This is a genomic window from Natribaculum luteum, assembly GCF_023008545.1.
Lineage (GTDB): Archaea > Halobacteriota > Halobacteria > Halobacteriales > Natrialbaceae > Natribaculum > Natribaculum luteum.
The window spans coordinates 805,886-861,699 of the sequence record NZ_CP095398.1 but is presented as its reverse complement, the minus strand read 5'-3'; the positions used below and the strand labels follow the sequence as shown (position 1 = coordinate 861,699).

At 58.4% G+C, this 55,814-nt stretch carries 44 protein-coding genes and 10 pseudogenes; 30 read left to right on the top strand and 24 right to left on the bottom strand.

What is annotated here, in order from left to right; translation table 11 throughout:
* Nucleotides 1-136: 136 nt before the first annotated feature.
* From MU558_RS22590 to MU558_RS22575, 4 genes are all read right to left on the bottom strand, one after another.
* Nucleotides 137-1,020 (bottom strand): IS1595-like element ISNpe28 family transposase gene (locus MU558_RS22590; protein ID WP_015310310.1). Its coding sequence is split into 2 segments (ribosomal slippage): nt 137-558 and nt 558-1,020, totalling 885 coding nucleotides; the frame shifts between segments, so codons are not numbered across the junction.
* Between the two features lie 1,092 nt (nt 1,021-2,112).
* Nucleotides 2,113-2,442, bottom strand: a complete 330-nt coding sequence (locus tag MU558_RS22585; RefSeq protein WP_246975743.1) for a cupin domain-containing protein — start codon at nt 2,440-2,442, stop codon at nt 2,113-2,115.
* Between the two features lie 137 nt (nt 2,443-2,579).
* Entirely contained in the window at nt 2,580-4,340 is a 1,761-nt protein-coding gene (locus MU558_RS22580) for a carbamoyltransferase family protein (protein ID WP_246975740.1), read from the bottom strand.
* A gap of 411 nt (nt 4,341-4,751) precedes the next feature.
* Nucleotides 4,752-6,281 (bottom strand): transposase, encoded by a 1,530-nt coding sequence (locus MU558_RS22575; RefSeq protein ID WP_246969338.1) that lies wholly within the window; start codon nt 6,279-6,281, stop codon nt 4,752-4,754.
* Between the two features lie 461 nt (nt 6,282-6,742).
* Here MU558_RS22575 and tnpC (MU558_RS22570) point away from each other — a divergent pair, with 461 nt between their 5' ends.
* The 4 genes from tnpC (MU558_RS22570) (at nt 6,743) to MU558_RS22555 (ending at nt 11,094) form a co-directional block, all read left to right on the top strand.
* Nucleotides 6,743-8,200: an IS66 family transposase gene (tnpC, locus tag MU558_RS22570; RefSeq protein ID WP_246971934.1), complete on the top strand. Its 1,458-nt coding sequence runs from the start codon at nt 6,743-6,745 to the stop codon at nt 8,198-8,200.
* 434 nt (nt 8,201-8,634) lie between these two features.
* Nucleotides 8,635-9,045 carry an ArsR/SmtB family transcription factor gene (locus MU558_RS22565; protein ID WP_246975738.1) on the top strand — a complete coding sequence of 137 codons (411 nt, stop codon included), beginning with the start codon at nt 8,635-8,637 and terminating at the stop codon, nt 9,043-9,045.
* Between the two features lie 420 nt (nt 9,046-9,465).
* Nucleotides 9,466-10,632: an ACR3 family arsenite efflux transporter gene (arsB, locus tag MU558_RS22560; RefSeq protein ID WP_246975736.1), complete on the top strand. Its 1,167-nt coding sequence runs from the start codon at nt 9,466-9,468 to the stop codon at nt 10,630-10,632.
* A 15-nt stretch (nt 10,633-10,647) separates the two neighbouring features.
* Nucleotides 10,648-11,094 carry an arsenate-mycothiol transferase ArsC gene (locus MU558_RS22555; RefSeq protein ID WP_246975734.1) on the top strand — a complete coding sequence of 149 codons (447 nt, stop codon included), beginning with the start codon at nt 10,648-10,650 and terminating at the stop codon, nt 11,092-11,094.
* 169 nt (nt 11,095-11,263) lie between these two features.
* On the opposite strand, the gene MU558_RS22550 is transcribed toward MU558_RS22555, so the two are convergent.
* The 3 genes from MU558_RS22550 to MU558_RS22540 are packed head-to-tail and all read right to left on the bottom strand — an operon-like array spanning nt 11,264 to nt 14,015.
* Nucleotides 11,264-12,307, bottom strand: coding sequence for an ABC transporter ATP-binding protein (locus MU558_RS22550; RefSeq protein WP_246975732.1), 1,044 nt, complete (start codon nt 12,305-12,307; stop codon nt 11,264-11,266).
* Between the two features lie 3 nt (nt 12,308-12,310).
* Nucleotides 12,311-13,120: an ABC transporter permease gene (locus MU558_RS22545; RefSeq protein WP_246975730.1), complete on the bottom strand. Its 810-nt coding sequence runs from the start codon at nt 13,118-13,120 to the stop codon at nt 12,311-12,313.
* Nucleotides 13,095-14,015 carry an extracellular solute-binding protein gene (locus tag MU558_RS22540; RefSeq protein WP_246975729.1) on the bottom strand — a complete coding sequence of 307 codons (921 nt, stop codon included), beginning with the start codon at nt 14,013-14,015 and terminating at the stop codon, nt 13,095-13,097. Before MU558_RS22540 ends, MU558_RS22545 begins: the two co-directional genes overlap by 26 nt.
* A gap of 59 nt (nt 14,016-14,074) precedes the next feature.
* On the opposite strand from MU558_RS22540, the gene MU558_RS22535 reads away from it, so the two are divergent.
* Nucleotides 14,075-14,512 carry a Tfx family DNA-binding protein gene (locus MU558_RS22535; protein WP_246975727.1) on the top strand — a complete coding sequence of 146 codons (438 nt, stop codon included), beginning with the start codon at nt 14,075-14,077 and terminating at the stop codon, nt 14,510-14,512.
* A gap of 6 nt (nt 14,513-14,518) precedes the next feature.
* Here MU558_RS22535 and MU558_RS22530 read toward each other — a convergent pair whose 3' ends face one another.
* Together MU558_RS22530 and gap are read right to left on the bottom strand one after the other, a co-directional pair.
* Complete coding sequence (locus tag MU558_RS22530; protein WP_246975725.1) at nt 14,519-15,727, bottom strand: phosphoglycerate kinase; 1,209 nt, start codon at nt 15,725-15,727, stop codon at nt 14,519-14,521.
* A gap of 51 nt (nt 15,728-15,778) precedes the next feature.
* The gene (gene gap / locus MU558_RS22525; protein WP_246975723.1) at nt 15,779-16,849 is read right to left on the bottom strand and encodes a type I glyceraldehyde-3-phosphate dehydrogenase; all 1,071 of its coding nucleotides are present in this window, start codon (nt 16,847-16,849) and stop codon (nt 15,779-15,781) included.
* 334 nt (nt 16,850-17,183) lie between these two features.
* Here gap and MU558_RS22520 point away from each other — a divergent pair.
* The 4 genes and pseudogenes from MU558_RS22520 to MU558_RS22505 all read left to right on the top strand — a co-directional run.
* Nucleotides 17,184-17,687, top strand: a pseudogene (locus MU558_RS22520) (eCIS core domain-containing protein); the annotation flags it as partial.
* Nucleotides 17,688-17,866: 179 nt separating this feature from the next.
* Complete coding sequence (locus MU558_RS22515) at nt 17,867-18,823, top strand: DUF7958 family protein (protein ID WP_246975721.1); 957 nt, start codon at nt 17,867-17,869, stop codon at nt 18,821-18,823.
* A 592-nt stretch (nt 18,824-19,415) separates the two neighbouring features.
* Nucleotides 19,416-19,866 (top strand): annotated as a pseudogene (locus tag MU558_RS22510) (eCIS core domain-containing protein); the annotation flags it as partial.
* A gap of 469 nt (nt 19,867-20,335) precedes the next feature.
* Nucleotides 20,336-21,298, top strand: a complete 963-nt coding sequence (locus MU558_RS22505; RefSeq protein WP_246975719.1) for a DUF7958 family protein — start codon at nt 20,336-20,338, stop codon at nt 21,296-21,298.
* Between the two features lie 78 nt (nt 21,299-21,376).
* Here MU558_RS22505 and MU558_RS23590 read toward each other — a convergent pair.
* Nucleotides 21,377-21,496, bottom strand: a pseudogene (locus MU558_RS23590) (hypothetical protein); the annotation flags it as partial.
* Nucleotides 21,497-21,833: 337 nt separating this feature from the next.
* On the opposite strand from MU558_RS23590, the gene MU558_RS22500 reads away from it, so the two are divergent.
* Both MU558_RS22500 and MU558_RS23265 read left to right on the top strand, forming a co-directional pair.
* On the top strand, nt 21,834-22,808 hold the full coding sequence (locus tag MU558_RS22500; RefSeq protein ID WP_246975717.1) for a nucleotidyltransferase family protein: 975 nt from the start codon (nt 21,834-21,836) through the stop codon (nt 22,806-22,808).
* A gap of 184 nt (nt 22,809-22,992) precedes the next feature.
* Nucleotides 22,993-23,278, top strand: a pseudogene (locus tag MU558_RS23265) (hypothetical protein); the annotation flags it as partial.
* On the opposite strand, the gene MU558_RS22495 reads toward MU558_RS23265, so the two are convergent.
* Entirely contained in the window at nt 23,209-23,499 is a 291-nt protein-coding gene (locus tag MU558_RS22495; protein WP_246975715.1) for a hypothetical protein, read from the bottom strand. The pseudogene MU558_RS23265 and the gene MU558_RS22495 overlap by 70 nt on opposite strands.
* 45 nt (nt 23,500-23,544) lie before the next feature.
* Between MU558_RS22495 and MU558_RS22490 the strand changes: the two genes are divergently transcribed.
* Both MU558_RS22490 and MU558_RS22485 read left to right on the top strand, forming a co-directional pair.
* Nucleotides 23,545-24,096, top strand: coding sequence for a hypothetical protein (locus tag MU558_RS22490; RefSeq protein ID WP_246975713.1), 552 nt, complete (start codon nt 23,545-23,547; stop codon nt 24,094-24,096).
* An 83-nt stretch (nt 24,097-24,179) separates the two neighbouring features.
* The gene (locus tag MU558_RS22485) at nt 24,180-24,668 is read left to right on the top strand and encodes a hypothetical protein (protein ID WP_246975711.1); all 489 of its coding nucleotides are present in this window, start codon (nt 24,180-24,182) and stop codon (nt 24,666-24,668) included.
* Nucleotides 24,669-25,168: 500 nt separating this feature from the next.
* Here MU558_RS22485 and MU558_RS22480 read toward each other — a convergent pair.
* The 5 genes and pseudogenes from MU558_RS22480 to MU558_RS22460 form a co-directional block, all read right to left on the bottom strand.
* Nucleotides 25,169-26,155: pseudogene (locus MU558_RS22480) on the bottom strand (IS630 family transposase).
* 290 nt (nt 26,156-26,445) lie between these two features.
* The gene (locus MU558_RS22475; RefSeq protein ID WP_246975709.1) at nt 26,446-27,582 is read right to left on the bottom strand and encodes an ABC transporter ATP-binding protein; all 1,137 of its coding nucleotides are present in this window, start codon (nt 27,580-27,582) and stop codon (nt 26,446-26,448) included.
* Nucleotides 27,579-28,538, bottom strand: coding sequence for an ABC transporter ATP-binding protein (locus MU558_RS22470; protein ID WP_246975707.1), 960 nt, complete (start codon nt 28,536-28,538; stop codon nt 27,579-27,581). Before MU558_RS22470 ends, MU558_RS22475 begins: the two co-directional genes overlap by 4 nt.
* A gap of 126 nt (nt 28,539-28,664) precedes the next feature.
* Complete coding sequence (locus MU558_RS22465) at nt 28,665-29,699, bottom strand: ABC transporter permease (RefSeq protein WP_246975705.1); 1,035 nt, start codon at nt 29,697-29,699, stop codon at nt 28,665-28,667.
* 2 nt (nt 29,700-29,701) lie between these two features.
* Complete coding sequence (locus tag MU558_RS22460) at nt 29,702-30,730, bottom strand: ABC transporter permease (protein ID WP_246976640.1); 1,029 nt, start codon at nt 30,728-30,730, stop codon at nt 29,702-29,704.
* A 144-nt stretch (nt 30,731-30,874) separates the two neighbouring features.
* Here MU558_RS22460 and MU558_RS22455 point away from each other — a divergent pair, with 144 nt between their 5' ends.
* Together MU558_RS22455 and MU558_RS22450 are read left to right on the top strand one after the other, a co-directional pair.
* On the top strand, nt 30,875-31,594 hold the full coding sequence (locus tag MU558_RS22455; RefSeq protein WP_246975703.1) for a YIP1 family protein: 720 nt from the start codon (nt 30,875-30,877) through the stop codon (nt 31,592-31,594).
* 173 nt (nt 31,595-31,767) lie between these two features.
* A complete protein-coding gene (locus MU558_RS22450; RefSeq protein WP_246975701.1) occupies nt 31,768-32,016 on the top strand; it encodes a hypothetical protein in 249 nt (82 codons plus the stop codon).
* A gap of 67 nt (nt 32,017-32,083) precedes the next feature.
* On the opposite strand, the gene MU558_RS22445 is transcribed toward MU558_RS22450, so the two are convergent.
* On the bottom strand, nt 32,084-32,326 hold the full coding sequence (locus MU558_RS22445; protein ID WP_246975699.1) for a hypothetical protein: 243 nt from the start codon (nt 32,324-32,326) through the stop codon (nt 32,084-32,086).
* Between the two features lie 107 nt (nt 32,327-32,433).
* Between MU558_RS22445 and MU558_RS22440 the strand changes: the two genes are divergently transcribed.
* Complete coding sequence (locus MU558_RS22440) at nt 32,434-33,387, top strand: metallophosphoesterase family protein (protein WP_246975697.1); 954 nt, start codon at nt 32,434-32,436, stop codon at nt 33,385-33,387.
* Between the two features lie 93 nt (nt 33,388-33,480).
* On the opposite strand, the gene MU558_RS22435 is transcribed toward MU558_RS22440, so the two are convergent.
* Complete coding sequence (locus tag MU558_RS22435) at nt 33,481-34,911, bottom strand: tryptophan 7-halogenase (protein ID WP_246975695.1); 1,431 nt, start codon at nt 34,909-34,911, stop codon at nt 33,481-33,483.
* 99 nt (nt 34,912-35,010) lie between these two features.
* Here MU558_RS22435 and tnpC (MU558_RS22430) point away from each other — a divergent pair, with 99 nt between their 5' ends.
* Complete coding sequence (gene tnpC, locus MU558_RS22430; RefSeq protein WP_246975693.1) at nt 35,011-36,447, top strand: IS66 family transposase; 1,437 nt, start codon at nt 35,011-35,013, stop codon at nt 36,445-36,447.
* Here the strand turns inward: tnpC (MU558_RS22430) and MU558_RS22425 are convergent.
* Nucleotides 36,414-36,635 (bottom strand): tryptophan 7-halogenase, encoded by a 222-nt coding sequence (locus MU558_RS22425; protein WP_246975691.1) that lies wholly within the window; start codon nt 36,633-36,635, stop codon nt 36,414-36,416. The two genes, tnpC (MU558_RS22430) and MU558_RS22425, sit on opposite strands and share 34 nt — an antisense overlap.
* A 360-nt stretch (nt 36,636-36,995) precedes the next feature.
* Here MU558_RS22425 and tnpC (MU558_RS22420) point away from each other — a divergent pair, with 360 nt between their 5' ends.
* Together tnpC (MU558_RS22420) and MU558_RS22415 are read left to right on the top strand one after the other, a co-directional pair.
* Nucleotides 36,996-38,453 carry an IS66 family transposase gene (tnpC, locus tag MU558_RS22420; protein WP_246971934.1) on the top strand — a complete coding sequence of 486 codons (1,458 nt, stop codon included), beginning with the start codon at nt 36,996-36,998 and terminating at the stop codon, nt 38,451-38,453.
* A gap of 145 nt (nt 38,454-38,598) precedes the next feature.
* On the top strand, nt 38,599-40,887 hold the full coding sequence (locus MU558_RS22415; RefSeq protein ID WP_246975689.1) for an ABC transporter substrate-binding protein: 2,289 nt from the start codon (nt 38,599-38,601) through the stop codon (nt 40,885-40,887).
* A 209-nt stretch (nt 40,888-41,096) separates the two neighbouring features.
* On the opposite strand, the gene MU558_RS22410 is transcribed toward MU558_RS22415, so the two are convergent.
* Both MU558_RS22410 and MU558_RS22405 read right to left on the bottom strand, forming a co-directional pair.
* Entirely contained in the window at nt 41,097-42,083 is a 987-nt protein-coding gene (locus MU558_RS22410; protein ID WP_246976637.1) for an AAA family ATPase, read from the bottom strand.
* 92 nt (nt 42,084-42,175) lie between these two features.
* Entirely contained in the window at nt 42,176-42,565 is a 390-nt protein-coding gene (locus tag MU558_RS22405; RefSeq protein WP_246975687.1) for an FxLYD domain-containing protein, read from the bottom strand.
* A 139-nt stretch (nt 42,566-42,704) separates the two neighbouring features.
* Between MU558_RS22405 and MU558_RS22400 the strand changes: the two genes are divergently transcribed.
* The 5 genes from MU558_RS22400 to MU558_RS22380 all read left to right on the top strand — a co-directional run bounded on the left by MU558_RS22400 (nt 42,705) and on the right by MU558_RS22380 (nt 48,027).
* The gene (locus tag MU558_RS22400; RefSeq protein WP_246975685.1) at nt 42,705-43,700 is read left to right on the top strand and encodes a DUF4129 domain-containing protein; all 996 of its coding nucleotides are present in this window, start codon (nt 42,705-42,707) and stop codon (nt 43,698-43,700) included.
* The gene (locus tag MU558_RS22395; protein WP_246975683.1) at nt 43,697-45,670 is read left to right on the top strand and encodes a DUF58 domain-containing protein; all 1,974 of its coding nucleotides are present in this window, start codon (nt 43,697-43,699) and stop codon (nt 45,668-45,670) included. The genes MU558_RS22400 and MU558_RS22395 overlap by 4 nt, the downstream gene beginning before the upstream one ends.
* Complete coding sequence (locus MU558_RS22390) at nt 45,667-46,269, top strand: DUF7519 family protein (protein ID WP_246975681.1); 603 nt, start codon at nt 45,667-45,669, stop codon at nt 46,267-46,269. The genes MU558_RS22395 and MU558_RS22390 overlap by 4 nt, the downstream gene beginning before the upstream one ends.
* 71 nt (nt 46,270-46,340) lie before the next feature.
* Nucleotides 46,341-46,601: a hypothetical protein gene (locus MU558_RS22385; protein WP_246975679.1), complete on the top strand. Its 261-nt coding sequence runs from the start codon at nt 46,341-46,343 to the stop codon at nt 46,599-46,601.
* 481 nt (nt 46,602-47,082) lie between these two features.
* The gene (locus MU558_RS22380) at nt 47,083-48,027 is read left to right on the top strand and encodes a metallophosphoesterase family protein (RefSeq protein WP_246975677.1); all 945 of its coding nucleotides are present in this window, start codon (nt 47,083-47,085) and stop codon (nt 48,025-48,027) included.
* A 46-nt stretch (nt 48,028-48,073) separates the two neighbouring features.
* On the opposite strand, the gene MU558_RS22375 is transcribed toward MU558_RS22380, so the two are convergent.
* Nucleotides 48,074-48,742: an HAD family hydrolase gene (locus MU558_RS22375; RefSeq protein ID WP_246975675.1), complete on the bottom strand. Its 669-nt coding sequence runs from the start codon at nt 48,740-48,742 to the stop codon at nt 48,074-48,076.
* Between the two features lie 271 nt (nt 48,743-49,013).
* On the opposite strand from MU558_RS22375, the gene MU558_RS22370 reads away from it, so the two are divergent.
* The 4 genes and pseudogenes from MU558_RS22370 to MU558_RS22355 form a co-directional block, all read left to right on the top strand.
* Nucleotides 49,014-50,384: a phospholipase D-like domain-containing protein gene (locus tag MU558_RS22370; RefSeq protein WP_246975673.1), complete on the top strand. Its 1,371-nt coding sequence runs from the start codon at nt 49,014-49,016 to the stop codon at nt 50,382-50,384.
* Between the two features lie 141 nt (nt 50,385-50,525).
* Nucleotides 50,526-50,676, top strand: a pseudogene (locus tag MU558_RS22365) (helix-turn-helix domain-containing protein); the annotation flags it as partial.
* Between the two features lie 8 nt (nt 50,677-50,684).
* Nucleotides 50,685-50,908: pseudogene (locus MU558_RS22360) on the top strand (zinc ribbon domain-containing protein); the annotation flags it as partial.
* Between the two features lie 57 nt (nt 50,909-50,965).
* Nucleotides 50,966-51,583: pseudogene (locus MU558_RS22355) on the top strand (IS6 family transposase); the annotation flags it as partial.
* Nucleotides 51,584-52,011: 428 nt separating this feature from the next.
* On the opposite strand, the pseudogene MU558_RS22350 reads toward MU558_RS22355, so the two are convergent.
* Nucleotides 52,012-52,395 (bottom strand): annotated as a pseudogene (locus MU558_RS22350) (transposase); the annotation flags it as partial.
* A 160-nt stretch (nt 52,396-52,555) separates the two neighbouring features.
* Here MU558_RS22350 and MU558_RS22345 point away from each other — a divergent pair.
* On the top strand, nt 52,556-54,013 hold the full coding sequence (locus tag MU558_RS22345) for an IS66-like element ISNpe25 family transposase (RefSeq protein WP_246975465.1): 1,458 nt from the start codon (nt 52,556-52,558) through the stop codon (nt 54,011-54,013).
* Between the two features lie 10 nt (nt 54,014-54,023).
* Here MU558_RS22345 and MU558_RS22340 read toward each other — a convergent pair.
* Nucleotides 54,024-54,467: pseudogene (locus MU558_RS22340) on the bottom strand (transposase); the annotation flags it as partial.
* Between the two features lie 234 nt (nt 54,468-54,701).
* Here MU558_RS22340 and MU558_RS22335 point away from each other — a divergent pair.
* Entirely contained in the window at nt 54,702-55,481 is a 780-nt protein-coding gene (locus MU558_RS22335; RefSeq protein WP_246975671.1) for a 2-oxo acid dehydrogenase subunit E2, read from the top strand.
* The last annotated feature ends 333 nt before the right edge of the window (nt 55,482-55,814 follow it).

Sequence of the window (55,814 nt, the reverse complement as noted above, 5' to 3'; positions counted from 1 at the left end):
GTGGAATAGGTGGGACAGGTGAGGTGAACGAGGTACCTATTGCCCACTCTACACCACGTTTACTACGGAATAGCCACCGTACTTTCGACAGCACCGACACCGATAACAGGTCCGACACCAACAATAGGTGAATCGCTCATCCCGATACATTGTAACATAGGAGTTTCTCGAACCAGCTATCTGGTTCGTTGAGTTTCAGTTCAAGGAAATTGAGATACCGTTGGAGATGATGTTTTGAGACACCTCTGAACTTCGCCAGCCACTGGCGAAGGAAGCTGTGGCGGTTCTCACAGGTGTTCGTGTGGGCATCGCCGATGACGTAGGTGTCGGAGTGGGTGACGGCCAGATGGCCGTCCACCCCCTCCTTCTCCTCGATCTCGTCGTAGATTGTGTAATCATCGGTACAGAGGATGACGCTTCCATCACCGTATTCAGCGATGTCTTCGTCGGCGTCTTGGAGATCCTTGCAGACGAGAAACCGAACTCGTCCGTCATCCCGACGGACGAGTGTCAACACCGGTGGTTTGTCTGATTCGAATCGTCCTCGTCCCTTTTTTTGAGTCCGCGCTTGCGCGGACTCTGATCCTCGTCTTCGATCCCTTTCTCACCAGCTGTTACGTAGATCTCGTCAGCTTCACAGACATCGTACAGCTCAAATTCATCGATCTCCCCGCTCACATCCTGGACTTTGTGAACGAAGTTGAGAACAGCTTCGTAGTCTCGGCCAAGGTCACGAGCGATCTGAGCGGTCGGCTCAGATCGCATCTCCTTGACGATATAGAACATCTCTTCCAGTTCGAAGCGATGTTGGCCGAAGATCGTGTTTGTGAGGTCGTTGAAGTACGTCTCACACCCCTTGCACCAGTACTGCTGGGCGTCTTTTCCGGTTGTTCCGCGCTTGACAACGTCGTCACTCTCGCAATGGACACACGTCACCGTCTCGCCGAAGCGGGCGAGACGGAGACGTTCAAAGCACCGCTCACGTGGTGGAAGGAACACTTGCGCAGACTTCTCGTCCATCTTGGAAGACACTTGGAGAGTAAGGAAAATTGATGTTACGACTTATCGAGATGAGCGTAGGTGAATTAGGTGAGGTAGCTATTCCTCCTTGTGAACCTATTGTATCTGTGGTGTGTATCTACGCTGGTGTAGCTACTGGTCGACTTCACCGACCGGTACAGTAGCTATTCCACCTTGTAGACCTATTGAACGAGTCCACACCAGGATCGCGGGCCTATCCAGAGTATACCAGGTCCGATAGTAATAATAGGAGGGGCAGGTGAGATAGCTACTTCACCTCGTGCACCTGTTGTGTCCAAGATATGTATCTACGTTGGTGCAACCACTGATCGACTTCACCGACTGGTACAGTGGCTATTCCACCTTGTGGACCTATCGAACGAAAGGTCTCCAAAGTCACACTATTCGTGGCATTGTCAAAATCGGGAAGATGTATAATAGGTGGCTTGGGCACCTATTATCCTGGCCACAGAGCGAACCTGGATGCCTCGTGACGTAGCAGACTCAGCTCTGAGCCGTCTCGATCGCTCGTCACTCCGGGGACCTCCGTTCGGAGAACTCATCGGAACAGTACGCAGGTCGCAACCTCGATCGGAAATTAGAGAATAGGTACACTTTGTAAAATTTGCAAGCCGAGTATAAAAGGTACAATAGGTAAAGCGCCTGTCGTGGCGTCGTTGCACTGAACGGAGGGCCATCGCTCGTTCCGACAGACGGCCACTCCTCGAGGAAGTGGCCAGCGACAACCCGATCGGTTCGACGCGTGCGTCGAACCAATCCACAGTGAGTACTTCAGTAGCCGAGACAACCGAACTCGAGGTCGACAAGTGATATTTCCCACGATACTCGGAGTCCCTTCGTCGGTTCGACCTGCCTCACGATCCAATAGGTACCCACTCGAAAACGCCCACCTATTGGACATTAGGTGCCTATTTTACACGGCCGATCTATTGTGATGGGTACGACGTTCCTCACGGTGAACTCGGAAATAGGCAGAACAGTCGCATAGACGAGGAGAGTTATGCACACAAGGTACCTATCGTACCTATTCCAAATCGGACCGGGAGTCGCTCCCGAGACCGTGGTCCGTCGTCAGGACGGAAGTGGACAGAGACTCGCAGTGAAAATCACGGTCTCGTCGGTCTCGTTTCGAGCACCGTGAGCGACGCCACGCTCGTGGCAGACGACGCCAGGCGCGTCGACGTCCTCACGTTCGTCGTCTTGCACGACGGTCACGGTTCCCTCGAGAACCTGGAACACGTTCGTACTCTCGGGGTGGTCGTGTGGCTCGAGTTCGGCACCCGGCCCGAGAGCGAACAGTTTGACGAGCACGTCGTCGCTGACGACCAGTTCCGCAGTCTCGACCTCGCCAGCGTCGGGCTCGAGGTCGGCACGTTCCGTCGCGTATCTGTCGAGAGCCATGGTAGCACGTTAAGATAGCACGGATATAAATATCCGATCCACACCGGGCAGCTGCTACCTGGGCTCGCGCTACTGCTGCCGAGGAACGAGGTCGTCTCTTCCGAGAACCTGATCCGATTCGGTAACTCGACCAGAGCCTACGTCTCTACAGTGACTCCCTCACGACGACGGGGGCTTCGCGACGACTCTTTTGTGATGACGAAATCGTCGAGAGCGAGGACGTCGAGACCCATTCCGTAGAAGTCTTTCAGCGCCTGTGTCGGTGTCCGGACGATCGGTTCGGCGTGGTCGTTGAACGAGGTGTTGAGGACGGCGGGCACCCCGGTAATGTCAGCGAATTCTGAGATGAGTCGATGATACCGTGGGTGTTGATCCTCGCGGACGGTCTGGGGCCGCGTCGAGTCGTCGGCAGGATGCAAGACTGCCGCGAGTTCATCGGCCTTCCCCGGTCGGACGTCGAAGGCATCGATCATGAACGGGGCCGGCCGTCCATCGACGAGGTACTCGTCGGCCGCCGATTCGAGCATCGACGGCGCGAACGGCCGCCACTCCTCGCGGTGTTTGACGAATCGGTTGACCCGGTCGCGAGATTCGGCGGTCCGGGGGTCGGCGAGGATGCTCCTTGCCCCGAGTGCGCGCGGCCCCAGCTCGAGTCGGCCCTGGAACCAGCCGACGAGGTCGCCATCCGCGAGCCGTTCGGCGACGTAGCGCTCGAGGTTGTCCGGTTCCGTATATGGGATCTTGTTCGTCTCGAGTATCGACCGAATTTCGTCGGCCTCGAACTCGGGGCCGAGATAGACGTCGGTCTGGCGGTCGACGTCGGCTGGACGGTGACGCGACCAGTCCGCCCCGAGTGCGAGTCCCGCGTCGTGAGCGACGGGCTGGACGAAGACGTCGTCGACAACCGGCGACTCCCGGACGCACTTGTTCAATTTGCAGTTGAGCGCGACCCCGCCCGCGAGTGCGACGTTCGCAGTCCCGAGCCGATCGACTGCCGTCTCCGTGATCTCGACGACCGTCTCTTCGAGCAGTTTCTGGGCCGTGTGTGCGAGGTCTTTCTCCCACTGGTCGAACTCTCCAGGTGTCTCAGTTCGCGGGCGGCCGAACGCCTCCTCGAGAACGTCCACGCCGTGACCGGTCCCCCAGCGTTTCGTCAGATCGGTCACGTCGTAGTCGACGCCGGTGTCGATCAGCTCCCGTAAGATGGACTCGATCTCGGGGTTGTCGGTGCCGTACGGTGCAAGCCCCATCACTTTCCCTTCGCCGTTGAACATACGGTAGCCGAGATACTCGGTCACGATGGCGAAGAAGAGACCGAGGCTGTTTGGGTGCTCGTACGTCCGAACTCGCTTCAGTCGCTGCTCCGTCGCGTGCCAGACGACCGTCGCATCGTACTCGCCTTTCGCGTCCACCGTGAGTACGACGCCCTCGTCGAATCCCGATGGGTGGAACGCGCTCGCAGCGTGACAGCGATGATGTGGAATCGTTTCGATCGGCGGCAGCGGCGTCCCGAACGACTCGAGGCGGGCTTCAATCTGCCGCGTCGGTGCGAATCGGCTCCGGATCTGAGTGACGAGCGTTCGCTCCAGAGCGGAGAGTTTTCGTCCCAGGCCGGGTACTCGAATCGCATCGGAGAGGTAGTGCGTGGCGATTTCGCCACGAAGTTGGGGGTCGTAGGGAAGCAGCAGGCGATCGAGGTCCGTGATCTCCAGGTTGCGGTGTGAGAGACACGCTCGAATCGCGTTCTCGGGAAACGTCTCGGTAGCGTGCTTTTTTCGCGTATACCGTTCTTCCTCGACGCCGAAAATAGGGTCGCCATTTTCGAAGAGGACGGCACTCGGATCGTGTTGACCGTACAGTCCGATCGCCGGCTTGAACGCGAGTGAGTAGTCTGTCATGATCTCGTGATAGTAACGCTGACCGATACCGCAACGAGTGGCCACAAAATTCTCCTGACGATTTGCTGGTCCAGCAAATCGGGGCTATCCGGCGCTGAACGGCTGATTTTCTATATATTTCAAAGGATCCCAGGGACCCATCTGTTTCTCGAAACCATAGATACAATCAAGTCACTGCCAAAAATAAATCCTATGTCACTATACCCATTCCTCTAAGGTGCTGCTGCGAATACCCCGAAATCCGTGCACGAGATTCGCGTCTGTCGGTTGGAATCGGTCCAGAATACAGGCCGACCAAGGAATCACGACCGCCACTCACCACCCGTGAGTGGCGGTCTGGTGGGCGAGAACGGTATAATCAGTCGATTTAGACAGTGATACCTCTTGGGAAGGGCAAGCACAGAGCGGGATCTACAGCAATGCGCTCACCTCCCTCCGGAGGAACGCACGAAACCGCGGGGCGGTCACCCGCGGTTTCGTGCGAAACTCGATGACATCAATCAACGTCTGGACGAGGAAGTCCACGAGCAGCCACAGATCGTACAACAGGACTGCAAAGCCGAAGTGGAACAACCGGACAGAGAAGTTAGTCGACGTCGTCCACGGTGCGAACTCCTTGATCTTGCTATAAGCTGTTTCAATCCCGCCTCGGCGTCTGTAGCGATTGATCTGCTTTTTCGTCAAGCGCCGGTCAAGACCAATCTCGTCGTTTACGTCGAGATTGGTCGCAAATACCTGCACCTCGTCGCGGTCCTCGTCTGGCGGGAGTCCGACCAGCGTTGTCTCGGCTCTGGTGTTGGGGACACAGTGTTTTACCGGCCCGTACACCGCGTGCTCGGATTTGACTGTCACTTGCTTTTGTCCCTCCACATCTTCGTCCATGCGCGCGATGAACCGCTTGACGCGGTCATCGCGCGGTGCCGGGATCACGTAGAAAAGGTCTCGCTGTTCGAGCACCGAAAATACGTCCGTGGCGTAGAATTCCCGATCAGCGTAGAGGCGCCGCGTATGAACCCGACAGACGTCGCTGACGTGGTCGACGAGTCGGCGAACAACGTCGCCGACTCGGTAACTCTTGTCCTCGCCAGGATAGCTCTCTGGATCGTGATAATCGGCGTGCCCAACTGGAAGCATCGCAGCTGCGAAGTGAACGTTGTCTCCAACAACGTTCGCGGTTGCGAACTTGTAGCACCAGTCGTAGGACTTGTCCTTTGGCGCACCCTGGACACGTACGAGTTCCTCACGCTCCCCGTAGAAAGCGACGTAGGTTATGTCGATCGACAGCATGACAGGCGTCTCGAACTCCAAGCGAGGCTTGGCCCGCGTCAAGACGCGGGCCGCGCCCCGGTTGACCATCTCCGCGATTTGTGTCGGTGAAAGGTCCTTGATCGCTTCCAGAAGCGTCTCTCCACTCGGTCCATCCTCGTAGAAGGGATCGTCGAGATCCGGGTCAGGATTGACGAAATCGCCGTAGGTTTCGGCACCGCCGTTAGCGGCGGTGCCTGTCACCCCGAGACAGGCCTCAAGCATCAGGAGTTCCTCGTCGTCGTAAACCGGGTCATCAGGCCGATCAAACTCGAAGGCGGGCAACACGACTGTCTGGAGTTCGTCGAGGAGGTCACGTGTTTTTCCCCGAATGAGACGGTTGACTGTGCGCTTCGAGGAGCCTATCGGCTCCTCCGAAGCGCTGTCTTCGTACGGTGTCCCGATGGGACTGCCGCGTTCAGCGGCCAACGCTTGGATCTGACGAGTAGCGGTCTCGATCGTCGATTGGAGGTCCGCAAACCGGTTAGTCTGTGCCCGAGAGATCGTGCTTCGTGAAGGTGTGTCATCGGGATTGAAGCCAAGAGCGTCAGCAAGTTGAGGGTCACTGTCGAGCGTCCGATGGAGCCAGCCATCGGACGCGTCTTCGAGTTCCTTCAGGAGGATCGCCCGGAGCATCGGTTCGAACGGTTTAGAGTCGTGCCAATGGGGAATGGGATCAGCACGGCAGTATTGGCTGACGTCGAGGTGAGTGACCAACTCGGCCGCAGAGGTCGTCTTGTCGACGACCTCGGCGGCTTGCTTGGTTAGAGGCAGCCACCCGCCTGAGAGTGGACCGATATCTTGTAGGCGCTCGTCAACTGATCGTTGAGTGCGGCTGTCATCAGCAGCCGCAACATGATCTGACCAGTTGTTTGTCACAGTGGGGGACGAATCGTCCCCCACCGGTCAGTTAATCGATGTTGAGATTCCGTGCACGGGTTCTGTCATTCGTAGCTACAGCTCTAAAGAGAGGTCAGGCACGTCAAGAATAATCGCTTGATTGCTGGGGAGAACGTTCGTACGTAGTTGGATAGCGATTTGCCGTCAGACCGATTTCGTAGCAGTCTCATGAATGGTCTCTCAATGGTGAATCAAGTGTGTCGCTGGGGGTTAGCGGATCGCTGGAATCGATAGATTCCACGATCCGCACCGAGAACAGTACGCATCTCCGCCAGCAACTCGTCGTCAAAGAGCTTGAGAACCGACTTCTTCGTCGTCAGATCACTGCAAAACAACAGCAGATCGAACAACTTGAGGCTCGCCTCAAGCGGTACGAAAACCCAAACACACCTCCCAGTAAGCAGGGTGGCGTGGCTGGATCACCTGGCAACGATGACAGCGACGAGGAAGAGAACGAAGACCAAGGGGACGACGCTGGCGGCGACGCTGACGCCGCCAGCGGCTCCTCTCCAGGACGTGACGAAGGTCACGAAGGAACAACTCGACCGCCTCCGGAACCAGAGGAGACTATTCGAGTCGATCAGGGATATTGCCCAGACTGTGAGCAAATCCTCTCTAACCCGGACAGCTACATCTCACGGACGATTATCGACATACCTCTCCCTATTCCAACCACTGTCGTCGAGTACGAACTCGGCAAACACCGCTGTTCCTGTGGAAACGAAGTCGTTGCTGAACATCCAGACTGCCCGGAAACCGGGCGGTTTGGGCCAAATATCATGGCCCAAACCGCCCTCGGTAGGTTCCATCAGCGACTTCCAAACCGTAAACAGGCGGAGCTGTTTGACTGGGAACTCGATACACCCATCTCTCATCGGACGATCTACAACCTGACCAAGCGGGTCGCAGACCGGCTGCGACCCGCGTATGACGATGTCAAAGCCCGTATTCAGGAAAGTGACGTCGTCTACTGCGATGAAACGGGATTTCCTGTTGACGGAGAGCAACACTGGGCGTGGACGTTCGTTACTGACGAAGAAGTGCTGTTCTGGGTTGATGAGAGTCGTGGAAGTCAGGTGTTAGAGGACGTCCTCGGCGAGGACTTCGCCGAGGACTCAACGCTCAGCTGTGACGGTTGGTCAGCGTATCCGAGCTATCACACGAAGCTCCAGCGGTGCTGGGCACATCTGTTGCGGGAGGCGGAGTACGTTGCTGAACGGTACGAGGAAGCAGAGAGGTTGTCTGAGGAGTTACACGCTCTCCATGACGATTTAACGGCGTTCGACGAGGAGGATCCGTCCGCCTCCGCCCGCGAGCAAAAGCGGGCGGAGGCGTCGTTACATCTGGAAGGCCTGATCAGGGAAGACTACGAGGCACAGGAGGTCAAGAAGCTGATCGAGAAGATCAGGAACGGGTTAGGGCACTGGCTGACGTTCGTTACAGAGCCAGACGTCGATTCGACGAATAATCGCGCAGAGCGCGCTCTGCGCGAGCAAGTTGTGCTGCGGAAGATGTTCCGGACCCTCCGCTCAGCCGAAGGGGTCCAGATTCACGAGACGATTACGACCATGTTAGCCACGTGGAAACGACGAGGACTTGATCCGCCTGAACAGCTCCAGTCCATCCTCGGTGGGCAAGAACTCAGATTAGGATGAGAGGCATCACTGGCCGGTGAATCCTGGTCACGCTATCCAACTACGTTCGTACGATCTCACCAACACACAGTGACACAACAAAACAAAATCACCAAATATGCATCCGACAAAAAGTCAAAAACAGAACTCTCCAAAGGCCTTCCCTTTCTCGTCTCCGTTCTTCCGCTGAGATACCTCCCCAGATCCAGTTGACCAGTTACCTTTGCCGTTCTTATCGGATTAGCCGGTTCTTTGACTGCATACCTGTCTTCAGAACGCAACTGCGGCCACTTCTGTTCGATACTTGACTGGTGCACATTCCAATTGAATATCCATTCATATATAGCAGTTCCATTTGCTCCAGAGAGCAATAATGTAGTCGTATAATGGGTTGATAGTTGCGTTGTCGATTTCCACCCAAAGAGTTAATTGATGTCTCCCTCAATTAATTGGTGATGTCAACAGCGACTCAGCGTCTCCAGCGATACCTCGAGGACGAACTCGAGGATTGTCGTCCCGAGGACGTCGACCAACGGCTCGAGGAGCTCGATGCACTCGAGGCGGTGCTCTCGACCGACCAGATCGAGGCCGACCTCAACGTACTGACGGCGCTCGCGAACGAGACGCGGTACAAGCTCGTTCGGCTGCTCGTGGCTGCCGACGGCGAACTCTGTGTCTGTGAACTGAACGCGATGGTCGACGCCAGCGAGAGCGCGATCAGTCACGCCCTCTCGGATCTGACCGACGCGGGCCTGGTGACACGCCGAAAAGATGGCCGATGGCGGAAGTACCGTGCCTCGAACGTCGCCGTGTCTCTGCTAACCCTGCTGGACGGTGTGGTCACGGGTCAGGTGACCGATGACTGAAGTCATGGGTTTCCTCCGGAGCGGTTTCGCCCCACGCTCTGTGGAGCGTCAGAGGTACCGGGTTCACCGAGGGTGGTTCGCCGGGACGCGAGCCACTCCGTTCGCGTCCCCGACTCCTCCCATCGCAGGGTGGTCCCGCTTGGAGACACCGCTACACGCCGGATTTCCCGTATCGGTGGGCACAGACGGATGTGTGTACGGTGCAGGGACGCATCCTCGCCCCCGATTTCGAGGTGGCCTGACTGTCAGCTCGTCCACACCGACGCTTGTGGCCGGTATGATATGTGAGAAATCACACTCGTTTGCGAACCCTCGAGGCACCGATTCCGAACCCGTCGCCGGCCAGTGCGCGATGGCTGGCAGCGCATCCGACGCGCTTTCGTCCACTGCTACAGGGGTGGATCTCCGCGCTGTATCACTATGAGTAACGCCGATACCCACGACCACGGACCGAACTGCGGCTGCGAGAGTTGCGGCGACCCGCAGTCGATGGATTTCCTCGATAAGTATCTCACCGTCTGGATCTTCGGCGCGATGGCGATCGGCGTCGGTCTCGGCTTCGTCGCACCGTCGGTCACTCAACCGATTCAGGATCTGCACCTCGTCCAGATCGGTTTGATTGCGATGATGTACCCACCGCTGGCAAAAGCGGACTACTCGCAGCTTCGGGCTGTCTTCACCAACTGGCGCGTCCTCGGATTGAGTCTCATCCAGAACTGGCTCATCGGCCCGACGCTGATGTTCGGACTGGCAGTCGTCTTCTTTAGCGGACTCGTCCCCGGCCTTCCCGCACGCCCGGAGTACTTCCTCGGTCTCGTCTTCATCGGGATGGCCCGGTGTATCGCGATGGTACTCGTCTGGAACGAACTCGCCGAGGGGTCGACCGAGTACGTGACCGGGCTCGTCGCCTTCAACAGTCTCTTCCAGATCGTCACCTACGGGGTGTACGTCTGGTTCTTCGGGCTGTTCCTCCCGCCGCTGCTCGGGATGGAGACGCTCGTCGCCGGTATCGAGACGTTCAACGTGACGCCGTCCCAGGTATTCGGGGCGATCGTCGTTTTCCTCGGCATTCCCTTCGCCGGTGGATTCCTCACCCGGTACGTCGGCACCCGAACGAAGGGCGAGGAATGGTACGACGAAACGTTCGTTCCGAAAATCGACCCGCTGACACTGGTCGCGTTGCTGTTCACAGTCGTCGTGATGTTCGCCACCCAGGGAGAGAACATCGTCGCCTCACCCGGTGACGTGCTCCTGATCGCCGTGCCGCTGACGATCTACTTCGTGGTGATGTTCCTCGTGAGCTTCGGCATGGGCAAAGGGATCGGCGCAGACTACTCGACGACGACTGCGATCGGCTTCACCGCCGCTTCGAACAACTTCGAACTCGCAATTGCAGTGGCCGTCGCGGTCTTCGGGGTCGGCTCTGGCGTTGCCTTCGCGACGGTCGTCGGCCCGCTGATCGAGGTTCCCGTCCTGCTCGCACTAGTCAACGTCGCCCTCTACTTCCAGCGCCAGCTCGACTGGAGCGGGACAACGACCGGTCGGCTCGAGGCAACTGCGCCTGATCAGGCCTCCAATGACGACTAATACCAGGACACACCAATGACGTCACAACCTGAATCCAGCGAACCGACTCGCATCGCCTTTGTCTGCGTTCAGAACGCAGGCCGATCGCAAATGGCCTATGCGTTCGCCCAGCGGACGGTAAAGCGGAGAGACCTCGAGGACGAAGTCGAACTCCTCACCGGTGGCACCCGGCCCGCCGACAACGTCCACGACGAAGTCGTGCAGGCGATGGACGGTGTCGGCATCGATATTGCCGGTCGGACTCCGCGGGAGATTACGTTCGAGGAAACGCAGGCAAGTGATTACGTCATCACTATGGGCTGTTCTGCAAACGACGTCTGTCCAGCGGGATGGGCCGGTGAGAACCGAGACTGGGACCTCGACGATCCAGATGGGAAATCACCGGCTGCTGTCGCAGCAATCCGAGACGAAATTGAACGACGGGTGAGCGACCTGTTCGACGAAATCGAAGCGACACGCTGAGGCCAGTTTCGTCGGACTATCGCGTTGATCGTGATAGGCGAGATATTATCTCTCGCTCTCACTCTTGCGGTGCTTGACTCGCGATAAGAAATCACCAGGTCCTAAATGTGAGATACCTGTTCGGCCCGATAGGAAGGCCGTTTTCCGACTCGCTGACGGTAGCATCTCGTCATCCAACTACGTGAACCGCGCCGGGAGGAACCGTGATTCGAACGCCAGAGCCGGCGTCGATCGCCAACCGGTCGAATGCCGGCGGTCGAATCGTCGCAGTAAGCGTCGCCGGTGCGTCATCGAGGCTGATTTCTATCCGGTACCCGTCTCCCTCGTTCAACCAGTTGTCAATCGTTCCGACGACTGTGTTTTCACCGCGAGTATCGACGGCTTCGTCCGGTGCATGCAGCCGCACACGCGAGGGGTGGATACAGATCGTGACGGCCGCCTTCTCTATCTCTGGAGTAGTTGCACGAAAGTCGACGGCACCGACTCGAAGGTGGGCCGTATTTCCGTCCTGCTCGAGGACCGTCGCCTCGAGGAGGTTCTCGTTGCCGGTGAATCTCGCGACGAACTGCGTGGCGGGCCGATTGACGACGGTCGTCGGCGACCCGATCTGCTCGATTGCACCGTCTCGGAAGATCGCGGTTCGGTCACCGAGTGCCATCGCCGTTCGCTGATCGTGAGTGACGTAGATGACGGGGATCTCGAGTGAGTCGAACAGCGAGTGTAACTCTCCACGTAGTCGGCGCCGAATCGGAGCATCGAGACTCGAGAGTGGCTCGTCGAGCAGCAGAGCGTCAGGATCTGCCGCTAACGTGCGTGCAAGCGCGACTCGTTGCCGTTCGCCGCCCGATAGTGTCCGCGGCTGCCGGTCGAGAATATCCGTTATCTCGAGCAGCGACGCAAGCTTCGTAATCCGGTCGGGGTTGGGTGCAGCATAGCCGATATTCTCTCGAGCGGTCATGTGCGGGAACAGGGCCCCGTCCTGAAACACGAGCCCGGTTCGTCGCTCCTGGAGTGAGCGTCCATCGAGCCGCGAGCCGTTCAGCGAGATCGATCCCGCATCCGGCTCGACGATCCCGGCGATCAGCGACAGGAGTGTCGTCTTGCCACTTCCCGATGGACCGAGTACCGAGAGCACTTCGTCGTCGACCCTGAGGTCGACCGGACCGAACTCGAAATCGCCGTACGTCTTACAGAGGGACGTTACTTCCAGCATCGATCACTCCAGTGGGTTCGTACCGAGCACGTTTAGCACCACGAGCGTCGTGACGGCGATTCCGACGAGAATGACTGCCATGGGGAACGCATTCTCTAGTCCGAGGGTCGTAAACGAAATCCAGATCTGGACCGGCATCGTCCGGGGGTAGTATGCGAGCATGATCGTGGCCCCGAACTCGCCGATCGCGCGGGCGAATGCGAGAGTGATCCCGGCGAGGATTCCTGGCCAGGCAAGCGGCAGCGTGACCCGCCGAAACGTCGTCAGCCGACTCTTCCCGAGCGACTGTGAGGCGTACTCGAGGCTCCGGTCGACGCTCTCGAAGGCTGCTTTTGCCGTGACGACGACGAATGGCGAGGAGACGAACGTCTGTGCCAGCACGACCCCTGCGACCGATCGAGTGAGCTGGATTCCATTTGCTGCCGCCAGTTCCCCGAGAAACGTATTCGGGCCGACGACGGTGAGCAACACCATTCCGCTGACGATCGGTGGCAGTACGAGCGGCAGTACGACCACGGCGGTCACGGCCGTTTTCGCCCACCCATCGGCGCGTGCGATCCAGTATGCGAGTGGCAGCCCGAATAGTGCAGCGATAGTCACGCTCGCGATCGACGCCGTGAGCGACGTGGTCGCGGCCGAGACGACGTCGGGGCCAGTCAGTTGTTGGATGATAGTCCCCGGTGGCTGACTGAAAACGAGAGACAGGAGCGGTACGAGGTAGTAACAGAGCAGCACCGCCCCGAGCAGGAACGTCACCGACAGCCAGTCGACCCGTTCGACGGTGGTGTTAGCGTGTGACTGCATCGGGAGCATCACCGGTGAATCGAGGGTAATCGTCGGGAACGACGAACCCGAACTCGTTCAAATACTGGCCCGTTATATGTTCGTCGAACACGTCGACGACGGTCGGCGATCGGTGGCGGATCGTCGATCCATAGCTGATGAGTCCGCCGCTGACGACCTTCCCGCTCGGGAGTTCGTAGGTGGCCGACGAGTAGGTGTCGGTGTATGCTGGATCGCTGAGGTCGATCTCCGCGGGGAGGTCGATGTAGTCGTACCCCCGCTCGACGGCCATGTTTCGATACGCGATGGCGGCGTCGATCGAGCCTGTCTCGAACTGGCTGACGAGCTGTGTTTCGGGATAGATCTGTTCTCTACTGGGAATCGCTTCCCTGAGGTTCGCGTCAGTGCCGTAGTATTCAGTCGCGAGTTCGAGCATAAACAGCGCTCGATAGCCGAGCGGGTCGAGATCTGGGTCCGTTCGCCCGACTGCAACATTTCCGTCCAAGAGCGGCTGGTACCAGTTCTCGGGTCCTGCGTCGGCGAGCTGTTGGCCACCCTCCGTATCGGAATTGTACGCAATGACGATCGAATTGGTCGCAAACTCGGCGAACCAATCCGGTTGGAGCGGTGAGTCGAAGAGCGCGGTATCTGCAACTGAGACGATCTCGGGATCTTTCTGCCCCTCCGCAATGAGGCGGGCGACTTCGGCTGATCCGTGGGCTTCGATCTGGACAGTTGAATCCACGTTCGGTCGCAATCCGTTTTCGAGTGCGTTGTTCAGGCTTCCCGCAGTGAGCATCGAGACAGTCACTGACTGTCCGTCACTCTCCCGAAATGAGCCGGAGCAGCCAGCGACTCCGGAGAGCCCGACAGCGATGGCCGAGAGAACAGAACGTCGGCCGATCGGAACTTCGTCGATAGCCATATCGAAACGTTTGCTGTTTGACCAATAAGCTTATCTCAAACACTTCTATTTGAGTTCATATGGTGGAAGCCCAGGGAACGATCCTGACCGACCGGCAGGTGGAGGTGCTCGAACTCCGTGAGAAGGGTCACACGCAGCAAGAAGCCGCCGACAAACTGGGAACGACCGATTCGAACGTGAGCGCTATCGAACGGGCCGCAGAATCGAACGTCGAGAAGGCACGCCGGACACTCGAGCTCGTGCAGACGCTACGCGCCCCGGTCCAGTTCACCGTCTCGGCTGGAACGTCCTTCGACGACCTCGTCACGCAGGTGTATACTCACGGCGACGAAGCGGGTATCAAGATCGCGTACTGTCGGCCGGAACTCTACACCCACCTCTACGGGATGCTCGAGGAGGTCACGAACGCCAATCGACTCGAGCGATCGACGACGATCGGCCTGACGAAAGACGGCGAGGTGAACGTGTACGCAGATAGCGTGACGTCGACGGAGTGAGGTCGTTCACTGCTCACGTTCGAGCACTTCGACGCCGACGAGTCGCTCGCCGGTGAGTGCACGGACGTACGCTCCACCGGCGACCGAGACGCGTGAGAAGTCACCCTCATCGAGGCCGTACAGTTCGATCGCGTGGGCAGTGTCGCCACCGCCGACGACCGAGAAGCAGTCGGTGTCAGCGATCGCAGAGAGAACCGTCACGGTTCCGTCGGCGAACCGTTCGTCCTCGAAGACGCCGAGTGCGCCTTTGACGAAGACGGCTGCGGAGTCGGAGACGAGGTCGGCATAGGACGCGGCCGTCTCGGAGCCGACGTCGAGAAAAGACATCTCTTTCGTGACGCCCTCGACGGACGTCTCTGCGCGCGAACCGTCGTCCTCGTAGGCGAGATCGGTCGGGAGAGACAGGCGGTCACCGTACGCTTCGAGCACGCGCTCGATGGTCTGCCGGTGGTCGTCCCACTGGTGGTCGAAGAGCGACGTCCCCTCGACGTCGTAGCCGACGTCGTAGCCGTCGGCCCGCAAGAAGAGTTCCCCGACGATACCACCGAGGCAGAATCGATCGACGGTGTCGTCGACCCGTTCGATCACCGGGATCGCGTCCTCGGCTTTCGTCCCGCCGAGAACCAGCGTAACCGTGCCGTCGAACGATCGCTCCCGGATGGCGGTGTTGGCCGTGTACTCCTCGACCATCACGCGACCGGCGTACGCGTCCATAACGCGCGGAAAGCCGACGATCGAAGCGTGCGAGCGGTGGGCGGTCGAGTACGCGTCGTCGACGTACGCGTCGAACGTCGGTGCGAGCGTCCGAACGAGTTCCGTCTGGGCTTTGGCGTCTGGGTCCTCCTCGGGCAGTTCGCCGTCGCACATCCGGACGTTCTCGAGGAGAAGCACGTCGCCCGGCTCGAGGGCGTCGATTGCCGCGAGCGCGGACTCGCCACAGGTATCGGCGACGAAGTCGACCTCGTGGTCGAGGTGGTCGGCGAGGATGTCGGCGTGGTGCTCGAGAGAGACGAACGTGTCTCGGCCTGGCCGACCCTGGTGGGCGAGCAGGGCGACGGCGTGGTCGTCGTCGAGCAACTCCCGGATAGTTTCCGCGTGGCGGGCGAATCGGCGGTCGTCCTGGACGACCCCGTCCTCGACGGGCGCGTTGACGTCGATACGTACCAGTAACCGCTGTCGGGCGTCGAGGTCGTCGATGGTTTGAATGGAGGTCACGTGTCTGCGTATCTCGAGTCGTCGGGTAGCTGGTGGGGTGGGGCGACGGCGTCAGTGAGCAACCGCTCCTTCAGCGTCGATGGTCTCGGCCTCGATCGCAATGTACCGCGCGAGATCCAGCATTTGCGTCGAGAAGCCGTACTCGTTGTCGTACCAGGCCAGGATCTTCACGAGATCGTTCGCGGCGACCATCACGGACTCGAGGTCGACGTACGAAGCGAATGGAAGCCCGATGATGTCCCGGGAGACGATCTCTGCGTCCGTATACCCGAGGACGCCGGCGAGTCTGCCGTCGGCCGCCTCGCGGATGGCGTCGGCCACGTCGTCTCTCGTGATGTCGGCCTCGAGGTTGACGGTAATGTCGGTGATCGACCCGTTCGGGACCGGGACGCGCATCGCCATCCCGTCGAGTTTGCCCTCGAGGGCGGGCAGGACTTCGGTGGTGGCATCCGCAGCACCAGTCGTGGTCGGAACGATGTTCTCGGCGGCCGCACGGCCACGGCGACGCTTGGCGTGTGGACCGTCGACCAGTCCCTGGCTCCCGGTGTAGGCGTGGACGGTCATCAGCAGGCCGGAGACAATGCCGAACTCCTCGTCGAGTACCTGCAAGACCGGCGCGACGGAGTTCGTGGTACAGGAGGAGTTCGAGATCACGTCCTGTCCGTCGTACTCCTCGTGGTTGACGCCGTAGACGAACATCGGGACGTCCTGCTCGCCTTTCGGCGGGGCCGAGATGACCACCTTGTCGGCACCGGCCTCCAGATGCTGGGCGGCCTCGTCGTGGGTGCGGAACAGCCCTGTCGCTTCGAAGGCGACGTCGACCTCGAGGTCGTCCCACGGCAACGCCGACGGCTCACGCTCGGAGAGCAACTGGATCTCCTGACCGTTGACGTATAGCGTGTTACCCTCGCGGGAAACCCCACGGAACCGTCCGTGAACCGAGTCGTACCGGAACAGATACTCCATGTCGTCGTCGTCCATCACGTCGTTGATGGCGACGATTTCGACGTCGTCGTCGGTCAGCGACGCGCGCAGGATGCTCCGGCCAACTCGCCCGAAGCCGTTGAGCCCGATACGGAGCGTCTCGTCCGACCCGGTGTGGCCGTGTACACGTTCTCCCATGGGTAAGATGGACACACCCAGAATTAAATTTGTTTGCCCCATGAACGTAAAAAATCGAGAGATACAGTTTGAAATGCATACGAATCCAGACGACTCAAGGCCACCCGTCTCTGTTTCTCAAGTCATCTCGGTCGTTTTCACGTTCCGCCCGAGGCGGTATCCCAGCCGCTCGAGTTCATTCATCAGATGGGTGCGTGTGGTCTCGTACGTCATTCAGTCGGTTGGCTCAACACATTATCAACAAATAAATTTAGCGTATATTCTAATGGCAAATACTATTATTGAGGGGGTGAAACATTGCAACTGTCACAGCGATGGGCAGAAACTCGCCACGATCACGACGATCTTCCGACGATTCAGACACCGGAGTATCGACCGACAGGCTTCGAACTCGCTGCAGCGCAGCACGGCCGCCGCGGCCGACACCAGTCCCGCCGGCGAGACGCAGGTTCCCGACTCGGTTCGGGACGTGATTTCCTCACCCGGCCGGTCGCTGAACCCGTCCATTCAGCGCGCGATGGAGGATCGGATGGGAGATTCGCTGGGCGACATGCGGATTCACACCGGGCCGAAGGCGGCGCAAGCCTGCGAGCAGATCAACGCTCGAGCGTTCACGGTCGGGAACCACGTCGCGTTTAATTCAGGCGAATATGATCCTGAATCACCAGAGGGCAAGCACGTGCTCGCGCATGAGTTGGCACACGTCCGCCAGCAGACCGACGGGGCAATCTCGATGCTGCCGCAGGAGAATCTCGGTCTCGAGATCGATCCCGACCCGCAGTTAGAACGTGAGGCCGAAGAGACTGCTCAGCGAGTGATACAAGGTGGCAAATTGGGTGGCATCTACGAACGTCTCTTCGATGATGGCACGCAGGCGATGACCAACGCCGCCGAGTCGGCCAGTGATTTGCTCACCGTCATTGACCAGCGTGTCAAAGATGCTATGGAACGGTACATTGGAGAGGATACTGTATCTGACAACTCGACCGGAGATGCGCAGAGTAGGAGGTGATACGTATGGATGCAATCATCACTGGAGAATCCAAGAGAATCGGCCTCAGCGTCTTCGATAACAATGACGTTGAGCACCTAATCGAGATGGATGAATCCGGAGATATCAAGTATCACGAACAGGATGGCTATCCCGATAAGGCAGCCAAGCGGACACCGGAAGGTAACGAACACGTTAGTCAGACACGGAAGTTCGCCCAATACTACGTCTTCGCCAAGAGAGGATACGACACGGTACCACCACTGATCCATCCGGAACGGCTGAACATCGTCAGGCAGGCTCTCGAGTCGATGTCCACCGAGAAGTGCATGGACCTGTTCGGAGATCTCTACCAGCAGATGGCGAGTCACCATATCGACACCGAGCGCATCGTGGATATTCCATCTGGAGTTGACGAGGAGTCTGTCCTCTACCGGAAAGACATATATCTCGGCGTTGACCCGACTGAAACCGAGGTCGCTGAGGGAGCAATCTCTCTTGCGAGTGAGTATGGGATCGATCTTGACGAACCGGACGCCCACGAACAGTCAGTTACGGACCTCGATACTAACGAGCGGACTGCCTGGGAAGAGTTCGGCGACGCACTCGGCGATCTCGTTGCCGAAAACGACATTGACGTCTCCGAAGCAGCGTACATCGATTCGGTCTCAGCGTTGCACATGGCGTATCTCGACAGTCGTGGCCGCGAGCATGTGACTGAGGTAACACAGCCACTGGACCGTGAGCCAGACGCGCGCTTCGAACTCGTGCCGATCGATCTACAATCGCCTGAAGACTTCCAAGAATATCTCGCATTTAATCTCAAGTGCCAGATCCGCGATTGTTTCGTCCGAATGGGCGTCCAGCCACCCGAAGCATTTCAGGTCCTCGGATACGGACGCTACGAAGCCACGGAACGGTACAACAAGGTCGAGTTCTATCCGAAATACCACGATCCAAAGAACGAGGCACTGCTGAAGTAACGGTCTTGTATGTGGATGTCTGTCAGAACCGTTGATTCACCACTGTAGCGCTCTCACACGCTGGTAGCGAATCAGGACTAACTGCAAGTCAAAGTCAATGAACTGTCGATCAAACTTGGAGGGGAACATTTTCCAGAAGATGAGCGACGCCGGTACCGGGGAAGCCCTCAAGATGGGGATGACCCAAGCCGGGAAACAGTCAGGGCTGCCCTTCGGACAAATCATGGGATCGCTTTCGGGTGCTGCCCTTCAGGCGATTTACAACAACCGAAAGCAAGTAGATATCACAGCGATGGGACGATATGCTCAGCGATCGCAGCGGTCGTCCGACGAGTCGACGTCGTCGACGCCGCTTTCGATCCGACAGTCGCATACCGCAGACGCCACAGTCCAGCGGCCGAGCGGCACATCAGCAGCAGATGGAGAAATGCCCCACTCGATCGGCGGACTCGGTGCCGCCGAACGCCTCGAGCGGGTAAGGAAGCGAACCGAATCAGCCACCGAGCGGGCAACGAACGATCCGTGTTCCGCCAAGCACTGGCATCGTGGTGCGCCAACGTCGCTCCAGCGAGCCGCGGCGACACGGGACACGAATTCAGCAGGTGAGACACAGGTTCCCGACTCGGTCCGGGACGTTATTTCCTCGCCTGGCCGGTCGCTGGATCCGTCGGTCCAGCGTGTGATGGAAGATCGAATGGGCGACTCGCTCGGTGACGTCCGGATTCATACCAGGCCGAAGGCTGCGCAGGCCTGCGAGCAGATCAACGCACGGGCGTTCACTGTTGGGAATCACGTCGCGTTCAACAGCGGCGAGTACGACCCCGAATCACCGGCGGGGCAGCACGTGCTCGCACATGAGTTGGCACACGTCCGCCAGCAGACCGGCGGGGCCGTGTCGATGCTGCCGCAGGAGGATCTCGGTCTCGAGATCGATCCTGATCCGCAGTTAGAACGTGAGGCCGAAGAGACTGCTCAGCGAGTGATACAAGGTGGCAAATTGGGCATTCAGCGGATGGCCAAGACCGAGGTACATCTGCAGCGATACCCAGGCAAATCATTCGTCCAGAAGGGCAAGGACGTGCTTGGTAACGACCCTGCACCGGTGATGACCGACGTTCAGGGGAAAGGTCAGATCGCTGCCAAGGTCGAAGCGCTGGCTGAGAACCAACAGAAGCTGTTCACCGAGGTCAAAAACACTGGCCAGTCTACCGCCGAGAAGGTCGGCGCCGAAACTGGCAAAGGAACGCTGGCGGCGACTGGCGGACTTGTCGGGACGGCACTGATGGGCCCAGGGGTTGGCACACTTGTTGGCGGGTTCGCCGGTGGCGCAGTGGGTGGCATCTACGAACGTCTCTTCGATGATGGCACGCAGGCGATGACCAGCGCCGCCGAGTCGGCCAGTGATTTGCTCACCGTCATTGACCAGCGTGTCAAAGATGCTCTGGAACGGTACCACGATGATGTTGAGACTGGGTCTGAAACTGTGGTTGGTGAAGGAGGCAATGTTTAGTTATGAAGGCAGTTATCACTGGTGAAACAGAGGATTTGGTAGGCGTTAATCTACGCGACAACGGTGGGACAGAACATATAATGGATGTTCGGAAAGAAGACGGTCAAATTCCAGGCCACCAGCAAGACGGCTATCCGGACGACCCGTCCAAACGAACACCTCATGAGAGCGAACATATTCACCAAGCACGGAAGTTCGCCCAGTACTACATCTTCGCCGAGAGGGGTTACGACACGGTTCCACCGCTGATCCATCCGGAACGGCTGAACCTCGTCCGGCAGGCCATCGAGTCGATGTCCACCGAGAAGTGCATGGACCTGTTCGGAGATCTCTACCAGCAGATGGCGAGTCACCACATCGACACCGAGCGCATCGTGGATATTCCATCTGGAGTTGACGAGGAGTCTGTCCTCTACCGGAAAGACATATATCTCGGCGTTGACCCGACTGAAACCGAGGTCGCTGAGGGAGCAATCTCTCTTGCGAGTGAGTATGGGATCGATCTTGACGAACCGGACGCCCACGAACAGTCAGTTACGGACCTCGATACTAACGAGCGGACTGCCTGGGAAGAGTTCGGCGACGCACTCGGCGATCTCGTTGCCGAAAACGACATTGACGTCTCCGAAGCAGCGTACATCGACTCGGTCTCAGCGTTGCACATGGCGTATCTCGACAGTCGTGGCCGCGAGCATGTGACTGAGGCAACACAGCCACTGGACCGTGAGCCAGACGCGCGCTTCGAACTCGTGCCGATCGATCTACAATCGCCTGAAGACTTCCAAGAATATCTCGCATTTAATCTCAAGTGCCAGATCCGAGATTGTTTCGTCCGAATGGGCGTCCAGCCACCCGAAGCGTTTCAGGTCCTCGGATACGGACGCTACGAAGCCACGGAACGGTACAACAAGGTCGAGTTCTATCCGAAATTCCACGATCCAAAGAACGAGGCACTGCTGCAGTAACCGACCCCGCCCTCCTTCGCTCGGGCTGCTGCCCTCGCTCGTTAAGGCCGGGGCTCCGCCTCGAAAGATGCTGAACGGTCACTCGTTCTCGAGGGCGACGTAGATCTCGGCGTGCCGGCGTCCGTCAAGTTTCCCCATCTCGAGGGCAATTTCATGACGTTCTTCGTCACTCTCGGCAGACTGATCTCGCTCATATAGTGGTGTGAAGCGTCTCGGGTAATCGCGAGACGGCGTATCGTATTCACGTGCAGATCCACGGCGAGAACCACCGGACTACGGATCACCCGTCGGACTGGTCCCGATGAAAGGTTTACCACCGGGGTCGTGGGGGTTAAAGCCGTGAGGCTTCGATCAGGATGCGCGTGACGAGAAATTTGGACAGGAGACTCGAGCACTCGACCGTTCGAGGAGGCAATCGCATTCTGTTCGTTCCCGATGCACACGACCAGTGTGGCCGCATCAGTAGTCCCACCCCACCTACGTACTGCGGTCACGATGGTTGATGCGAACGGCGTCCCTTCCGGAGATCTGAACCATGAAAGCGATCGTCCTCGCTGGCGGCTACGCGACCCGACTGTGGCCGATCACGAGACACCGACCGAAGATGTTTCTCCCGTTCGGAGAGACGACCATCGTCGACCGAATCTACGCCGAACTCGAGGCAACCGATCGAATCGAAACGGTGTACGTCAGTACGAACGAGCGGTTTGCCGCCGACTTCGACGCCCACCTGGCGGCTAGCGCGTACGACAAACCACGACTGTCGATCGAAGAAACGCGCGCAGAAGACGAGAAATTCGGCGTCGTCGGCGCACTCGAGGACCTGATCGACCGAGAAGGAATCGACGACGACCTGTTGGTGATCGCCGGCGACAATCTCTTCGAGTTCGAGATCGGGACCTTTCTCGATTTTTTCGATCGAACGGACGCGCCGACGATCGCCGTCTCCGACGTCGACTCTCCTGAGCGAGCCGCCTCTTACGGAGTCGTCGACCTCGACGACGATCGCGTGGTCGATTTTCGGGAAAAGCCCGCCGAACCGACGGGAACGTGCGTTTCGACCGGTTGCTACGCGTTTCCTCGAGAGACGCTGTCCTTGCTCTCGACGTATCTCGAGGCGGGGAACGATCCGGACGAACCCGGACGGTTCGTCGAGTGGCTCCAGTCCCGGGAACCAACGTACGCGTACACCTTCGAGGGGGCCTGGTTCGACGTCGGCACCCGGGAGAGTTATCTCGACGCCGTCGCCTGGCACCTCGACGGCGAATCGCGGATCGACGAAACGGCGTCCCTCGAGAACGCCACGATCGGTTCGAACGTTCACGTACTGCCGGAGACGACCCTCGTCGACGTCGACGTCGAGCGAGCGGTGATCTTTTCGGACGTGACGCTCGAAGCGACAACTGTGCGCGGATCGATTATCGACGAAGGTGCCACCCTCGGCGGACTCGACCTCGACGGTGCGATGATCGGATCGTATACCCAGATTCCGGACAGTTCGACGAAGTGACGTCAAGTGACCGCTGTCACTCGAGTTGTATGCTCGATCAGTTCGGATGCAGGTCAACAGCCCCGCGCACGGTCGGGCGGGGAATCCGCCTCGCTACCAGTTTGAAGCCCGTACCGAACACGCTCGCGCGGAAGTAGGTGCGTTCGTTCGATCTTGACACTGGTGGAAGCAGTTTCGTTCACCATCGCCTGTTTCATTCACCCACGAGGACAACCGCGACGACAAGGAGTTCGAGGTGTCAGTCGTATGGGTATGGGGTGAACGCGGATTATAACGCGGTCGTCAGACTGCGTCTGACGGGCAGCAAACGCGAAGCGTTTGCGACGGCGAAGAACATTGCGAATCGATACTGTGGGTATATCCATCGCAGGCAGACGTCTCGCGATGGATGGGCTACCGGTCAACTGGCCCTTAAATCAGGGACGTTGAACGTGAACGGCACTTTCACGCCTACCGAGTTACTCGGGTAGAACGGGAGGCCACTGACAAGCCTCGGGGTCGTTCGGAAGATCTTCGATCTTCCGTGATCGGGCGAACGCAACGCGTTCGCAGACCTCGCGACGCCTTCGGCTTCGCTCAGTGACGAGACGCGAAGCGTCTCGAACCACGTGACCCCGAGGCGGTTGACAAAGCCAATCTGCTGGAAGACGAACTCGAACTCGAGAAAGACCGCTTCGTTTGAAACTCGCATCTGACTTAGAACATACTTATTTCGCCACATCTGGGAGCGCGACGTATGCCACGCGACCACACGCGGCGGCAATTCCTCGTGGCGGGAAGTACAACAGCGGTGGCAGTGGCCACGTCTGGCGTGGTCACTGGCCAGGAGGACGTCTACACCGACGAAGCGGAACTCGTCCCACCGGCTGACATTCTTGGCCCCGAGTGGAACGAGTTCGAGGAGAACGAAGACATAGACAACGAGGCCGAAAACAGCCGCAGCTTCCAATCCGGGAATCGGTTCGTGCGGATCGGTGTCTTGCTCATTGACGAGGACGAGGATCTCGAGGCGGCATTCGGAGACCTAGTCGAGGGAGACGAGGATCTCGAGGTGGCGCTTGAAGAATTAGCTGACGAGTTCCTCACGACTGGCGAGTCGATCGATATCGGCGATGAAGCGATCTACAACGAAGTCAACGTATTTGGGATCGTCGTGGTCCGCGATCGTAACGCCGTGGGTGTAGTATCGGCTACCCGCATCATCGATTCTTCGCCAGCACCTGATCGGACGACCGCTATCGAAGCTGCCGAGGCGCTCGTCGATCACTGGCAGGAAGAGACACTGTAACGATCAAATCACGGCTCTCGTGTGTAATCGCCGATGAAAGAGACCTATATAAATATAAGTAATTTTACTAGTAGTCGGAGGGGATGGTTGTCGAAGACTTCGAATCAGGCCAGATCGTCCAGCCGACTATCCTGAAGAAGGTAGTCAAGGTCGATGGCCCGGGTCACCTCGAGTGGAACAATCATCGCTGGCGTCTCACGTACAACTATCTACGTCTGGTGATATCAGTGCGTGAACGTAGCCACGAGTGCTGCCAGACCATCCCGCCGAATGCCAGTGGTGTCGTCGTTCCGAGCGTTTCCGATGTGGCGCCGGCAAAGTCCAGCGCCGGGACCTGGTTGAGCGGACCGATGTACCAGAGCAGCAGGTACGTGAGTTCGAACAGTCGTCTCGTTCCGGTCCAGTACCCCAACATCTGTGCGAGAGAGGGAACGAAGAGGATGGCACTGACGAGGACGACGGCTCCGCCGGTTCCCGTGTCTGCCACCGTTGGCCAGAGAGAGACGCCGAAAAACGCCGCGATCGTCGTCCCGACGTATCCGCTGCCAATGACCGTAATTCGCATCGAGTAAGTCGCCAACCCAGACCCTCTTATCACTGTGGGATGGTATCTTCATCGATATCGAAGAAACACCGGCCGAAGGCCGAGGATGATTGGTTTCAGACTGGAAGGACGTGGGCAAAGAATTGTCTCGAGTCCGAGTGAGTGGGGGTAACACTTGGATCTTTGCCCACGTCATCTACTTGTTTGCTACATATACTTATTAATATAATCTTAGTAAATACACTATAAACAATAGTGAGTGGATGCAGAGGGGTTGTTGCAGAGAAATTGTTTCACTGGTGATTGATCAGTTAGTGAACTACCCCTGCCTGCTCGCTCACTTACGCTCGCTCCTTGAGGAGGGGCTTCCTGCTCCCACGACGCGACGTACAGACACGGAACGAGTGTCCACAGCGGTCACAGTCTTCACAGGCGTTCGAAAATCGCGTTGCGATTTTCGCAGCTCATCAGAATCGCGTCGCGATCCTGAAGACGGTTCGTCGGAGTGAACCAATCCTGTAATGTCCGTTAGAAGTAATCACTCACATTTGGAATCGAGAGTTGATCAAGAGCTGTGTCGATCGCTATCACGAGTTCAGTCAGTAAACCAAAAAAATCGGTTGCTGAGAGCCGATTGGAGCTGTCTCCAGCACTCTTCAACTGGATTGAGTTCGGGAGAATAGGCTGGCAACGTCACGAACACGAGGTCGTCACGGGCCGCTAGGTCCGTGACGGCCGACGCCTGGAAGTGCGGCGTCCCATCAAACACGATGATCAAATCTCCTTCGTATTCTTTACATAATGCTAAAATGAAATGTCTGGCGTGTTTTCCGGTCACGTACTCTTCAAACCGAGCGAAAAAGCGTTCACCGTCCTCGGTGATCGCGCCCAAGAGACACGCCCAGTCGCGTTGGTCGGACAATTTGACGGACGGCCGCGTACCGCGTGGTTTCCGCGCGGCACGCGGCTCAACCTGGACAGATTTCTTGGTTTCATCGATACAGACTACTGTGGCGTCCATTTCCCGCCGCTTTTTTGATCTCTTCGCGAAACGATTCTGGCTCATCGACATCAGATTCAGCGGCTCTCCGGCGTGGTTTTTCGCAGCTCAATCCCGCTTCATTGAGCAACCACCGGCAACTCGGGATTGAGTACTCGACATCGTAGGTTTCGTCGAGATACTGCTGGACGAGCGCCGGCGCGTCGAGCCCGACTTCCTCTGGAGATCCGTGGACGGTTTCTTCGAACTGTTATTACTCTTTTTCTGCGGTCTTTCGATTTCTCCCAGATCGATGAGCATCAGTAACGGCTTGCCCAAGCAACTCATCAGTATCGATCTACTTGAGTCAACTATAGATCGTTCGTCGCTGAACATCGTACCACTCGGCTAGTTCAGTCTGGGTGACGCCGTTTTGTACGCTATTGCCACTAAGATCCCTTGTGTCGGCTTCTTTCCCTCCACGTTGTCGAGGCATTTTTCAGATCTTCGATAGAGATCTCGTCGAGATGATCCACTATACTCAGCAACAATTGATGAGTAGAAAGTTCTAACGGCTACTATAGACACTGCTGCCGAAAGCAAAAGGTCGGACGACAGATACAACACAAGATACCGCGAGCTCCAGATAGGGTACGAGAACTGGCTTCCTGGTAGTGCCAGCACCGTCGATTGTATCCACAGACCCTCGACCGTCAGAGTGACCTGTCCAACCAACATCGGGTGAGCCACCTTCCACTTAAGACATGGACCGTTGTGATCGTATCCCGCTCAGGGGTAGAAATGGCGTCTCGTCAGTCGCGTTGTTTCACTCGGAGATTTCGATTTCTCCGTCCGGATCGAGAGGATCGCTTCGCCAGTACTCGTGATCAGAATCGCCACGGAAGCACGCGGCCTCGTGATCCGCACCATTACTGTCCGACACAAGTCCAAAAGGAGACTGTTCCGAACAGATCTCCCTCGCTTTCGGACACCGCGGGTGGAACCGGCACCCGCTTGCGGTGGCTGCATCGTCCTTGGTCGATGACTCCCGCAGCGGGACCTCCATTTCGAGCTTTCGTCTTGCCACGTCGGGGTGAATATCCAGTGACGCCCACTTCAGTATCTTCGTATAGGGGTGTTTCGGGTTCGCCAGCACCTCTTTCGCGGGACCGATCTCAACGATTTCGCCTAGGTACATGACTGCAATCCGACCCCCGTTTGACGTCATGTACCGGGCGTGTTCAAGATTATGGGACACAAAAATATAGGCGGTGTCGAACAGATCCTGCAACTCGAGCATCAGATCCATGAGCTTGATCCGGAGGGACGGATCCTGGGCGGCGACCGGCTCGTCAGCGAGGACGAGGTCGGGCTCCACGAGCATCGCTCGGACCATCGAAACGCGCTGTTTCTCCCCTCCGCTGAGTTCGTGAGGATAGCGGTCCGCGTATTCGTTGGCCGGCGTGAGGCCAACGACGTTAAAGATTTCGAGGATCCGCCGGCGACAATCGGCGTGCGTCAACTCGGGATTGTACCGCCGCAACGGCTCTTTCAAGGACGTCATCACGGTCCGATACGGATTAAGTGATGCGTCTGAGTCCTGGTGAATGATCTGGAGGTTCTTCCGTACATCCCGATAGTCGACGTCGTCGATGCGGCGCCGGTCTTCGAGTTCTTGAACGTCGTAGCCTCGGTACTTCACGGAGCCGCTCGTCGGCTCTTCGAGACCGATCGCCGTTTTCCCCAGCGTGGTTTTCCCACTCCCGCTCTCTCCGATTATGGCCAGCACGTCTCCGTCCTCGATATCGAGGGAAACGTCGTCGACGGCTCGCACTGGCTGCTCGTTCCAGCCGAACCGTTCCTTGATACGTTCTGGAATGGCCTCCATGAGGGCCGTTTCGTCAGTGAAGTGGACCTCGACGCTATCGAGAGCGAGCAACGGAGAGTCGGTCGCGGAACTCACCGCGATTCACCTCCCGTATCAGCCACGAAGTGGGGAATCGACTCGACTGCCTCGGTCGGATAGAAACAGGCGACTTCGTGATCCCCCTGTTCGGACCCGCGAAGTTCGGGCTCTTCGACTTCGCATCGATCGTCCGCGAGCGGACACCGCGGGTGAAACGGGCACCCGGACGGCACGTTGATGGAGTCCGGCGGATCACCCTCTATGGTTCTGATTTCGTCAGCAGCCCTGTCCATTCCGAGGGATGACTGTGCCATCAGTCGTGTATACGGGTGTTCGGGTTCGAGCAGTATCTCACGGGCATCCCCAGATTCGACGATATCGAAGGCGTACATGACCGCGATCCGGTCTGCGATTCCCGAGACGACCGGTATATCGTGGCTGATGAGAACCAGCGTAAGTTCGTACTCCTCTTTGATTTCGTAAATGAGGCTGAGGAAGTTCCGTTGAACGATGAGATCCAGCCCCGACGTCGGTTCGTCAAGGATGACAATCTCCGGATCGAGGACCAGACTCAACGCGAGCTGTGTTCGTTGCTTCTGTCCGCCGCTGAGTTCGTGCTGATAGGCGTCGAGGATTCGGTCAGGGTCGAGGCCGAGATCCGAGAGAATTTCCCGCGCCCGTTCGAGCCCCGTCTCTCTGGGAACGTCGTGTGCTGCAAAAGTGTCCGTGAAGTGCCTCTTGATCGGTATCGTCGGGTTGAATGCGTTCGTTGCCGCCTGCGAGACCATCGAGATTTCTTCCCACCGAATTCGTTTCTGTTGGCGTTCGTTCAGTTCCAGCACGTTAATCGGGTCACTTCCACTCTCGGGATAGTAGCGAACGTCTCCGGTCGTCTGTCCGGGGTCCTGCACGGCATCGATCATCAGCGATCCAAGCGTCGATTTGCCGGATCCGCTTTCGCCGACGATCGCCAGCGTTTCCCCTCGCCTGATCGAGAGGTTCACGTCGTTCACGGCGCGTGATCGACCGCGAGCCATCTCGAATGTGACCCGGCCATCGGTAACCTCCAAGATCACGTCGTCATCTTCCTGTCGAGACGTCTCCGTTTCTGTATACGTTTGCATTTGTAGTCCCCTCGGTTAGCGCATTCCCATCTCGGATTGCGTCGTTGCGACCTCGGCGGTTTCCTGCTCGCCTTCGGTGCTCCGGCCGGCGTTTCTTGCCTTGTGACGGGCCCGAACCCGTGGATTGAAAACTTGATCGAACGCCTGTGCAAGCATCGTCAAACCAAGAGTCAGTCCGACGATCGTTACCATCGGTACCAGAAGCCAGTGGATGTACTGTGACGAGTAGATCGACCCTTGCTCGTATGCGAAGTGGAGAACGACGCCCCAGTTCTGTGTCGAGAACGGAAGGATTCCCAAAAAGTACAGCGCGACGGAGGAGAACACGATTCTCGTCGCGCCCCCGAGGAACCCGATGAATATGTACGGGAGGAGGTGCGGCAGTAACTCCTTTACCAGCAACTCCGACTTGCTCTTGCCGAGCGCGCGAGCGACTTCGATGTGTTCTTCCTCGGCCAGAGGAATGACTTGCGAGCGGAGAGTACGCACACCTCCCGTAAACCCCTGGATGTTGAGGATGATGCCGACGAGAAACGGGTTCTTCGGGACGAGGACGGCCGCGAGCACGATGAGAAGCGGGACTCCCGGGATCGAGTTCAGCGTATCGACGAACGTCATGACGAGTTTGTCGGTAGTTCCACCGACGTAGCCAGTGTAAAGGCCGATAGTCGTGCTCAGGAACGTCCCGAACACCGCTCCCGCAAGTATCATCTTCAGCATGTCCGGCGTCGAGTGGACCATCAGCGAGAGCAGGTCTTGACCCATACCGTCCGTACCGAGAATGTGTTCGGGTGCGGTGAATGGCTGAATCAGCCGCGGAGCCATGTTCGGGGCCGGTTCCGGCACCAGCGTCACTCCGACCGTCCCCATCAAGACGTAGAGAGTAACGACGACGATGCCGAACCTCCCTCTGTAGTCGTTCCACAAGATTCGCAATGGGGCGATGACCCATGCGTCGACTTGCTCCTGGTACACCTCGAACGTCGTCTGTTCGTACTCCGCTGTCGCGCTGAACGCGTCCGCCGTCGCGGATGAGTTGTCTGTCTTCATCGTTATTCTCGGCTCTTTTTCATCTCAGCTCGAGGATCGATCAACGGGTAGGTGAAATCAGCGAGGAGCGTCCCGAGAATGAACAGGACGCTCGTAATCACGAGAACGCCCATCAAGAGCGGGAAATCCCGCATGATCGCAGCCTCGTACATCAACAGCCCCATCCCGGGGTACTGGTAGATCATCTCGAGGATCACCGATCCGCCGAGGAGTGACCCCAGACCGACGATAATACTGGTCCATTGCGGGAGAATCGCGTTTCGGCCGATATACGTCAACACGATCTGGGTATTCGTCAGCCCCCTCAGGCGTGCGTTCCGGACGTAATCGGAACCGATCAATCGTATCGAGTTCGCTCTCATCCCGAGGGCGCCCGCTCCGAACCCGGTGATAATCGTCGAGAGCGCCGGTAACGTCGCGTGATACCACACCGATGCGATCCACGCCACGTGTAGCCCCGGTTCCAGATCGGCATTCACGCGTCCCCCGGTCGGAAACCAGTTAAGCTGGAACGCGAAGACGTACAGCAGAAAGATCGCCGCGATGTAGTATGGAATGGACCGATCGAGGATCATCGCCCACGTCATCCCGATATCGAACTTCGTTCCCTCGTAGTACGCCATGACTGCACCAAGGGACACCCCGATGACGATACCGTAAATAAGGCCGAGCGTCGAGAGAAAAACCGTCCAGGGCGCGCGCGCAAGGACGAGTTCGGTTACCGGAACCCCGGCGTTGACAACGATGGAGTACCCGAAATCAAATTGAAATACTACGTTGACCATGTAGTCGACGTACGCTTCGTGTATCGGCTTCTCCGGCGGTATCTTCGTCATTCGTTCTATGGTAGCCATCACAACTTGCGGGTCGGGATCGGTCGAGAGGCCATATCGTCCGGGGTTCTGATACATATCCTGTTCCAGGAACTCGATAGGGCCTCCCGGCATCGATTTCTGTAGGAAAAACGATAAAGTCACGATCCCGTATAACGTGACAACGGCCTGGATTAATCGGTCTCTCAGGTACGACATCCTGGTCACGCTGAACCAACCATGATCTGAACTTATATCTTTTGATTGACTCTTTATAGCTGTACATAGCGATACAGTGGATGACTTACCACCAAGAGCGGTAACAGTAAGGATTACGTGTGCCGCTCGGAATATCACGCGTATATGGCACGAAGAATAGCCACAACACCAAAGGAAGCCATAACGGAGAAACTCAACGACCTCTGGTCTGTGACAGGGCTCGTATTCGACCCCGAATCGTTCCTAGAACAAAAAATAAACTCGGCGCGGATCCGATGGGAAGTGTTTCTGATAGTTCTCATCGGTGGGTTATCCCTCCCGGGGATATACTACGTCTCGTCGCTCGCGGCACCGATCATCGATTCCGAGGAGTTCTCGTTCGTTCTTGCGGGCACGCTCCTGCGGCCCGTCGTCGCCGTTTTCCTTCTCTGGGTCGGCTACTCGCTGGCCTTCCATGTTCTCAGCAATCAGTTCCGAGGGCGCGGCCCGCCCGGGCGGCTTCTCAAGGGCACGGCCTGGGCGTTGCTACCGCTCGGTTTTGGGAATCTGATCAAGTCCGTCGCCCTAATATTCGTTTACTCCCACATAGACATCGAATCTGCAATGGTCGGTCGCGGGGCGAAAGAACAGTTGGACGCCCTCCTCAACGCTGGTCTGAGAGAACCAGTCTTCGTGGTTGCGATGCTACTGTTCGTGGCGTGTCTCCTCTGGAGCGGCTATCTCATGGCACTCGTCGTTCAGGTCGGAAAAGACCTTGATCGGCGTGTTGCCCTCAAGATCGCGATGGTTCCGGTCGCGGTGCATGCCCTCTATCTCGTATTGGGCCTGATACGAGGGTCAGTTAACATCGCGATGATGATCTGATGTACCCGCCCGACCATCTCGCTGTGGCGTTTTCCGGAACGAAAGCCTCCGCAATCTGTCCCTCTTGGCTGGCACCAGATCGTCTTTTTGCCTCCACGTCACAGAATACGCAAATGGCCCGCCGAACGGAGAGAGTCGGCAGGTATATGTAGGCGGAGACTCCCCTCGTTCACATGCTCCGATTCGTGATCTCGTTCGTTGCGGACAGAACAGCTCACCCCGTCCTCTCAGTTCTGCTGGGTTTGGGAGTGGCGTTTCTCGGTGTCGGTTTCGCCGCCGACGCAGTGGGACGGGGGCTCGAAGCCGGATTCTTCGGTGTCTACGCCAGCATGCTGTTGTTCTTGGGTGTCATCGGATACGGAGCCGTGTTCGCTGGAAAGGCTGCCAGAAAACTGTGGCGTCAATACGATCTCGACGCGTAAATCACCCCCATATCACCCTGCTCGAACGCGACTACGCTCTCGACGGCTCGTTTGCGTGATTGGGGCGTTACTGGCGGTGGCGCCTGCACAGGTACAGAAGCCCGACAGTGACTGTCATCGCGATGCCGAGAAGCACGAAGTTCAACAGGAGTATCGTTCGTGTTCTATGGTCCTGTGGTCCGCTGATCGCCGAGGCGACTGATAGGAGGAGAAACAGCCCCTCCAAGATGAGCGCGAGGTACAAAACAAAATTGAACCTGCATACGAGATCCATCCATCGTTCCGCGACGGAGACTGACGGTTCCTCCATACGGCGTGCATCAGACCACTCGGATAAATAAGTTCCTTCCCTCGAAGTTCAGGAAACGGTCATTCATACCGAATGGTATATACGCCTGTGTTTTGAGATCGCAGACGATGTCCGAGACAGACGATACTGCGGAGAGACAGCCTATCGCTCGCCTCCCACGACCGACGGCAACATCGCCAACGACGATCGCGGTCGTCGGTGATCCGCACGTTTCGACGCGGCGGGAAGGAGGACAACGACTCCCTGAACACTCAGAAGAGCATTTCCGTCGCGCAATTGCGGACATTAACCGGCGTGACGTCGACGGGACGGTTAGCGTAGGAGACCTCTCGGCCAACGGTGGGCCGTGGGACTTCGAGGCCATCGACAGTCTGCTCTCTGATCTGCAGTCGCCGTTCGTGAGCGTTCCCGGAAATCACGACGTTCCGGCCACCTCCAGTGCCGACCACGAGGTACTCCCTCAGGAGGAGTTCGAGGAGCGCTACGCCGGTGGAAGCGTCCCCCTCGTCCGCCAGTTCGGGGACGTCGACATCGTGGGTCTCGACAGCATGCGCCTCCAGCGGGCCCTGGATAGCGAAGCCACGGAAGAACAGATCGAATGGCTCGACGAACGACTCGTCGGCCTGGACGATCCTGTCGTCATGTTACACCACCCGCTGCCCGGGATGACCGACTGGCTTTCCCGCTACGAGGACCGCGTCGAGGAGTTGACTATCCCCCGACTCTGGGAGAACCCCGATCCGCTTCTCGACGTTCTCGAAAACCGTGACGTCCCGCTGGTGTTGAGCGGACACAAGCACATGCCTGGCATCGCGCGGACGCGAGGCGTCTGGGAAGCGATGGCGCCCTCGACATGCACGTTCCCGCAGGGCTATCTCCTTCTCGAAATCACCCGGTCGGGAACCGACGTCTCGTTCGTCCCGGTCGCGGACCACGAGGGGCTGGAGGAAGCCTTCCTCCGGCGACACACCGCGTTCACCAAGACCCGAATGTACGCGAGCGCCGCCGCCATCTTGCTCTCGAGCCCGCCGATCGACGCTCGAAACGGCGATACGAAGTGATCGAATCTTGGGGTACCGGTCACTACTGTCCAATCGCGGGTAGCGCATGTCCAATCGCGGATAGCGCATGTTCACCCGGATGTGGGCGGTTTTTTACTGTGACGCGATCTGCAGGATACCCCTGTACACCTCTTCGATCGTGAGCAACTGTTCGGCTTTCGTCTCCATGGAGTTGTAGAACTCGTCGATTTCGCGTTTCATGTCGTCGGGCAGGTCGAACGAGTTCTCTTCATAGAGTGTCGATTCGACGCCCATGTTCCGCATCACGATGAAGAAGTTGATCGGCGCGAACACGGCGAGTTCCTCCAGCGTCTCCTCGCCCGATAGCGGGGTCCCGGGTTGTATCTTCGTGTTGTATCCACACCGGTCGAAGTGTTCCTCGAGGCGTTCGACTCGCCGACTGAGGGGCACCGATTGCGCCGCCTGCCAAAACGGGCTGTTGCCGGCGGCGTACCTGTAGTGTATCGAGATGAAATCGTAGATCGACTCCCAGAGCCGCTGTACCCAAGCGTTGTACAGATCCCTGGCGCCACTGGGTTCGACCCGACCGTGGGACGACAGAACGATCGAGAGATTGGCCGCCGCCTGGATATTTGCCGTGAGGGCCGTCGACTGCAGGGGTTCGACGAACCCCTCCGCGTTACCGATGGCGACGCAGTTCCCTTCCCACGCCTCAGTGTGGTAGCCGGACGTGAATTCGTACTTCGTCAGATCGCTCTGGGAGATGGCGCCGTCGCAGTGGGTTATCAACTCCGAGGCGGCACGGTCGTCGGGGGTAAACTCCGAGGAGAACACGTACCCTACGTCACGGAAATCGAAGGTGTCGATCTGCCAGAACCACCCCGCTTCCCCGGATTCGACGACGGTCGCCGGTACTGCCTCCGACAGCGGCCGTTCGATCTTCGCGGTGTACGCCGAATCGACCGGCAGTTCGAACTCCCGAAACGCGGGCTCGAGCTCGCCCTTGATTACTCTGTTGAACCCAGAAGCGTCCACGTACAGGTCACCGCAGTAGGTTTCCGCGTCGCTCCGTACCGATTCGACGATCCCGTCGTCCACGTCGACGGCAGTTATCTCGTCATCTATCACCTCGATCCCGCGCTCCTCGCACACGTCGACGAGAAACGAGTTGAACCGTTCGAGGTCGAGGTGGTACGCAACCGCTTGATAGCGGTCATGTCCCGTCGAATCGAAGTATATCGGCGACTTTCGGTCCTCGACCATCGCCTCGCTGACCGTTCGGTACTCCGGATCGGTCGAGACCGTGTCGTACAAGTAGTAGTACTGCTCGGCAGCCTTGGGGGCATTTCTGTCCGGATACTGGACGAAAAAATCGAACGTATAGTGGAACGGATCGTAACCGCACCAATCTTTAAAATACACCGACCCTTTCCAGAGTGGTTTGACTTCATGCAAAAACCTGTCTTCCGAAATTCCGAGGAATCCATGAAGGATGTCCAGTACGTGTTTAGCCCCGGCTGATTTCGTCACTATCTCGTAGATAGCGACACGTGGGGGACACATGGTTCGTCAGCAGGGATCGAGTATGCCCTTTCAGGGATGGTCTCCGAGCAGCGGAGACCATCCCGTTGACCCTGCTGTCGTCGTTCCGAGGTGGAATCGATGAACTGGGACGATCTCACCAAGGACGAACTCCTCTCGCGGTTTCTCCAGATGGAGGAACGAATCGACGAGCTGGAGGAGAAACTTGACCAGAAGGACGAGCGGATCGAGGAACAGAACGAACGAATCGAAGAGCTCGAAACACGCCTACGGAAGTACGAGAATCCACACACTCCACCCAGCAAGCGACGGTCGGGGACCGACGAGTCCCCGACCTCGCAGGACGACGAAGACGACGATGTCCGAACTGACGGCGGCACTCCTGGCCGAAAGGACGGTCACGACCCAGAGTGGCGCTCTTCACCAGATCCTGACGAAGAGGTCGAGGTTACCTGTGAGTGCTGTCCTGAGTGTGGCGAGTACTTCGACGAGTCGGTGGGCGTTAGCCCCCGACTCGTCGAGGAGATTCCGGATCCACAGCCACCAGAAGTCACCCAGTACAACCACCACCGCTACCAGTGCGACTCCTGTGGAACGGAGACAGTTGCGACTCACCCCGACTGCCCCGATGAGGGGCAGTTCGGGGTGAACGTCATCGCGCAATCAGCACTGTCACGGTACGATCACCGCCTTCCCTACCGGAAGATCGCTGATCGCTTCGAGCAACTGCACGAGCTCGAACTCTCGGGCGCGTCCGCGTGGCACGCGACCGAGCGCGCTGCGCGCGCCGGTCGCTGTGAGTACGAGCAGATCCGTCGGAAGATCCAAGATGCCGATGTGGTTCACATCGATGAAACAGGGATCAAACGTGACGGTGAGCAGGCGTGGATTTGGACGTTCAAGACATCTCAGCATACGTTGTACGCGGTTAGGGAGAGTCGTGGAAGTGATGTTCCCGCAGAAGTCCTCAGCGAGGACTTCGCGGGAACGGTCATTTGTGACGGATGGACGGCCTATCCAGCCTTCAGCAGCAATCTCCAGCGGTGTTGGGCACACATTCTCCGAGAAGCTGAAGACGCGGCTGCAAAACAGGACGAAGCCATTCCGATCCACCGCGAACTCAAGCAGTTGTACGTCGGTCTCCAGGCGCGGCTGGAGACCGACTTGTCACAACGTGAACGTGCGGAAGTTCACCGAGTAGGGCAGAGAGGGCTAGAGAAGATCATCGACCGGTCAGTGCCCGACGGACCAGTGGCAACACTTCTCGGGAAGTTGGAAGGTGGCCTCGACCACTGGCTCACCTTCGTCGGTGAGCCAGCGGTCTCACCGACGAATAATGCCGCAGAGAATGCACTTCGTGAACCGGTTGTGTTGCGGAAAATCATCGGAACCCTCCGGAACGACCGTGGAATGTTCGTTCACGAGACGATCTTGTCCCTGCTGGCGACGTGGCGCCAGCAGGGACGCAACCCATACGAGGAACTCACGCGGGTTGTCCACGACAACGAGATAATCTCACGAGATCAGGCTGCGCCGGTTGTTGAGCCCTCGGGGTAAACACGTACGATGTCCAGGATCGACTGGTAGGTGCTCTTTCCGACCTCGGGCGGGTCGGCCCCGAGATCGTCGATTACAGTGATCCCAAGATCCGGGTTCAATTTTCTGAGAGCGAGTGCCGTCGCCAGTCCCACGTCTCCGCCGCCGACGATGACGACGTCTTCGATACCGTCTACTGTAGCGGTCATCTGCCGAGGGGTTCCTCTTTCCCTTACTTAAATCCTCGGGTCCTGCACCCGAAACACGCTGGCGAGAGCGCCCCCGTTCAGCGGCGGCTGTGCGACTCGGCGACCAGTGGAATTCTTCGTCTACCCATTTCTATATCGGCCTATGTATAGATGTTACATCTATAAGATTGTAATGGGAAGTCCCTTCACGCACTGTTCGGTTCGTCTCCGTTCGAATGCTATTCGTTACCCTACGGATGGAATAGCTCTAAACGACGGATCTGGAACCATCTCGGTATCTTGGACGTAGTTGGATAGCGATTTGCCGTCAGACCGATTTCGTAGCAGTCTCATGAATGGTCTCTCAATGGTGAATCAAGTGTGTCGCTGGGGGTTAGCGGATCGCTGGAATCGATAGATTCCACGATCCGCACCGAGAACAGTACGCATCTCCGCCAGCAACTCGTCGTCAAAGAGCTTGAGAACCGACTTCTTCGTCGTCAGATCACTGCAAAACAACAGCAGATCGAACAACTTGAGGCTCGCCTCAAGCGGTACGAAAACCCAAACACACCTCCCAGTAAGCAGGGTGGCGTGGCTGGATCACCTGGCAACGATGACAGCGACGAGGAAGAGAACGAAGACCAAGGGGACGACGCTGGCGGCGACGCTGACGCCGCCAGCGGCTCCTCTCCAGGACGTGACGAAGGTCACGAAGGAACAACTCGACCGCCTCCGGAACCAGAGGAGACTATTCGAGTCGATCAGGGATATTGCCCAGACTGTGAGCAAATCCTCTCTAACCCGGACAGCTACATCTCACGGACGATTATCGACATACCTCTCCCTATTCCAACCACTGTCGTCGAGTACGAACTCGGCAAACACCGCTGTTCCTGTGGAAACGAAGTCGTTGCTGAACATCCAGACTGCCCGGAAACCGGGCGGTTTGGGCCAAATATCATGGCCCAAACCGCCCTCGGTAGGTTCCATCAGCGACTTCCAAACCGTAAACAGGCGGAGCTGTTTGACTGGGAACTCGATACACCCATCTCTCATCGGACGATCTACAACCTGACCAAGCGGGTCGCAGACCGGCTGCGACCCGCGTATGACGATGTCAAAGCCCGTATTCAGGAAAGTGACGTCGTCTACTGCGATGAAACGGGATTTCCTGTTGACGGAGAGCAACACTGGGCGTGGACGTTCGTTACTGACGAAGAAGTGCTGTTCTGGGTTGATGAGAGTCGTGGAAGTCAGGTGTTAGAGGACGTCCTCGGCGAGGACTTCGCCGAGGACTCAACGCTCAGCTGTGACGGTTGGTCAGCGTATCCGAGCTATCACACGAAGCTCCAGCGGTGCTGGGCACATCTGTTGCGGGAGGCGGAGTACGTTGCTGAACGGTACGAGGAAGCAGAGAGGTTGTCTGAGGAGTTACACGCTCTCCATGACGATTTAACGGCGTTCGACGAGGAGGATCCGTCCGCCTCCGCCCGCGAGCAAAAGCGGGCGGAGGCGTCGTTACATCTGGAAGGCCTGATCAGGGAAGACTACGAGGCACAGGAGGTCAAGAAGCTGATCGAGAAGATCAGGAACGGGTTAGGGCACTGGCTGACGTTCGTTACAGAGCCAGACGTCGATTCGACGAATAATCGCGCAGAGCGCGCTCTGCGCGAGCAAGTTGTGCTGCGGAAGATGTTCCGGACCCTCCGCTCAGCCGAAGGGGTCCAGATTCACGAGACGATTACGACCATGTTAGCCACGTGGAAACGACGAGGACTTGATCCGCCTGAACAGCTCCAGTCCATCCTCGGTGGGCAAGAACTCAGATTAGGATGAGAGGCATCACTGGCCGGTGAATCCTGGTCACGCTATCCAACTACTCTTGGACGGCCCTAACAACGGATAGTGTAACATATTCCAATATATTTGTATATTTGTAAAATTCGATGGATTTATTGTGCATCAATCAATCTTCGCTATCATGCCAGGCGATGGCGGCAGTAGTGAGTGGCACCAGTGGAACGACCAGATTTCCCGGCGACGCGCCCTCGAGGCCCTCGGCATGGTCGGAGCAGTATCGACTGCCGGCTGTTTCGGCAGCACCGAAGGGAGCGATGGAGACGGCGGCGATGGGAATAGCTCGGGTAACGACGGTTCGTCGTCAAGCGGTACGGACGTCGAGACTCGATACGTCGGACAGGAGCTCAGGCTGCAGACCACGATCAATCCGGAAGAGCAGCACTTCGCCTCCATGACGGTCGGCGCGACGGGGTTCCCCGTCCAGGAAACGAAGTACTCCTTCGACAACCGCATCTACGCGGCCACGCACGAACCCGGATTCTTCGGGAAGTTCTGGGACGTCCTGTACTGGCCGTTCGACATCGCCGACGACGAGATCTACGCCGGTCTGTACGAGGACTGGGAAATCGACGACCACATGATCCGGACGAAGATCAGGGACGACGCCTACTGGAGCGACGGCGAACCCGTCCGCGCGTGGGACGCCGTCTTCAAACAGGCGTGCAACAAGCAACCCGGGCGGTTCGGTGCGCCGCCGGACGAGACGCGCTTTCACACCGGATTTATCGGCGGTTACAACCTCCCCGACGGCAAGGACGGAAAGGTCATCGAGTGGTACACTCCCGATACGCCCGAGTGGAACGATTCGGAGGGGTTCTCCATCACCGGTCACGGCGAGATGCTAAACCGACTCGGTAGCACGCAGAGCTTCGGCGCAGCCGTTGCGTTCCCAGGCGCCCCGACCCATCTCGGCCCGTACCAACCGCTGGTAGAGGAGGCGGTCGAACTCTGGGAGCAGAAACCCGATGAGGACGACGTCGAATACAGCGGACTTATTGGTTCGGTCGTCGCACAACGACACGAACTAAGCGAGGAGCTTCACGAGTGGTCGCGGAACCCGGACAACATCGTCACACACGGTCCATGGACCGTCTCGGAGATCCGCGGCACCGAAGAGATCATCCTGGAACCGAACGAACACCACAGGCTCGCCGACGAGATCAACTTCGACCGAGTCGTCTTCGAGTTCATTCAGGACGAGAACCGCCGTCGCGCCTCCATACAGAGCGAACGGCTCGATGCGGCTCCAATAAACGTCGGCTCCGAAGAGACCGACACTATCCCGGACATCTACGAGCTGTTCCTCGCGCCGGCGAAAACCGGCTACGCGCTGGGAATCGACCACCATGGTCCCTATGGGATGGAGTCGGCGGAGGATCTGTACGCGATCCGTGAGTTCCGGCAGGCTCTCCTGTACGCGCTCGACAAGGAGGCGATCGCAGGGAACATCAACCCCGCGACCACCTCGGCGATCACGAGACCAGGCTTCGACCAGTGGTGGGTCGACGAGTTCGTTTCCGAGGAGTGGGCCGAAGAGAACCTGATCGACTACTCCCAGGACCTCGACAAGGCCGAGGAGAAGATGCGGGAGGCCGGCTTCGAACGGGGAGACGACGGCTGGTGGGAGTACGAGGGCGAGAGATTCCAAGACGAGTTCTCCACCAACAAGAATACGCCGATCTTTGAGACGACCGTCGCCAATCAGCTTCAGGAGTTCGGCCTCGACGTGCAGGTCCAGACATACGAGTCGGGCGTCTACGGTGAGAACTTGCAGGGCCTCAGGGAGAATACCTACGTCGACGAGCGGTACGGCGAGTCCGGCAACTTCTCGATGTACAGGGCCAACACCGCCGACCTACAGGCCGGCTATTTCGACGCGCTCTGGCATCGGACGTGGTGGTGGTCCCAGGCTCGTGCGGACTGGGTGCGGCGGAACAACTGGTTCTCACACGAGACACAGGAGAGCGCTCTCGATAATTATGCCGACAACGGATACGTCCGTGGACAGGTTTCACTCTGGGAGGACTGGACTGTCGAAATCCCCCCGATAGGGGAACCCGGCGGGGAACTCGAGACGTTCAACCCCAGCTGGACGTGGGGGCAGACGCGCGTCGGGCCCTACGACTTCGACAGCGACTTCGAGGACCATCCGTACATGAACCCGCCTGACGGCGGTAGTACGGAGTACTACGTGAAGAAGTTCGCGTGGACACAGAACTACCTCGTTCCGAATCCGCCGCTCGCTCGGACAGCCAACCAGCACTACATCAACACGACGAACTGGAATCTGCGGACCGACGAAGACGCCTGGAAGTTTTACGGAGTCGTGTGGGAGCTCCCGGCCATCCTCGGTCTGAACTGGCCGAAGGCCGATCCCGAGAATCCGAAGCCCGGCGCCGAGGTCGAGTAAGCCGCGACGGTTCCCTGGTGCTTTGTCGACCGGATCGGAATCCGGCAACCTCCGATCGATTCTTCTCTTGTTCTTCTCGCGGAATATCCGTCCCGTGCGACGACGATCGTTATCTACGGGAATTTACCCAACTAGCGCGGCAGGGGGACCGTGAGGAGGGATTCGCCGCGAAGCCGTCCGGTGATCGCTGGTGCGAACCTTCCGCTACGTTACTGGGAGGCCTCGGCGGCGGTCCGCGTCTCGTCCTCGATCGACGGGACGGGAACCCCGTCGAGGATGTCCCGAACGACCTGGGACTTCCGGACGTCGTTTACCTCCGCCTGCGGGGACAGGACGAGTCGGTGTGAGAGCACCGGTTCAGCGATCCGCTGAATATCTCCGGGGACGACGTACTCGCGCCCTTCGATGACTGCGCGCGCCCGCGAAGCTTCGAACAGGCGCTGCAGGCCCCGCGGGGAGACCCCTACGTGGGTGCGGTGGTCGTCGTGTGAGCGTTCGACGATTTCGGCCATGTATCCGAGCAGATCGTCGTGTACCCTGATCGTCTCGGGGACCCGCTGGAGTTCGAGGATGAGTTCGGGGTCGTCGATTAACGGTCGGGCCTCTGGAATGCTCTGGAACCGGTCGGCACGGCGTTGGAGCAGCTCGACTTTGCCTTCCCTGTCCGGTTGACCGAGGGTATCTTTCACGAGGAACCGGTCGACTTGCGCTTCGGGCAGCGGAAACGTCCCCTCCTGTCCCACCGGGTTCTGCGTGGCGATGACGAAGAACGGTTCGGGCAACTGTCGCGTCTCGCCTTCGACGGTCACCTGTCTCTCGGCCATCGTCTCGAGCATCGCCGCCTGCGTTTTCGGCGGCGCGCGATTGATCTCGTCGCCCAGGATGACGTTCCCGAAGATGGGGCCCTCCTGAAACTCGAAGGTCCCGTCGTTTTCGTTGAACACGTTCGTCCCGAGTACGTCCTTGGGGAGCAGATCCGGCGTGAATTGGACCCGAGAGAACGAGAGGTTCAGGACAGTCGCGAACGCGTTCGCGGTAAGCGTCTTTCCCGTTCCCGGAACGTCTTCCAGGAGGACGTGTCCCTGGGATAGAATCCCGAGCACGACGTTCTCGAGAAAGTCCCGGTCAGCGATCACGACCGTCTCAACCTCGTCGATGATGTCGTCGACTAATTCGGTAGCCTCTCGGAGGGTCAACTCGTTTTCGGCCATATAGGGTGTGATCGTTTCACTACTCCTATAATCGTTCCGAAAGACGAAGGCCTCTCGTCATGAACGGGCCGTCGAAACTACTCGTCGGTCTCGATGACGTCGGTCTCTAACTCGTAGTCGGAGACCCGGTCGACGTCGTCGCCTTCGTACTGGACGTCGAAGTTCCAGGATTCGTTCGATTGTATTCCCTCGCCGGTCGCCGATTCGGTAGCCAGCTCCGCGCCGTCGCCGTCGAGAAACGTCACGGACACCGTAACGTCTACCGGGCTACCCTGAACGTTCTTGATACTCCCGGTGACGTAGGTGTTGAATGGACCCTCCTGAAGGGAGTGGTGCTGAACCTCGATCGGTCCATCGTTGCTGCCCAGACAGCCCGCGATGGCCGTTGTCGCCACGACGACGGTCGAGAGGAACTGACGGCGGGCCGACGATACTGGCGAGTCCGAGAAGCCGGTGTCAAGCGTCACGGTTTCATATTCCAAATCTCCGTATATTAAGTTTTCTAGGATGAACCGAGGTTTTGCCCGTGCTAGCGACTCCAGGGCTCCGATCGCGGTGCGCGGTATCGAAGGATTTAATACTTGATGCTGATTTGCCACAGTTATCATGGTTCGGGTGAACCAGTCCGATCTCTTTACCGTATTTTTCACACTGTGCCTCATCGGGTCCGTCGGCGTCGTCGCCGCGACTATCGACTCCGTTGTGCTGATAGAACCCTCACCACAAGGAGGGGAACCCGAGATATTCGAACCCGGCGGGGAAACCGGAGGCGAAATCGAGGCGGGCCAAGACGAAGCATCAGCGAGCGGGATTTCGAACACGATCGACTTGCAGTTCTGTGTCCGCTCCTTGCAATCGGCCCCGGCGGTGCTCGGCATCCTCTCAGGCCTCGGTCTCGCCCTGTACGGGGTCAAACGCCTGTACAACAGTTCGACGGCTGCTCTCGTCTCGTCGGGAGTGCTGCCCATCGCCCTGTTTGCGTACTTCGTGCTCACGAACTGCCCGAGCGAGGGTTCCGAAAGTGATAGATTCGTGTCCGGGTCAGACGTCCTCGGGACGACCGGCGGGCTCGGGACTGCTCCGTCCGTACCGCCGACGGTCGTCGTGTTCGGTGCCGCGAGCGTCGTACTCCTCGCTTTCGGCGCGTTGTTCGTCGTGACCAGGAGTGAACAGTCCTTCGACGCCGTCGAGGCTGACGACGACGACGAGCTCGAGGTGGCAACGGATGCGATCGCCCGATCAGCAGGTCGGGCCGCGGACAGAATCGAGCGGGCTGACGTTCCCGTCGACAACTCCGTCTATCGGGCGTGGCGCGAGATGACCGCACTTCTCAACATGGAGAACCCTCAGAGCGCTCCACCGACCGAGTTCGCCCGGCGAGCGATCGACCTCGGACTCGACAAGGAGCAGGTGACGGAGTTGACCAACCTCTTCAGAGATGTTCGGTACGGCGAGAAGGACGCAATGAGTCGGGAAGACCGCGCCATCGAGATACTGCGGGAGATCGAACGGGAGTACCAGACCGCGATAGACGGAGACCAGGTGAGCGATTCGGACGCCGGCCGAGCGGACGATTCGAACGCGGGATGTGATGACCAATGAGCGGCGGTTTACCGACCCGCCTCCGTCAGGCCGGCATCCTGCTCGCCACGGTCGTTCTCGCCGTCGGATTCCTCATGTTGGTCGACCCCGACGTCGCCGCGATGATCCCGTTCAATCTCGGCGGCGCGAACGCGGTGGCGCTGGTCGGATTTCTCCTCGCCATCGTCGTCGCCCGATCGCGATACGGTTCCGACCGGAACCAGTCGGTCGTTCCCGACGTCGAATACCGGTTGGAAACCCCCGCCCCCGGCGACGAAATCGACGCAATGATCTACCGAATGACCGAGTTGCGAGAAGGTGTAATCGAGTTCCGCGAACGGATCGAGGACCGCCTCGAGGAAGTCGCTTTAGCGATCATCACGTCTCGAGAACAGTGTAGTTACGATCAGGCGGTCAAGCGGCTCGAAGAGGGCAGATGGACTGAGAACCCGCGTGCAGCCGCGTTCTTCGGAGGCGGAGGCGCTCCGACCGGCCAGTCAGCCATCGAGCGAGTGACGGCCGTCTTTCTCGACTCAGACTCCGCGTACGAACAGCAACTTCAGTCGACGGTCGACGCCCTCGAAGCTGCGAGCGGGGTTGGCGGAGACGGTCCCGATGGTACTAAGGACGCAGACAACGCTCGGACGATGGCAGCGAGCCACGTTGGGGACCAGTTCGATGGCGAGGGGGTCACAGAGACCGTTCGGTGTGGGCCCCCGTCCGAGACGGGACACTGGAAGGGGATCACCGCCTTCGGGTTCGCCGCACTCGGGGTCGGCGTCCTCTCGGCCCAGCCGAGCGTCCTGCTATCGAGCGTCGTTGGGTTCGCGCTCGCGGGATACGCGCGCCTCGCGTCGCCGGTCCCGCTCTCGTCGCTTCTCGTGACGCGGAGCGTGAGCGACACTACTCCCGAACCGGGTGACGTCGTCGACGTGACGGTCACGGTCGAAAACGAATACGACCGGTTACTCACCGACCTTCGGGTCGTCGACCGGGTCCCGCCGGCCTGGGAGGTCGTCGACGGATCTCCTCGGGTCGGGACGGCGCTCCGATCCGGTGACGCGGTCACGTTCCGGTACTCGGTCGTCGTCCAGCGCGGGGAGTACCGATGGCCGGTCCGGGTCCTCGGGTACGACGTCAGCGGCTCCGTCGAGAGCGAGGCGAGCGTCGAACCGGAGACGAGCCTCACCTGTCGGCCCGCGTTACGGACGACCGCGGAGATACCGGTGCGATCCCAGACGTCGATGTACTCGGGGGAGCTGAACACGAACGAAGGCGGCGAGGGCCTGGAGTTTTTTTCGGTTCGGGACTACCAGCCGGGCGACCCGAAGACGCGCATCGACTGGAAGACGTACGCGCGGTCGGGCGAGTTCACGACAATCAATTTCCGGCAGGAACACGCCGCGCGCGTGGTGTTTCTGTTTGATTGCCGGGAGTCGGCGTACGTATCGCCATCAGCCGACTCGAAACACGCGCTCGATCTGTCGGTCGAGGCGGCCTTCGACACCTTCGCGTCGCTCTACGAGCAGGGCCACCTCATCGGAATTGCGGCGTTCAATGGAATCGCGTGCTGGCTTGGGCCGAGCGCGGGAAGTGCACACGTCCAACGCGTCCGGGAACTGTTCGCAACACATCCGGCGTTCGATTCAGTCCCGCCGGGCCTCAGGGAAGAACCTAAAGGGAGATACATCGACCCGATGACGCAAATCAAGCGACAACTGCCCGCGAACACCCAGCTATTCCTGTTCTCGCCGCTTACCGACCAGTACACGTTCGAAGTCGCCCGCCAACTCGATGGCGCGGGGCATCTGGTGACGATAGTGAGTCCGGATCCGACCGCGAACCGGACGGTGGGTCAGCGGATAGCCCGACTGGAGCGGACGATACGGATCAGGCAGTTACGCGACCATGGAATCCGCGTCGTCGACTGGGACGCGGAGCGAACACTCGAACTCGAACTCACACGCGCGAGCCAGCGGTGGACCGCATGAGCATGGAAGACGAACCCGGCCGAACGACCGATGGTATCAACGACAGAAACGCGGCTGCGGCGACCGCTGGCACTGACGATGGGTCGGTCCGAGAGCCGGTCGCGGTCACGCACGCTCCGTCGAGAGCAGCCCAGTTCGTCACAGTCGCCGCCGCGCTGGTCGGCGCGGGGTTGACGACGCCGTTCACGTTGCTTTCCATCCCGTTCGGCGTCGGCGGGATAGTTATCGTCGCGGTGAGTATCGCCGCGATCTACTCGGCCGGGTGGTTGTCGGTGGGCGTTTCGCTACTCCTCGCGGGCGCGCTCATCGCGGGGGCGTTCGGCACGTCGTCCCCGGAAGTGTTGCTGGTGGGAATCAGTGCAATCGTCGTCGCGTGGGACGCCGGCCAACACGGCCTCCGACTCGGGGAACAACTCGGTCGTGAGACGCCGACCGATCGGAATCTGGCTATCCATCTGGTTGGGACCGTCCTCACGCTCGCGTTGGCCTCGTTGGTCGGATACGCGATCTTCTTGTTCGCCGGAGACGGACGGCCTGCTCCCGCCATCGGCGTCGTCGTGCTCGGCATCGTGCTCCTCGCGTGGTTGTTGCGCCAGTAAAGCCGTGGACGACTCTCTCGGTCGCTCTCAATATCAGATGATTTATTACTCTTCTATCGTACCTCTCACGTATGGGGATGCACGAAAAACAGATTCGCTGTCGAACCTGCAACGAGACCGTCCCGCTCGATACGTCTTCGTGCCCGCACTGCGGAACGAGCGTCCGAGGATTCCTCCCGCTGAGTGCGGTTGCGGCGGTCGGCTCCATCGTCGGCGCCGTTTCCCTGTTTAATCCGTCCGAGCTGCTGTTCTTCGCCGTCCTCGGGTTCGGCGTCGCGCTCGGCGCAGGTGCGTTGCTCTACGACAGACAACAGCGGATCCAGGAACCCTGAAACCGAAGGTACGGTACCGGTAAGGCGCGAGACGGCCCGTGTTCGGGAATCCGCGCAAGATTCCCGAGCGGCTGCGCTGGACGACGAGCGAGATCCATTTGGCGCCCTCGCCCCGAACCGCGGGTCGAACGCCCCACCGAGTTGACGGACGCCACACCGTGCGTTCGGCGTCCGTCGGGAAGTCGCTGTTCCCCTAACTCACCATCGAGCAAGTCCTGATTCGCGGCGATACCGACGGTGAATCACCGGATTTTAGTACTAATTCTCCCTTCGAGCGCCGGTTTCCTTCGACATTCGGCGTTCTTTTGCGGATCTACGCAGTCCGGAAGTCCTTCTTAAGATGGCATCTACTAAGGAATACGCATGACACTCGTAGGTATATAATCCTATATCCCAGCCCGTAACAGGACATTGTCGGCTTGGGGGGCATATTGAAATAATATCAGTCTTGAAGACGGGTCATGAAAATCAGAGGGTATAGATGCTGTCCAATGAGGGTATCGCTGGAACGGAGCTAGTAGCATTCGAACGTCCCCGCTCCGACGGACCGGTTCGATTTGCCATCGTCGGCGATCCGCACGTACCCGTCGACGAGAACGCCCATGCGAAACTGTACAAGCCAACGACCATGCTCGAGCGGGTCGTCGAGGATTGCAACCACCGAGAGTTTGACTATCTGTTCTCCGTGGGCGACGTCACGCGAGAGGGGGTCCGCGAGGAGTTCGACGCCCTGGACGACATCCTTGACGGGTTGGACGTGCCGTTCGCGGCGGTTCCGGGGAATCACGACGTGCCCAACGAATTCGATTCACACGACGGACTGCCGGTAGGACGCTTCGCGGACCGATATGCCCCCGACGGCCTTCCGTTCGCTCTCGACATCGACGGACTGCGCGTCGTCGGTCTCGACAGTTCGAGCGCCCCGGAGGTGGCGGACAGCCACGACGGATACATCCCCGAGTCGCAACTCGACTGGGCGGACGATCTCCTCGACGAGGTGAGCGATGCCATCGTTCTCGTCCACCACAACCTTCCGGCCGCGGTTGAGCAGTTCGACGACTACCGAAAGGTCGCCGATCCGACGCTCGGACGGCCGCCGGTCCTCCGGTCCCCCGAGGGCCTCGTCGAGGTGCTGTCGCGCCACGATATTTCGCTCGTATTTTCCGGTCACCTGCACATCCCCGGGATGACGACGACGGGAACCGTCCGGGAAGTACTGGTGCCGTCGACGTGTACGTACCCACAGGGATATCTCGTCGTCGAGGTCGATCGATCCGGAACGTCCGTGCGGTTCGTCCCTGTCTCGACCCCGTCGGAGGCCACGGCGGCGTTCAACCGGCGGTGTGAACTCGGACCGAAGGCCGCTGCGCTGTCCGGAATGGCCGCAGTTCGTCTAGCTACTGCCCCGCTCACTTGGGAACAGTAGTTCAGAAAGCCCCTCTCCCGCATTTTGGTTTTCACGTCCCGACGGATTACTGTCGATTGCCAGGTTCGCCGTTGACTACCGCGCGCAACCGTTCGTGCAAGTCAGCCGGCGATGTCACTATCTCGTCTGCGTGTTCGACGTCACGGGTGGGCCCGTCGGCTGGCGCGTATCCGATGCAGTACGCCCCCGCGCGGGTCGCCGCAGTGACGCCGTGGGGCGAGTCCTCGATAGCGAGGCAGTCAGCGGGGTCCATGCCGAGTTCGGCCGCCGCGTGGCAGTATATCGCCGGGTCCGGCTTGCTGTCGCCGTCGATGTCGTCGGCACTCACGACCGTCTCGAAGCAGTCGTCGAGGTCGAACCGGTCGACGACCGTGTCGACGCGAGGGCGACTCGCCGCGGAAACCAACCCTATCGGGACGGATCTGTTGGCGAGCCACTCGAAGGACATTTCGACGCCCGGCAGGAGTTCGACTGCCTCTTCGTAGACGCGGTCGACGTCCTCGTTGAGTAGCCGAGCGAACCGGCGACGGTCCGCCTCGAACCCGTGGGTATCGACAAGGTACTCGTACTTATCATGGGTGTTCAACCCGATCAGCGCCTCGATGTCGACCGTCGTCAGGTCGAACTCGTCCCACAGTACCCGTTCCCAGTGCTCGTATTTATGCGTCACCGAGTCCACTAACACGCCGTCCATATCGAATAGTACTGCGTCCACACGAGTCAATTCCGGGAACGATCCATATATTTGTTTCGTGAACTCCCGGTGCCTACCGCTACGAGCGCCTCTCGTCTTCCCGCCCGTCCACGCTGTTGGGTAGTGATACTTCGTTCACCGCTCGAAGGAATGGTCCAATACGCATCGAATCGACGATCGGCGAACGGCGTGACCGTTACAGGAATTCTGATGTCACAGTATATCACAGAACGAAACATACTGACGCTTATGTAATTATGGGCGATCTATATGAATCACCTCTTCAACGAGTATGAGCGAAGGATACCATGCGGAAGATCAGTCAAGATCGACAGGAAGACGCCGGTTCCTCCAGGTAGTGGGAGCTGGGCTGGCAGCAACAACCACCGGTCGAGTCGAGGCAACGCAAGCAGGTTCGCCTCCGGCCGTCCAGCCCATCTTCAGTTATCCTACCGCCGACAGGTCACCTGACGATAGGCATGAAACAGTCGTCACACGACTCCTCGAACGGGCAGCCCCGGAGAGCAGCGTCTACTGTTCACTGTTTACGCTTACTCGAGACAAGATATCGGGCGCGTTCGTCGCCGCCGCGGACCGCGGCGTTGACGTGAATATTCTCATCGACGAACAAAGTATGCACAGATCAGCTACCCGGTTACTGCTTGACGAACTCCCGGACCGTGCTGCGGTCGTTACCGACGGTGGCGTCGGCGACCGGCACAACCATAATAAGTTCCTCCTCCTCGAGGAACTGGACACGGGAGACGAAAACGTGGTCTGGCAGTCGTCGTCGAACATGACCTCGTCGCAACTCTACAACCACAACGCTTCGGTCGTCGTCCGGAACGATCGACCTCTTTACGAAGCGTATAGAGATTACTGGGCAGACTTGGCCGACGGATCCCAGAATCTCGCATACAACCGCACGGAGCACGGCGATTCCGCCTCAGTGTACTTTTCCCCTCGCGACGACTTCGACACGCACATCGCGGCCCTCGAAGACGTGGTTCCGTCGTGGAAGACGCGAATCCATTTCATGCAATCGATCTGGACTAGCTCTCGGGAAGCAGAGTCCGAGCTGATCGACCGTCTCGCGGAACTCGTCGAGGCCGGAAGCGAAGTCCGCGTCGTCGTCCAAAAGGGGGACGAGGTCGTCGATCGCCTACGCGAGGCTGGCGTCGATGTCGTGGCCTACCCGTCCGGGGACGTGGGAGTCCACTCGAAGTATATGCTCGTCGAGTCCGACTTCGAGACCGAAAGCGGCGACACCGAACGCCGACGCGAGGTGTGGACTGGGTCACAGAACCTAAGCCGACCCGGATTGCGGCGAAACGACGAGGCGCTGCTCCGCTTCGTCGACGACTACGTCTACAACGAGTTCCTGGATGACTGGGAGCGCATACATCGACGGGCCCGACGCATTGATGCCGAGACCGAAAGCAGACGAACTGATTCCGACACTACGACGCAGTCCGACCCTCCGACATCTGTGAATTCTGCTCGGACGACCGATATGGCGATGCGAGATGCGATCGAGCCGGATGAACAGAGCGGGTGGCGAGAGCGCGGTTATCTATACCCGCTCCTCGCGACGGCCGCCGGAGGGCTCGCTGGAAGTTCCTATCTTGTTCGTCGTCGACTCCGATCATCTGGCGAGCAGTGACCGGCGCACCCGTATACTGTGGGACGAAGGTTTTGAGACTTTCCAGTACGTTGTTCAGCTATGACCGAGTACGGCGCTGTATCCCCTCCCTGCTCGCTTCGCTCGCTGAGGAAGGGTGCTTACCGCCCTCAATTACAGCTAAAGGCGATCAAGCGGCTTACTGCTGCACGTGAGCACCTCGATGGACTGTCTCCCTCAGATCGAGGACAAATACGGCTGGTCTCGCCAGACCGTCTACAACTGGTTGAATCGCTTCGAAGAGCGCGGCTTTGAGGCCGCGCTCTACGACGATCCACGCCCAAGGGCGGAGAGCGCGGTGTTGAAGTGCTGAAAGAGAACGAGTGGAACACCTCGAAGACGTGTTCACGCCGTGGCGACGACACAACGTCGAATCGCAAGTACCGTGGATTGTACGTCTGTTCGTCGTGTGGGTTAGTCGAGAACGCGGATTGGAGCGGGGCGGAGAATATACGCCAGAAGATACTCCGAGTCCTCACGGCGAGGATAAGAGTAACGGCTGTGTGGTGGGGCGGTGTTCAGATTCGGATTGGCGGATAGGGCGTAGCGTTTTCGGCGCGTCTATGACAGAAAACGCTAGCCTCACTGGGTGTATCGATCAAATCGAGTTAGATTTGGTAGAGCGAAAGAAACACATTAGCTGTTTATGAATCTCAATATTCAGCTCTATCCAGCCATACCATCATTCTCCTATATAGTTTCTATTCTTTAGATATTCGGCATTAAACGGGCTCGATCGACCGTTCACAACTGGGTACACAAAACCGATCTACAGCCCGAGGATGGTCGTAGCCCGGATCACGTTGCGGTTGACGAGACCGTGATTCAACTCGGTGATGAACGGTACTGGCTGGACGGTGCTGTCGATCCCGAGTCAAACGATTTGCTGTATACGAAGGTTGAGCAGGTGAAAATGAACGCTTTCGCTCATGCGTTCTTGACGGAATTACGTGAGAAACACGACGTCGATGATGCTGTGTTTCTCGTCGGTGAAGCGACACCGCTCCAAAACGCGTGTTCTCGATACAGCCTCGATCTCAGATACGAACACCACGGAAATCGGAACAGCGTCGAACATATCTTTCGTGAAATAAAAACGAAGATCTCTCTTTTTCTCGAATTGTCTTAGCAACGCCGAAGAAAAAACTGCTGACGAGTGGTTAAGATCGTTTGTCTTCGCACAGATCAGCTTCTCTGAACACAACCAGGTTTCCAGATCGTCCAGTTCCTGTTGTAACTGCTTACTGCGCCCCTTAGCAGCGAGTAGCGGGTTCAATATATTTCATATCGCCAAAGCTTATACATAATTAATTTCTATATATAATAATATTACCACACGTACGAACAGAATATAGATACTCCGCTGATCTATATCGATAAACTCGGGCTGAACGCTGCAGCAACCCACACGTCAGCAAACAACAGAAGCAAAGCAAAACCTCCATTGAACTCGTGCTCAGGCGTCTGAACCGATGCATAGACGTATGCAGCCAACGCCAGGACCATATCTGAATTTTTAAACAGTTGCTGAAATAGTTTCCGGATAGATGAAATTTTCACCCGACTAAATAGTCACCACGGATGGTAACTGTATTGTCTGTACTGGTCGTTAGATGGCTCGGTCAAGATTGTGGACGATACACGCAAGGGCGAGTTCACGAAACTGCATCCACCAGCGTCGTGAACGGACGAATGCACCGTATTTTCGCTTGAGACGTGAGTTCACTGTTTCGCTCTGACTCCGTTGGCCGTAGAGGTTGGAATCCAACCGAGCGTTCCACGCTTTCTGCAGTGACGAGAACTCACGGTGTTTGATCAACGGACGAATCCCGTTCTCGCGGGCCATCCCCCGAATCTGCTGATCGTCGTATCCCTTGTCCCCAAGCAAAACCCCGATTTCAGCTGCATTGCGGTTGATGAGCGATGGTGCGGTCTGCGTATCGTGTTTTCGGGTCGTTGTGACGTGGAGATCGAGAATAGCGTTCGCTCTCGCGTATGTGTTTAGCCCGAGCTGATTTCGGTACTGTCTCGTAGGAAGCGTTCAACGGACGCGACATGAACAGGCAGCAGACATCGGATACGACTCTCAGGGATGGGCTCCGCAGCGGAGCCCATCCCGTTGCCTCTGCTGTCATAACTGGTTGGTGGAGTCTGTGAACGCAGACGATTTCACCAAAGAAGAGTTATTTTCTCGGTTGCTTCAGCTTGAGCAGCGGGTCGAAGAACTTGAACAAGAAAACAAGCGGAAGGACAAGAAGATCGATCAGTTGCAAGAGCAACTTGACCAGAAGGACGAGCGGATAGAAGAACTCGAAACACGTCTTCGCAAATACGAAAATCCGCATACACCGCCCAGTAAGCGACGGTCGGGGACTGACGAGTCCCCGACCTCGCAGGACGACGAAGACGAGAATGTTCGAACCGACGGCGGCACTCCTGGACGGAAGGACGGCCATGATCCAGAGTGGCGTGTAACAGCTGGTCCCGACAAAGAGATCGAAGTCACCCGTGACTGTTGTCCCGAATGTGGCGAACACTTCGACGAGTCGGTGGGCGTCAGCCCCCGACTCGTCGAGGAGGTTCCTGATCCGCAGCCTCCTGAAGTCACCCAGTACAATCGCCACTGCTACCAGTGCGACTCTTGTGGAACAGAAACTGTTGCTAAACACCCCGACTGCCCCGATGAGGGGCAGTTCGGGGTGAACGTCATCTCCCAAGCAGCACTTTCTCGGTACGATCACCGCCTTCCCTACCGGAAAATCGCTGATCGCTTCGAGCAACTGCACGGGTTAGAACTCTCAGGCGCGTCCGCATGGCACGCGACCGAGCGCGCTGCGCGCGCCGGTCGCTGCGAATACGAACAGATTCGAAGACAGATTCAGCAAGCAGAGATCGTTCACGTCGACGAAACTGGTATCAAACGCGAGGGTGAGCAAGCATGGATCTGGACGTTTCGGACGGGAGAGCACACGCTGTACGCCGTAAGAGAGAGTCGTGGGAGCGATGTCCCCGCGGAAGTCCTCGGCGAGGACTTCGCGGGAACGGTCATCTGCGATGGGTGGACGGCGTATCCAGCGTTCACAAGTAACCTTCAGCGGTGCTGGGCACATCTTCTCCGGGAAGCCGAGGACGTTGCTAGTGACCACGAGGAGGCAGAGCCGGTTCACCGGTATCTCAAACAGATGTTCGTCGGTCTCCAGTCGTGGCTGGAGACCGACCCGAGTCCTCGTGAGAGAGCACAGATGCACCGATCATGCCAGAACGGGCTTAGATCGCTCGTTGAGCGGTCAGTAACCGACGAGGCAGTGGCAACACTACTCGGGAAGATCGAAGGAGGGATCGACCACTGGCTCACCTTCGTCGGTGAGCCAGAGGTCTCCCAGACGAACAACGCAGCTGAGAACGCACTTCGTGAACCAGTCGTTCTCCGGAAAATCATCGGGACACTCCGTAACGATCGAGGTATGTTCGTTCACGAGACGATCTTGTCCCTGCTGGCGACATGGCGCCAGCAGGGACGCAATCCATACGAAGAACTTCGCCGAGTCGTCAACAACAATGAGATGCTCTCACGGGATCACGCTGTGCCGGCTGTCGAGACTTCGGGGTAAACTCATACGCTCTCGCAATGACTAAGAGCGTGACTTTTAGCTGCTGAATCGTCAGCTTCGCTCGTTTCGTGTAATGCTTCGAGGCGTGACTGCGGTCGAACCCAGAAGCGTCGATACCTGCAACACCGTTAGTCGGAAGCGGTGACACAGAGAGATTGAGAAGGACTCGCCAAACGGCCATATCGAGTCTGTCGAACGCTTTACACAGCGTTGACGGGGCAGGAAGTTCGGTGAGGTTGAGAGCACTCCGAATGCGGGGCATTTCGATGAGTTCGTCGAGGAGTGTTCGATAGGTCGTGTTCTTCCGAACTTTAAGACACAGGAGAACGATGTGCTAATGAAGCGTGTAGCGTTGTTTCGAGAACTTCGAGGAGTATCGGGCTACAGCACGTTTCGCTAGCTCAAATGCTTCCTCGACAAATCGAAGTAATCGAGATTTTGGGAGGGTCTGCATCTCCTCAAACTACTGACTGAATCTGTAACTCACCAAGAATTTCAACAACGCCATGCTGGTCTAAATAAAGTAGGAAAAGCAGCATCGATTGATCTATGTGATGTCATAATTCTTCTGTTATTAGTATATATCTGATACGCAGTGATACTCCCCGTAATACCCTAATCTTGGGGGCAAAGTAATCGGCTCTTCGAGAGCGTCAAGAGGTATGCTTCTTCTCAACGAATGAGTAGCATGAGCGACAGAGGTAACCGAACCGAACTGTTCCCCGCCCGTCGCCTGGGAACGGTCGATTATATGCGAACGGCGGGTCGGCGGAGCAACGTCCACGGACTCGTCGAAATCGACGTGACCGAGGCGCGACGACGTATCGAGGCCATCGAAGCGGAGACGGGAGAATCCCAGTCGTTCACAGCGTTTCTCGTGTGCTGTCTCGCACGGGCCATCGACGACCATCCCCACGTCAACGCGTATCGGGATTGGCGTGGTCGCGTACACGTGTTCGAGGACGTCGACGTGAACGTCCTCGTCGAGACGACGGTCCGGGGCGATCGAATGGGCGTTCCACATGTGGTGAGAAAAGCCAACGAGCGGTCTGTCCGCTCGATTCACGACGAGATCCGGTCGGCACAGCAATCCCGTGACCCGGCGGATCTCTCACCGTTGGCCGAGTTGGCATTTCGGCTCCCCGGGTTCGTTCGACGACTCGTCTGGCGGCTCCCGCAGTGGTTTCCCGAGCGCTGGAAGGACATGGCGGGGACTGTCACCGTGACCTCCGTAGGGATGTTTGGTGAAGGGGGTGGATGGGCCGTCAGCCCGACGAACTACACGTTGCAGTTGACCGTGGGTGGCATCAGCGAGAAACCGAGGGTCGTCGACGGGGAGATCACGACTCGTGAGTTGCTCGACATCACGGTGACGTTCGATCACGACGTCGTCGACGGGGCATCCGCTGCGCGGTTCGTCCAGCGACTGCGGGAACTCGTCGAAGACGGCCACGGGCTCGAAACGTAGCGGGAACCGAGAGCAGCCCCAATCAACAGTGCGGGATGGGGATTCCATCTGGCCCATCGGACCGATGGACATGAGCAGGCTCACGAGCGCGACAGGGAACTCGTGACGAAAAGACAGACGTGCCGGACCATCACCGTTCTTCGGTCGTCGCGACGCCCTCGCTACGACGGGGCTCTCGAGTACGTTCGTTGATAGGTGCCGGAACTGCCGGGTCCGCATCACTCGTCGCAAGACACCGAAGCGCCCGCAGTCTCACTCGGTGAGATTGTCTCAACGTCATCTATAGCGTGAGTTTGCGCCGCTGGGGATTCCAGATACCTGTCGTCTCCAGAC

Bases quoted from the DNA above. Each gene is read 5' to 3' on its own strand.
- MU558_RS22585 (WP_246975743.1), bottom strand. From the start codon at position 2,442: ATGGCTCTCGACAGATACGCGACGGAACGTGCCGACCTCGAGCCCGAC.
- MU558_RS22580 (WP_246975740.1), bottom strand. From the start codon at position 4,340: ATGACAGACTACTCACTCGCGTTCAAGCCGGCGATCGGACTGTACGGT.
- MU558_RS22575 (WP_246969338.1), bottom strand. From the start codon at position 6,281: ATGCTCCGGGCGATCCTCCTGAAGGAACTCGAAGACGCGTCCGATGGC.
- MU558_RS22565 (WP_246975738.1), top strand. From the start codon at position 8,635: ATGTCAACAGCGACTCAGCGTCTCCAGCGATACCTCGAGGACGAACTC.
- arsB (WP_246975736.1), top strand. From the start codon at position 9,466: ATGAGTAACGCCGATACCCACGACCACGGACCGAACTGCGGCTGCGAG.
- MU558_RS22555 (WP_246975734.1), top strand. From the start codon at position 10,648: ATGACGTCACAACCTGAATCCAGCGAACCGACTCGCATCGCCTTTGTC.
- MU558_RS22550 (WP_246975732.1), bottom strand. From the start codon at position 12,307: ATGCTGGAAGTAACGTCCCTCTGTAAGACGTACGGCGATTTCGAGTTC.
- MU558_RS22545 (WP_246975730.1), bottom strand. From the start codon at position 13,120: ATGCTCCCGATGCAGTCACACGCTAACACCACCGTCGAACGGGTCGAC.
- MU558_RS22540 (WP_246975729.1), bottom strand. From the start codon at position 14,015: ATGGCTATCGACGAAGTTCCGATCGGCCGACGTTCTGTTCTCTCGGCC.
- MU558_RS22535 (WP_246975727.1), top strand. From the start codon at position 14,075: ATGGTGGAAGCCCAGGGAACGATCCTGACCGACCGGCAGGTGGAGGTG.
- gap (WP_246975723.1), bottom strand. From the start codon at position 16,849: ATGGGAGAACGTGTACACGGCCACACCGGGTCGGACGAGACGCTCCGT.
- MU558_RS22515 (WP_246975721.1), top strand. From the start codon at position 17,867: ATGGATGCAATCATCACTGGAGAATCCAAGAGAATCGGCCTCAGCGTC.
- MU558_RS22505 (WP_246975719.1), top strand. From the start codon at position 20,336: ATGAAGGCAGTTATCACTGGTGAAACAGAGGATTTGGTAGGCGTTAAT.
- MU558_RS22500 (WP_246975717.1), top strand. From the start codon at position 21,834: ATGAAAGCGATCGTCCTCGCTGGCGGCTACGCGACCCGACTGTGGCCG.
- MU558_RS22495 (WP_246975715.1), bottom strand. From the start codon at position 23,499: ATGCGAGTTTCAAACGAAGCGGTCTTTCTCGAGTTCGAGTTCGTCTTC.
- MU558_RS22490 (WP_246975713.1), top strand. From the start codon at position 23,545: ATGCCACGCGACCACACGCGGCGGCAATTCCTCGTGGCGGGAAGTACA.
- MU558_RS22485 (WP_246975711.1), top strand. From the start codon at position 24,180: ATGGTTGTCGAAGACTTCGAATCAGGCCAGATCGTCCAGCCGACTATC.
- MU558_RS22465 (WP_246975705.1), bottom strand. From the start codon at position 29,699: ATGAAGACAGACAACTCATCCGCGACGGCGGACGCGTTCAGCGCGACA.
- MU558_RS22460 (WP_246976640.1), bottom strand. From the start codon at position 30,730: ATGTCGTACCTGAGAGACCGATTAATCCAGGCCGTTGTCACGTTATAC.
- MU558_RS22455 (WP_246975703.1), top strand. From the start codon at position 30,875: ATGGCACGAAGAATAGCCACAACACCAAAGGAAGCCATAACGGAGAAA.
- MU558_RS22450 (WP_246975701.1), top strand. From the start codon at position 31,768: ATGCTCCGATTCGTGATCTCGTTCGTTGCGGACAGAACAGCTCACCCC.
- MU558_RS22445 (WP_246975699.1), bottom strand. From the start codon at position 32,326: ATGGAGGAACCGTCAGTCTCCGTCGCGGAACGATGGATGGATCTCGTA.
- MU558_RS22440 (WP_246975697.1), top strand. From the start codon at position 32,434: ATGTCCGAGACAGACGATACTGCGGAGAGACAGCCTATCGCTCGCCTC.
- MU558_RS22435 (WP_246975695.1), bottom strand. From the start codon at position 34,911: ATGTGTCCCCCACGTGTCGCTATCTACGAGATAGTGACGAAATCAGCC.
- tnpC (WP_246975693.1), top strand. From the start codon at position 35,011: ATGAACTGGGACGATCTCACCAAGGACGAACTCCTCTCGCGGTTTCTC.
- MU558_RS22425 (WP_246975691.1), bottom strand. From the start codon at position 36,635: ATGACCGCTACAGTAGACGGTATCGAAGACGTCGTCATCGTCGGCGGC.
- MU558_RS22415 (WP_246975689.1), top strand. From the start codon at position 38,599: ATGCCAGGCGATGGCGGCAGTAGTGAGTGGCACCAGTGGAACGACCAG.
- MU558_RS22400 (WP_246975685.1), top strand. From the start codon at position 42,705: ATGGTTCGGGTGAACCAGTCCGATCTCTTTACCGTATTTTTCACACTG.
- MU558_RS22395 (WP_246975683.1), top strand. From the start codon at position 43,697: ATGAGCGGCGGTTTACCGACCCGCCTCCGTCAGGCCGGCATCCTGCTC.
- MU558_RS22390 (WP_246975681.1), top strand. From the start codon at position 45,667: ATGAGCATGGAAGACGAACCCGGCCGAACGACCGATGGTATCAACGAC.
- MU558_RS22385 (WP_246975679.1), top strand. From the start codon at position 46,341: ATGGGGATGCACGAAAAACAGATTCGCTGTCGAACCTGCAACGAGACC.
- MU558_RS22380 (WP_246975677.1), top strand. From the start codon at position 47,083: ATGCTGTCCAATGAGGGTATCGCTGGAACGGAGCTAGTAGCATTCGAA.
- MU558_RS22370 (WP_246975673.1), top strand. From the start codon at position 49,014: ATGAGCGAAGGATACCATGCGGAAGATCAGTCAAGATCGACAGGAAGA.
- MU558_RS22335 (WP_246975671.1), top strand. From the start codon at position 54,702: ATGAGCGACAGAGGTAACCGAACCGAACTGTTCCCCGCCCGTCGCCTG.